Here is a 56,829-nt window from a genome sequence, read left to right on the forward strand (position 1 = left end):
TGAACGTCTGCGCCTGCGCGGCTGGCAGGTTCCAGCCTTCACCCTTGGCGGTGAAGCCACTGACATCGTGGTGATGCGTATTATGTGTCGTCGTGGCTTCGAAATGGACTTCGCTGAACTGTTGCTGAAAGACTACAAAGCCTCCCTGAAATACCTCAGCGATCACCCGAAACTGCAGGGTATTGCCCAGCAGAACAGCTTTAAACATACCTGATAACAGGGCGTTATAATAATCTTTGCCCCGGTTTGAAAACCGGGGCATACGTTCATTAGCGCAATATTAATATTATATTGATTTTGTATTCATGGCGTTGTTAAGTTGTATCTAATATAAATCTTTCTAAAATCAAACAAAATGACGCCAGTAGATCATTTGTTTTGTATTAATCTCCTTACGTTGGTACTTTCGATTTTTTTATTATAAATTCAATGCTCTTACACAATTTTCCTTCACATTTAATCAATTCCCCTGTCAAAATTGTTTAAATTTATTTGCCAATAAATTTGACTTAAGATGGCGGCGTGCTACATTAATAATCAGTAATATATTTATGTTATATTAAGTCAACTATGCAATCACAATATGGGAATTGTTTAATTGCGTACGCAAAACATAAATTTATTCTCACTATGTTGAATGGTGAATATCGCTGCTTTAATGGCGGTGATGTGGTTTTTGCGGATGCAAGCCAGATCTTGATTGATAAGTGTGTAGGTAACGTCGTATTAGTCACGAAGGACACACTTTCACTATTTCTCCCGATGCTCAAGGAGGAGACGCTAAATCTTTATACCTATAAAAAAGCTCCTTCGTTAGTTGTTCATCATTGTTCCAGAGAGATCCCTGTTTTTCAGGAAGTTGTACATCTTTCGCAAAATCAAGATCTCCGCTATGGTGAGATATTACGTAAAAGAGCATTAACATTTGCGTTATTGTCTATTTTTCTTGAAGATAAACAGTTTATACCACTGCTTATGAATATTTTGCGACCGAATATGCGAACGCGGGTTTGCACGGTCATCAATAATAATATTGCTCATGAATGGTCATTAGCACAGATTGCCAGTGAGTTATTGGTGAGTCCGAGTTTGTTAAAGAAAAAATTGCGTGAAGAAGAGACATCGTATTCACAGTTACTGACTGAATGTAGAATGCAGCGGGCGTTGCAACTGATTGTTGTTCATGGTTTTCCAATAAAACGAGTAGCCGTATCCTGCGGTTATAACAGTGCGTCGTATTTTATTTATGTCTTTCGAAACTATTATGGTATGACGCCGACAGAGTATCAGGAGCGAATAGCGCAGGGAATACTGAATGGTGACCCGATAGCAAGTTTTGTTGGGCAGGGAAATTTTTACAGTTCTGAACGCCATGCTGAAGGGATAAGACTCTGATTCTTTACTCAGACATAAAAAAAACCCGGCATAGGGGACCGGGAAGAGGATAGTCTGCCGTCTCCAGACTAATAAACCGTTATAACGCTCCTTGTTGACACGGGAAACTTTGTGCTCTCAGTAAATAAAATATAACTTTAATTGTCGATAATATCAGCCATTTTTTTATAAACATAAGCTATACGCTTTCTTAAAATATATTGCTGACGCATTTACTTATTAGTAATTAGCTGTTATGTACACTGCGCTATGGCTAGCTTTTGGTCCTACCAATTTTGGCAGTTTTGGCTCACGGAGTGAATCATTCATCATTTCATTTGTATACTGAAATTGTAATGTTCGTGGTAATGGAATATAAGGGCTTGTCATGGCACATGTTTGTTCGGTGATCCTCACCTGTCGCTCATTTGATATATACCATGAGCAGCAAAAACTATCTTTGTATAAAGATAGTATTCTACTGATAGAAAAAAATATGGCGGAGAGTTTTGACTTTAATGAATCAAATGTCCGCAGGCTGGATATTGATGAACGAATAATTACTCATTACTTACACAATGTCCGTCCACCGTTCCGGTGTTTAGGATTGCACAATAAAAAAAAGCTGTTAGTTAACATGACCCCACCGATGCCGTTGGTTACAGCAATATTCGATAGTTTTACTAAAGAGGACATTGCTTCAACGACATTAAATAATATGCTCTATTTCTCCTGCCTTTCGATGTTTTCACGAAATAAAGAGCTGATTCCATTCCTTTTTAATAGTATTAGTACCATTGCAGGAAAAGTTGAACGCATTATTAGCTTTGATATTGCCAGACGCTGGTATCTGCGTGATATCGCAGAAAAGATGTATACCAGTGAAAGCCTAATCAAAAAGAAGCTACAGGATGAAAACACCTGCTTTAGTAAAATATTACTGGCCTCGCGAATGTCGATGGCCAGACAATTGCTCGAGTTACGACAATTCCCGCTACCGATGATCGCAGAAAAATGTGGCTATAGCAGTACGTCGTACTTTATTAACACTTTCCGCCAGTATTATGGCGTAACACCACACCAGTTTGCGCAACAGTCAACAGGGACTTTTTCCTGACTTCATCTATCATTCGAAAGTCGGTCAGGATCTGCTTTACGCTTCATGTAAAAATCTTTTCCCATCCATATTTGCCGGGGGCACCGGCAAGTTCTCTTTGGCAGTTCGCAAACGGATATTAGTATTTTCAGGAGGAAAAGGTGCAGCATGTTTGGAGTTATTAAGCTGATTATTCATATAATTACGGGAATGCTGGTTTGTGTCGTACTGTTCAAGTTGATGACCAATGGCTGGAGTGGTTTCTACTTTCAATGCTGTTTGCTAAGTCTGGTATTCCTGATGGTTAGCTGGTTGTTGAGTAGTGAATGGTTGTCAGGAAAGAGTAAGGCAGAACATTCACGTTCAGCCTTACTCTCATTCATACGTTACGCTTTTTTAAAGCGGGCAAAGAGATGTTCCACAACGACGAAAAAGACGGGAACGAAGTAAATCGCCAGCACGGTTGCTGCAAACATCCCCCCCATAACGCCTGTACCGACCGCATTTTGTGCGCCGGAACCTGCGCCATGACTGATAACCAGTGGCAGTACGCCAAGAATAAAGGCCAGAGAGGTCATCAGGATCGGGCGTAAACGCATCCGCGCCGCTTCGATAATCGCCTCTACCGGTGTCTTCCCTTCTTTCTGCATCATCTCAACCGCAAATTCGACGATCAGGATGGCGTTCTTGGCTGAAAGCCCGATGGTGGTCAGCAAACCGACCTGGAAGTAGACGTCATTGCTCAGGCCGCGCAGGTCAGTTGCCAGTAATGCGCCAATAACGCCCAACGGAACAACCAACATCACCGAGAATGGAATTGACCAGCTTTCATACAACGCGGCGAGGGCGAGGAACACCACGACCAGTGAAATGGCATACAGCGCGGGTGCCTGGTTGGACGATAACGCTTCCTGATACGACAGCCCAGTCCAGGAGTAGCCGACGCCCGCCGGAAGTTTAGCCACCAGTTCTGCCATAAACTTCATCGCGTCACCGGTACTTTTTCCAGCAGCGGCCTCCCCTAAAATCTCCATCGACGGAATGCCGTTGTAGCGTTCCAGTCGCGGCGAACCGTAGGTCCATTCTGTTGAAGAATAAGCGGAAAGCGGTGCCATCGTGCCGGAGGCGTTGCGTACATACCACTGGTTGATGTTGTCCGGCAGCATACGGAACGGTGTTCCTGCCTGGACATACACTTTTTTCACACGCCCCTGGTTGAGGAAGTCGTTCACGTAGCTACTGCCGAAGGCGGTAGAGAGGGTCTGGTTGATATCAGACAGCTCCACGCCCATCGCTTCGGCTTTCGCGGCGTTGACGTTCACTTTGAACATTGGCGTATCTTCCAGGCCGTTCGGGCGAACCGCCGTTACCTGGTCAGGCGATTGTGCTGCCAGTGACAGCAACTCGTTTCTCGCCTGAGTCAGCTTTTCGTGCCCCAGGTTGCCGTTGTCCAGTAGTTCCATATCAAAACCTGATGCTGTACCCAGCTCCGCTACCGCAGGTAAGTTGAACGGGAAAATCACCGCTTTATTGATACTGCTCAGAGCCACCATCGCCCGCTGAATGATTGCGGTCACCGAGTTTTCCTCACCGACGCGTTCAGACCACGGTTTCAGGCTGATAAATGCCAGACCGTTGTTTTGCCCCTGGCCGCTAAAGCCGAAGCCGCCAACGGTAAACACCGACTGGACATTATTTTTCTCTTTTGTCAGATAGTAATCGGTTACTTGTTGCAGCACTTTAGTGGTGTTAACCATTGTGGAACCTGACGGTAACTGCGCCGTGGTCATAAATACCCCCTGATCCTCTTCCGGTAAGAAAGAGGTCGGTGTACGCAGGAACAGCACCGCCATCCCAGCACAAATCAGCAGGTATACCACCATATAGCGACCAGTGCAGCGCAACAGTGAGCGGGTACTGTCGGTATAGTGCTGAGTCGATTTCTCAAACAGATGGTTGAAGCGTTCGAACAAGGCGTTCGGTTTGTGACCGCCTTCCGGTGTGGCTTTCAAAATGGTGGCGCAAAGGGCTGGGGTCAGACTCATTGCCACAAACACCGAAAGCAACATAGAGGAGATCAGCGTAATGGAGAACTGGCGATAAATTTCCCCGGTTGCGCCGCTCATAAAGGCCATCGGCATAAATACCGCAGAAAGAACAACGGCAATCCCGACCAGCGCACGCTGGATTTGCCCCATCGATTTATGCGTCGCTTCTTTCGGTGGCAGTTTATCTTCCGCTATCACGCGTTCAACGTTTTCTACCACCACGATGGCATCATCCACCAAAAGCCCTATAGCTAACACCATCCCAAACATGGTGAGGGTGTTGATGGTAAAACCGACCGCCGACAAAATCGCAAATGTGCCGAGAATAACGACCGGCACGGCGATAGTTGGGATAATCGTAGCGCGAATATTTTGTAAAAACAGATACATGACCAGGAAGACGAGGATGATAGCTTCAACCAGCGTTTTGAAAACTTCCTGAATTGAAATTTTGATAAATGGTGTGGTGTCGTAAGGGTAAACCGTTTTCAGGCTGGCGGGGAAATAGGCTGATAATCGGTTTAACTCCGCTTTTACCGCCCGCGAGGTATCAAGGGCATTCGCTCCGGCAGCCAGCTTGATAGCAATCCCGGCAGCAGGTTTGCCGTTATAACGCGCCACAGTGGAATAATCTTCTGCTCCCAACTCGATGCGGGCAACGTCGCGCAGCAATACTTGCGAACCATCTTGCTGCACTTTCAGCAGGATTTTGCCAAATTCTTCCGGCGTTTGTAGACGCGTCTGCACAATGATTGAGGCGTTCAGTTGCTGGTCTGCCGCCTGTGGCATCCCCCCCAGTTGACCACCGGAAATCTGGTTGTTCTGTACCTTGATTTGGGAAATAACATCAGAAGGAACGAGACTGTATTTATTGAGTTTTTGTGGGTCCAGCCAGATACGCATGGCGTACTCTGACCCAAAGAGCTGCACGCTACCGACGCCCGCGGTACGGCTTAGTGGATCCTGGAGGTTAGAAGCCACATAGTCCGCGATATCGTATTGGTTGAGACTACCGTTATCAGAAATAAACGCCGCTACCATCAGGATGTTGCTGCTCGACTTATTAACGCTGATCCCTTGTTGCTGCACCGCTTCTGGTAACGAAGGCATCGCGAGTTGCAGTTTATTCTGCACCTGAACCTGCGCAATATCGGGCGATGTTCCCGTTTCAAAGGTCAGGGTGATGGAAGCATTGCCTGCCGCATCGCTGGTTGATGACATATACATCAGGCCATCCAGCCCATTCATATTTTGTTCGATCACTTGAGTGACCGAGTCTTCTACCGTTTGCGCATCAGCCCCCGGATAGGTAGCGCTGATGGTGATGGTCGGCGGCGCAATCTGCGGATACTGCGCAACCGGTAGGTTCATGATCGCCAGCCCACCCGCGAGCATCATAATAATGGCAAGTACCCAGGCAAAAACCGGGCGATCAATAAAATAGTTAGCCATGAAAGTCCCCTTAAGCCTGCAACGTTACTGTTTCGATTCGGTGCTGGCGTTTTCCTGGCTGGAGGAAATTGCGCGTGCTTTGATACCTGGATGAATGCGTTGCAAACCGGAAACGATCACCCGATCGCCAGCTTGCAAACCAGAGGTAACAACCCACTGATTTCCGATGGCTTTGGTTGCGTCAATTTCGCGTAACTGTACAACATCGTCTTTATCCAGAATGAGCGCCGTTGCTTTGCCCTGGGAGTTATGGGTAACGCCTTCTTGCGGTACTAACAACACATTCTGCCGACTACCTTCATCCACTAAAGCCGTGACGTACATACCAGGCAGCAAGTCACCATTCGGGTTGGGGAAAATTGCACGCAACGTGACGGAGCCGGTGGTTTCATCCACTGTCGGGTCGGAGAATTTCAGCGTGCCGGTCTGGCTGTAACGTTTGCCATTTTCCAGGTTAAGCTGCACTGGCGTACTGCCCTGAACCTGTTTGATTTGCCCACTGGCGACTTCCTCTTTCATGCGCAAAAAATCCTGCACTGATTGGGTGAGGTCGACATAAATCGGGTCCAGACGCTGCACGGTTACCAGAGAGTCTCCCTGATTAGCGGTGACTAATGCGCCGACGGTCACCGACGATTTTCCGCTGACGCCAGTAATGGGCGAGGTGACATTAGCGTATTGCAGATTGATGGTTGCCTGCTCAACAGCCGCTTTGGCGACGGCGACATTGGCTTCCGCTTCATTCAGTTGGGTGCGCGCGGTGTCGTAATCCTGGCGGCTGACATAGTTGGTTTTCAGCAACGATGCCTGGCGATTGAAGGTGATGCGGGCATTGCTGGCGGTGGAGAGGGCTTTCGCCAGCGAACCTTTCGCGGAGTTCAGCTCTGCCTGCAATGGAGCAGGGTCAATCTGATAAAGTGAATCCCCCTGGTTGACCTTATCACCCTCGATAAAGTTGCGTTTAATGATAATGCCACCCACCTGGGGGCGTATCTCGGCAACTTCATAAGGAACGGTTCTGCCGGGCAGTTCGCTCATCACATTGACCGAACCGGGGGAGAGCGTCACTACCCCCACTTCAGGCGTCATAGCGGCGGCATTTTCCGCCGATTTGTCATCGCAGGCGGTGAGCATCGCGCCGCAGAATAACAACGGTATTAACAGTTTTCTTTTTCTGTTCATTTTAGTCCCTGAAAATTCGTGAGAAATAACGGTTCTTTGAATTACGCGCGGGGAGAGGTATGAGGGATTTACAGACCAGCGGCATAATGCAAGCCATGGGGTTGTAAGCCAGCGAGGGAGCATGTAGGCAGAGCGACCAATATAGTGACGCGAATGGCAAAAAAAATGTTGCCGTTCTGCCGACAGTCTCTGCCTGCATCCGGGCAACGAAGGTTTCTACTGGTGGATACACATACCAGGGGAATAAGCTCGTTTTTGCTTCTCCTTTGGTTATCACCGGGAGTAATGGAGTCAGCATTTGCATCCCTCGTCATGCCAGCCATTAATTTCAGGCAATTATCGCTGGGCCACATCGACTCCTTATTTAGAAATAAGAAGAGATCCCCAGAGTCACGATGTCGCTCATACGTCTAAGTTTCAGCTTGTACATGATATTGAATTTCTGGATCTTTAATGTTTGTTGAGAAATATTCAGTGTTGACGTGATATTACTTTCATTTTTATTTTTCAGAATCAGTTGCATGATTTTGAATTGATTATGCGAGAAACATAATTGAGAATTCTTATGGGGCAAGTGTTTTCCATAGGTAATATCAAGCAGAGTGTTAATGCTTTCTTTGCGGCTGATAAAATAAATAGGTGACTGACTTTTAAGTTTACTGATGTGATAAGGTGCCAGAACAATGATTCTTTCGGCATCTAATTTCTCAAGAAACTTAATCGCTTCTTCATCAAGGATATGATTATGATAGGTATCAATGATCACCTTGAATGGTTTGTTGCCTATGCTTTTTATCTCTGACAGGGAGTTGATTTTTATCATTTCGTGATTATCTTTCAACTGCAAAAAGCCCTGTAAAAGAAAAGAATCCTTCGTCATGAGAAAAATCATAACTTGCTCCTTAGCCGTTATCGTTTCGAACATGTTGTCCTTTTCATTATTTACATCCATGTCCGAATATGGTGTTCAATATAGTAAACGCCTATAAGAACTTTGCCCTTCGTGAACTAATACGTCTATTAACACTAATCAAAACTTCAGATTTATCCATTACGTACTCCATATATTGATCCTAGGTAATATTCCTGGTTGTTATCAATTTGTGATTAGTAAACAGAATATTAACAGTTTGCAGGAATCTACCCAAGAATAAGTTATAATTTATCCGTTTGTGATCTCTGAAGAATATTACTAAAGTTAAAGCGTAATCCGATTTAAATATTGAGTCTCCTTGTTTCTATTTAAGCTGGCAATTGGATTGCCAGCTTTCTTTTAGTGCATTGATAGTGCAAAAACAAACCCCAGACTGTACCCATAGTATCGACGTTTATGGAACCTTCAGTTCACTTTCTCACAGCACTTCTAAAACATTAAACCTGACAACGAAAAATATCAGCCATGATAATGTTTGAAATGGCTAATTTGCTGCAAAATAAAGAAAAATATAAAATTTTCAAATGGTTGGTTTAATCGTTGTGTGATAGTTATTTCAACAATAGTACGTAATTTATCAAAGGAGTAATGCGGTGATGTGAATATTGCCAGGATCATAGTCATTATACGTAACTATGATCCAGGCTAAAAAATGGAGCAGAGATAGGTCTGCTAGTTATTATTTTTTACGAACAAACTAGCAAAGCTGAACAGGCTGGCAGCGCTAAATATCAGTTCGATCCCTACCAGGGTTGACACCAATGTCACAGAAACCATTGGCGTTGCGCCAAGGAAGATCCAGGCAATGACGATATCCAGCACGCCAATAACGAGTTGTAACCAACTGCCTTTCATTGAGCGCTGGCGATACCAACTCATCAGGCGAATAACCCCTGCGACACAGAACAATCCTGCAATAAACGCCGCAATGGCGAAAATCCCCAGTTCTGGTGCACGGATGAAGAAATAGCCGATCAATAAATAGGCTATCGCCACGAGGAAACCCGATAATACAGGCCAGAAATTATGACTGCGGTTGCTGAATAATCCAACAATAAGCGCAATACCCGAACAGATTAATAATACGCCAACGACTGTGCTTAGAATGTCGCCAGAAACAAACGGGAAACTGATACATAACAAACCGACGATAAACAGCAGCACGGCAATAAACTGGATCGCTCTGCGGTGCTTTTTAAGCATCTCCAGATCAAATTTTAAAATTGTTGCCTTATCTATATATAACATAGAACCACCCTATAAATTTAAGAAGGAAAACCCCTGCTATCAATCTATGCCAAAAATGCATCAGAGAATGCAGTTGATTTAATAAAAATTTCCTAATTACTGTGCTTGATGACTATGTAACCTATTGTATTATAATAAAAATATCTGATTTTGATATTTTGTCTCAACATGACATACCCAGAAAACCAGGTTATAACCTCAATGTCGAAATTGATTCGTGACGGCTCTTTCACTTTATAGTTGAGGATATTACGATGAAAAAAGTATTAGGCGTTATTCTAGGTGGTCTGCTTCTTCTGCCTGTAGTGAGCAATGCAGCCGATGCGCAAAAAGCAGCCGACAATAAAAAACCGGTCAACTCCTGGACCTGTGAAGATTTCCTGGCTGTAGACGAATCCTTCCAGCCGACTGCAGTCGGTTTTGCTGAGGCTCTGAATAATAAAGACAAACCAGAAGATGCGGTTTTAGATGTTCAGGGTATTGCAACCGTAACGCCTGCTATCGTTCAGGCTTGTACCCAGGATAAAAAAGCCAGCTTTAAAGATAAAGTTAAAGGCGAATGGGACAAAATCAAGAAAGATATGTAATTAAGGGAATGCGTTACATCGTATTTCCTTAAATATTGAACAGGCCGGAATACCTTGCGTTAAAAGCAGGTGATCCTCCTGTTCATATGTAAATTATTTATTGAATGGGTTGTAAAATGAATATTTCATCTCTACGTAAAGCCATTGTTTTTGTTGGCGCTGTAGCAGCTCTGTCACTGGTGAATGCGCAATCTGCACTGGCTGCTAATGAATCTGCTAAGGATATGACTTGTCAGGAATTTATTGACCTGAATCCAAAAGCAATGACACCTGTTGCATGGTGGATGCTGCATGAAGAAACAGTTTATAAAGGCGGTGATACTGTAACCTTAAACGAAACTGACCTGACTCAGATCCCTAAAGTGATTGAATACTGTAAGAAAAATCCGCAGAAAAATTTGTATACCTTCAAAGATAAATTGGCAAATGTCCTGCCGAATTAACAGGAATAAAGCAAAAAGGAGTAGCAAGTTGAGCCATCTTGCTGCTCCTTTTTGCGTTTTTATATGACTAGCGAATTCATTATTCGTTTGATCCTGGCCGCAATTGTTTGTGGTGCTATTGGCATAGAAAGGCAAATACGCGGCAAAGGTGCTGGTTTACGTACCCATGTCTTGATTGGTATGGGCAGTGCGCTGTTTATGATTGTGTCGAAATATGGTTTTGCTGATGTGCTGGCGTTCGACCATGTCGGGCTTGATCCCAGCCGTATTGCCGCTCAGGTCGTCACTGGCGTCGGGTTTATCGGCGCGGGGAACATCCTCGTTCGTAATCAAAATATTGTCGGTTTAACTACCGCTGCGGATATTTGGGTAACAGCAGCGATCGGTATGGTGATTGGCAGCGGCATGTATGAACTGGGGATTTACGGTTCTGTAATGACCTTATTGGTGCTGGAAGTCTTCCATCAATTAACCTTCCGCCTGATGAGCAAAAATTATCATTTGCAGCTTACGTTGGTGAACGGTAATACAGTGTCGATGCTCGACTGGTTTAAGCAGAAAAAAATAAAAACAGATTTAGTTTCGTTGCAGGAAAATGAAGATCATGAGGTGGTTGCTATTGATATCCAGCTTCATGCTACGACGCCGATAGAAGACCTGTTGCGATTACTAAAAGGAATGGCAGGGGTGAAAGGTGTTTCAATTAGCTGATGTTCATAATAGTTAATTCGACAGGAGTACCAGACTGGCACTCCCGTCGTATTTAATGATCGAGGACGATCAGTGGCGAATGATTAGCGGGATCGCTTAATACTGTAATATCCGCGCCGTAGAGCGTAGTTAGCGCCTGCTGCGTCAACACATCTTGCGGTTTGCCATTTGCGACAACTCTGCCTTTTTGCATTAATACGACACGGTCAGCATAACGGGCAGCAAGATTAAGATCGTGCAATACGCAGCAGACGTTAAATTGCCGTTCTCGAACTAACTGACGTAATAAACGAAATAGATGTTGTTGATGGTGAATATCCAACGCCGAAGTTGGTTCATCAAGAAATAACCATTTTGGCGAGGGTATTGCTTCCCAGAGTTGCACCAGCAGGCGAGCCAATTGCACACGCTGTTGTTCGCCGCCGGATAATTGCCGGTAGTCGCGGTTAGCTAACGACTGACAGTCACATAACGCCAGTATTTGTGCCGTTTCATCACCCTGATTACCGGTACGATAAGGATGTCGCCCCATCTGGATCACTTCTTGTACGCTGAATGGAAACGCCATATGGCTATTCTGACGCATCACGGCCCGGTGTTTCGCCAGTTCGGTAATTGACCATTCATTTAATGGCTTATTAAATAACCGGCATTCGCCGCTATCAGGTTGAAGATAGCCGGTTAGCTGGCGAAGCAGCGTGGATTTTCCCGCACCGTTAGGGCCGAGAATGGCAACAATTTCTCCGCCGGGAAAAGTCAGCGAGACATTGTCAGTCAGACGTCGCCCATGAAGGCTATAAACCAGGTTTTTGGCGCTGATCATGCGATCCTCCGGTTACGCAGAATCAACCACATAAAATAAGGCCCACCAAGCAGACTGGTTAATAATCCTACGGGCATTTCTGCTGGCTGTACCAGCGTGCGGGCAAGTGTGTCTGCCATCAGTAACAAACAGGCTCCGGCGAGGGCAGAGCAAGGGATTAGCCAGCGGTGATTCGCCCCGGTCGTCATGCGAATCAGATGCGGGATCACCAGGCCAATAAAACCGATAATGCCGCTTACCGATACCGCAGCACCAACCAGCAGCGAGCTAATCAACAGTAATTGTTGGCGTTTGCGCTTTACGTTCACGCCGAGGTAATGGGCTTCTTCATCACCAAGTTGCAGCAAATTCAGCGTCCCGGCGAGACAGGTTGTTGCCATAATGGCTGGCAGAATGAATGAACTGGCGACCAATAATGTCGGCCATTGCGCCTGACCGAGATTGCCCATCATCCACAACGTGAGTTGTCGTAGCTGCTGCTCATCGCCTATATAGCTCAGTATGCCGATCGCCGCACCGCACAGGGCGTTGATGGCGATCCCGGCGAGTAACAATTGCATCATGCTGCCATCGCGATGGCGCTGTGTGATGAGAAAAATGACGGTGCAGACCACTAAACTTCCGGCGATGGCAAACACCATTTGCTCATAGAGCACCAGCACCACAGGGAAGGAAAAGGGCAGGACAATTGCCACGCCAACCATTAATGCTGAACCGCTACTGACGCCGAGCAATCCTGGGTCAGCCATGGGGTTGCGAAAAAGCCCCTGCATAATTACCCCAGCGGTTGCCAACGCTGCGCCTACCAGCACTGCCAGTAAAACGCGTGGCAGGCGAATATTCAGCCAGATATCGCGGTATTCCTCATCAAGAAGGGCGCTAAAGCTGATTTTTAACGCTCCCTGACTGGCACCGAACAGCACCAGGGCAAGCAATAATAGTGATAGCCCCATAAAGACACTGGCGGAAGAAAATGAATCCTTGAGCACGTAAAACTCCGTTATGACGTTGCGGCGCGGAGAGCCTGCGCCGCATGGGATTACGCCGGTTTCAGGCCCGGTTCAATCAGACTGTAGATCTGCTTATTGAGTGCTGGCGCGTTTGCCAGTTCATGAATGTGTGCGGCAACATCGGCACGGTGGACAAAACCATGACACTCCTGATTTTGTATCCGTTGTGCTTTGCCTGTTGCTGCGCCGTCAAGCAGTCCGCCAGGGCGGAGAATGGCGTAGTCAAGCCGGCTGGTTTGTAGCCAGCTTTCCGCCAGTGTTTTTTCCCGTACCGCCTGACCAAACGCGGCTTTTGCCCGCTCCGATAAGAACGGCCAGCTATCGCCGCATCCCAAAGAAGTCACCAGAATCATGCGTCTGATGTCTGCTTTTTCGGCTTCATCAATCACTGTTCTGTGCGCCAGATAATCCTGTGTGCCACCCATTGATGAGATGACAAGCGCATCCGGACCCGCAGCGCGACAGGCGGCTGCGACTATGCTGGCGTCACAAGCGTCACCAGTAAAAACCTGTACGCCTTGTTGCGCCAGCCTCGTGGCGGCATCGGCATGACGAACGACAGCGACGACCGGACGTTGTTCCGCCAGTGCCAGTTCGAGCGTTCTGGCTCCAACCCCCTTTCCGCCTGCGCCAAAGAGTAGCCAGGGCGTCATCAGGCGTGTTCCTTCAGAGATGCCGCCAGAGTATGGAAGGCGCTGACTTGTTCACTCAGGAGCTGACGATGCTCATCCCGACCGAGGAAAATTTTCAGCATGGCGTTGCCTTCTTTATTGAAAAAGAGAATAGAGGCGGTATCCATGCCCATAAATTTACGTTCGATCAAGGCAATATGCGTGCAGTTTTCTGCTTTGATATGCCCGGACATGCCCTGTTTTCCGCGCAGGTTGAAATAGCCGTGGCGATGGAAACCGGAAGGTAGTTCGCCGCTAAATTCGAGGATCACATCAGCGGTATGCACCAGCGTGGTGACCTTGCCCCATTCGCAGACGGTATCCCAGACAGTATCGAATTTATCGCCTGGCACGATTGTCGGGGAGGGGAGGTTTTTCACCACTTCCAGCAGTGAGGTATTGTATTGTTCGGCAATAGCCTCCAGCGTACCGTCTGGCTCCGTTTTCAAAAATTCCTGTAACGAGACATGGCTCATAAGTCACTCCTGTTATGGTTTTTCAAGCGCAATCGCTGGCGCATTAAGTATCTGAATTAGCTCATTAAGAGACTGCAAAATGTTGCTTGCCCAGAAACGACCTTCATTGGTCAACCGCAGGCAAGTTGAAGCATCGCGGCTTAAGCCTTTTTGGTGCCACTGAGCCAGTAACGGTGCGAGTTTTTCGGCATGTGGCGTAAGTTCGTCCAGCGGTACACGCGCCGTTTCAATACCCGACTGCAAGGTATGACGCCACTGCGCGTTACGTTCGGCGTTACGCATGAGCATCATCAACGGTTTTTTGCCTGCCGCGACGGATTCATGCCAGGTCTGAAGATTGCGTTCGTTCATCCAGGAGTAACCATTAATCGAACCGCCTGCGCCGGAACCAAAGGCCAGACAATCGGCACCTTGCTTAATCAGCAAGTTATAGAGATTGCGTTCGCGTGTGGTGCGGCCCCAGTGGCTGTTACTGATGCAGCGCCAGCCCGCGTCTTCCATAAAATCACATCCTTGCAGGTAAAGATCGCGACGTTCTGCCGGAGAGGGCACGGTAGTGCGCCCGTTTTCCACGGCTTTGCCCAGCGGCGTGTTGGGAAGGACGTTGAGCGCATAGAGATCGACGCCGTCGAGGCCGATATCACGGGCAATAGCCAGATCTTCTCCCCAGGTTTGTGCATCCTGACCAGGCAGGCCAAACAGCAGGTCGCAGACCACCGCAGCACGGTCGCGTTTGACCAGGCTTTCCATAAACGCAATGGCAGTTGGGCCATCTGAGGTGCGTGCCATCTTCTTGCGGATTTTGCTGTTAAATGACTGAATGCCAATCGAGAAGCGGTTTGCTCCCGCATCAAGGCAAGCGTCGATTCGGTCAGCGTCAAAATTCAGCACCCGGCCTTCAATCGTGATTTCGCAATCAGGTGCCAATGGCAGCTTTTCTCGTAATGTGGTGATGATTCTGGCCAAATCGCGTGCCGAAAGCGCGGAAGGCGTACCGCCACCGAAATAGACCGCATGGATGGGCGCGGACTGATGCAATACGTTGTCTGACTCCAGTTCGATTTCTCGAATCAGGGCGTTGGTATAATGAGCACACGCATCTTCATTAAAACGATTCTGATAAAAACCGCAAAACGTGCAGTGTGTCGCACAAAATGGAATGTGCAGATAAACCAGTCGTTTACGTGGTGCTGCTGTTTGGTTGATCATCGCTTGCCAGGTTTGCGCCAGTTGCTCTTTGGCGACCGGAATAGCCCCGCGAAATGGCATCATGGCGCGTCTGTCTTTAAATGGCTGCGCACCGTCTAAAGCAAAATGTGGCTTGAGATCTAACGTAGTATTCGTATTCATATGTCTGATTCAAATCCATTTATTGCGGCCAAAGTTGCTGGTGTAACGACTCAACGACATCAGCAATACGCGGGCCCATTCCCAGAATCAGGTTTTGATCAACGGTGATAATACGCTGGTTCTTCCAGGCGGCAGTGTGGGTAATTCCGGCAATAGAACGCAGACGATTAATATCGCCATCGACCATTTGTGAGGTTACGACAATCACTTCAGGGTTAGCCGCAATCAGCGATTCCGCGCTGTAGCTTTTGTATTGCTGGTGGGTAGCGACGTTTTCTGCTCCGGCAAGCGACAAAATGGCGTCTGCGACGCTGCCTTTACCGGCAACCTGTGGCGCACTGCCGCCAGCAGAGAGAATAAACATCGCTTTAACCGGGGCTTTTTTTGCCGCCACGCTTTGCTGTACTCGCTCCAGGCGTTGATTGATTTGTGTCACCAGCGCGTCACCTTGTTCAGGAACCTGTAACGTTTTTGCCAGTTGATGAATGTTGGCGTACATCTGCTCAAGGGTGGCGGGTACACGCGGCAGAGTGACGACATTGACCTTTTGCGCCCGTAGCTGGTCGAGCACAATTTGCGGTCCTGCATCCTGCCAGGTAATTACGCTATCCGGGCGAAGTGACAAAATGCCTTCGCTGCTTAGCTGTTTCCAGTAGCCAATATGCGGCAGTTTGGCGGTTTCTGGTGGATAAGATGTCGTTTCATCGACACCAACCACGCGGTCGCCAGCGCCCATCGCGTAGATCAGCTCCGTCAGTGATCCTCCTGCGACCACAATGCGTTCGGCAGCCGTTGCACTAAAGGCCCAACTAAGTGCCAACACTGCCGTAAACAGTTTTTTCATGGGGATACGTTTTACAGTGGTCTTCGCGGTGGAGGCCATAACTGAAATACATAACGTTAGTGGGGAAAAAAGAAACAGCCTGTTGGTGATCCTTGGCATCATATGAGAACTCGTATCAAATTGAGAATGATCATGATTATCATTTGAGTTATATATGAAACACAACCATCGATTCAATACACAAGGTGTTACAAGCGTATTTATTTTTGATTTTTATCAAGATGCTTCGTCAGCTAACGTTATTGTTGCCGACTAAATTTCAGGGCGGGAAAAAGCGGAGATCTCAGGGATATTGCGGCTTACAGAGCGAAGAGATGGGGAAATTATTGCCGTTAACGACAAAGCTTCGTGATGACGCCGTGAGGAATTACCACAAGAACAGGATGGTTTCCAGGAGACAAGATAGATTTCATAACCCCCTGTTTATTGTGCTAATAGCGGTTAAAAAAAAGCTTGATCATAAAAAATTGATCGATAATAATTCTCATTATCACGCTTGGTTTTAACAAAATATGACTATATGGATAACAAATTCATAGCTTTTGCGAAGGATAACGCACAGCACTCTTCACTTCAGACGTGGTGTACCACTTTGCCTGACAAAGAGGGCGTGCTTTTGCGCAATGGTCAGAAATACCAGGTAATTTCACGGGATATAAACGCCAATTAACTCACCCGGCTAATACTATCGCGTTGAATCACAAATAAATTTATTTTTCGCCAGCCACCCCGGTTTTTACCCAGGCAGCCAGCATTTTTTATTTTCCTCATGGAGAATCGCTATGTCACGTCCGCAATTTACCTCGTTGCGCTTGAGTTTGTTGGCTTTGGCTGTTTCTGCCAGCTTGCCGACGATTGCTTTTGCTACTGAAACCATGACCGTTACGGCAACAGGGAATGCACGCAGTTCCTTCGAAGCGCCAATGATGGTCAGCGTTATCGACACTTCCGCCCCTGAAAACCAAACGGCTACGTCAGCCACCGATCTACTGCGTCATGTTCCAGGGATTACCCTTGATGGTACTGGGCGTACAAATGGACAGGATGTGAATATGCGTGGCTATGACCATCGCGGCGTGTTGATCCTTGTTGATGGTGTTCGTCAGGGAACCGATACCGGGCACCTGAATGGGACTTTCCTCGATCCGGCGCTGATCAAACGTGTTGAGATTGTCCGTGGACCTTTGGCATTACTGTATGGCAGTGGCGCATTGGGAGGGGTTATCTCCTACGATACGGTCGATGCAAAAGATTTATTGCAGGAAGGACAAAGCAGCGGTTTTCGTGTCTTTGGCACTGGCGGCACGGGAGATCATAGCCTGGGGTTAGGCGCGAGTGCTTTTGGGCGAACGGAAAATCTGGATGGTATTGTGGCCTGGTCCAGCCGCGATCGTGGTGATTTACGCCAGAGCAATGGCGAAACCGCGCCGAATGATGAGGCCATTAATAACATGTTGGCGAAAGGGACCTGGCAAATTGATTCTGCCCAGGCTCTGAGTGGATTAGTGCGTTATTACAATAACGACGCGCGCGAACCAAAAAATCCGCAGACCGTTGAAGCTTCTGACAGCAGTAATCCGATGGTTGATCGTTCAACGATTCAACGTGATGCGCAACTTGCTTATAAATTCGCGCCAGTGGGCAACGACTGGTTAAATGCCGATGCAAAAGTTTACTGGTCGGAAGTCCGTATTAATGCCCAGAACACGGGGAGTTCCGGCGAATATCGTGAACAGACAACAAAAGGTGCCAAACTGGAGAACCGTTCCACGCTGTTTGCCGATAGTTTTGCTTCTCACCTGCTGACATATGGCGGTGAGTATTATCGTCAGGAACAGCATCCGGGCGGTGCGACAACGGGCTTCCCGCAAGCGAAAATCGATTTCAGCTCCGGCTGGCTACAGGATGAGATCACCTTACGCGATCTGCCGATTACCCTGCTCGGCGGAACCCGCTATGACAGCTATCGCGGCAGCAGTGATGGTTACAAAGATGTTGATGCCGACAAATGGTCGTCTCGCGCGGGGATGACTATCAACCCGACCAACTGGCTAATGTTATTTGGTTCGTATGCCCAGGCATTCCGCGCGCCGACGATGGGTGAAATGTACAACGATTCTAAGCACTTCTCGATTGGTCGCTTCTATACCAACTATTGGGTGCCGAACCCGAACTTACGTCCGGAAACCAACGAAACTCAGGAATACGGCTTTGGGCTGCGTTTTGATGACCTGATGTTGTCCAATGATGCCCTGGAATTTAAAGCCAGCTACTTTGATACCAAAGCGAAGGATTACATCTCCACAACCGTCGATTTCGCGGCGGCGACAACCATGTCTTATAACGTCCCGAACGCCAAAATCTGGGGTTGGGATGTAATGACGAAATATACCACTGACCTGTTTAGCCTTGATGTGGCCTATAACCGTACCCGCGGCAAAGACACCGATACCGGAGAATATATCTCCAGCATTAACCCGGATACCGTTACCAGCACCCTGAATATTCCGATCGCCCACAGTGGCTTCTCTGTCGGCTGGGTTGGTACGTTTGCCGATCGCTCAACACATGTCAGCAGCAGTTACAGCAAACAACCAGGCTACGGCGTGAATGATTTCTACGTTAGTTATCAAGGACAGCAGGCGCTCAAAGGCATGACCACCACTCTGGTACTGGGCAACGCCTTCGATAAAGAGTACTGGTCACCGCAGGGTATCCCGCAGGATGGTCGTAACGGAAAAATTTTCGTGAGTTATCAATGGTAATCATCAGCCCCGATATTTCGGGGCATTTATCTGGAAGGAAGAGAGACAATGAACCACTACACACGCTGGCTTGAGTTAAAAGAACAAAATCCCGGAAAGTACGCGCGTGACATCGCAGGTTTAATGAATATCAGCGAAGCAGAACTGGCATTTGCCCGTGTCACGCACGATGCGTGGCGGATGCGCGGCGATATTCGTGAAATTCTCGCGGCGCTGGAAAGCGTTGGCGAAACCAAATGTATCTGTCGTAATGAATATGCTGTTCATGAGCAAGTTGGGGCATTTACCAACCAGCATTTGAACGGCCATGCCGGATTAATACTCAATCCGCGCGCGCTGGATCTGCGTCTGTTTCTCAACCAGTGGGCCAGTGTTTTCCATATAAAAGAAACCACGGCTCGCGGCGAACGTCAGAGTGTTCAGTTCTTTGATCATCAGGGCGATGCGTTACTGAAAGTTTATGCCACCGACAATACCGATATGGCGGCATGGAGCGAGCTTCTGGCGCGTTTTATTGTCGAGGAAAATACGCCGCTTGAGTTAACAACGGTTGATGCACCTGCTGCGCATAGCAACGTCGATGCCAGTGCTGTAGAGCAAGAGTGGCGTGCGATGACGGATGTTCATCAGTTTTTTACGCTGCTCAAGCGGCATAACCTGACGCGCCAACAGGCGTTTAAACTGGTGGCAGACGATCTGGCCTGCAAAGTCGCCAATAGTGCGCTGGCGCAGATTCTGGAATCCGCCCAGCGAGATGGCAATGAGATCATGGTGTTTGTTGGCAACCGTGGCTGCGTACAAATTTTCACGGGTGTGGTAGAAAAAGTGGTGCCAATGAAAGGCTGGCTGAATATTTTCAACCCAACATTTACTCTTCATCTATTAGAAGAGAGCATCGCTGAAACCTGGGTTACCCGTAAACCGACCAGCGATGGCTACGTGACCAGCCTGGAATTGTTTGCCCATGATGGTACGCAGATTGCGCAACTTTATGGTCAACGTACAGAAGGCGAACAAGAGCAAGCGCAATGGCGTAAACAGATTGCGGCACTGACGCAAGAAGGCGTTGCTGCGTAACGTGTCATTGTCCGGAGGTCTGGCTGTCGCCGGGCCTCTTTATAAATATCGGCTGGAGAATTCAGACCAGATAATCAATATGTTGATGCCGTACCAGTTCGTTGATCCGCCTGAGGTTGAGGATCATCATAATATTGTGTTTATGACAGTAGAATGTTTTTAACGAGATTTTTAGTTTTCCCAGAATATCTTCTGTCGTCATTTGATTTGCAATGCAGGTCAGAACCTGATGCTGTTTGCGCGAGAGTGACACATCCGCTTCTGGCGCAGAACAGTAACTGCCATTGAGCAGCGCGACAAAGTCAATAATCGTAATATTTCTCTGAACAAAAGTTACCGGGACTTTCCCCAGACAGCGTTTAATATTAAACGGCGAGAAAACAATGACATGGACAGGTTGCAGACGTTCAATTTTGTTGAGCATTGATGAGTGGAATACATTATTCATTAATGTATCAATAATCACCAAAGCACCCTGATGCAACGTTAAGTCAATCTCTTCTTCGTTCTGTATATGAACGACATTACCCTTACTCAAAATATTTTTCATTGCGGTGAAAAACATGATGTCTTTGGTAATTATAAGAAACATAACCGACTCCTGTTGCGAGCATTAACTTCATAATCAGGTTGCCAAAGGTAATAAACAGGGCAGGACTTATAATTATAGTTGTATATTAATATTCATATTAAAGATGCAGATATTTGGAAAATATCTGCATCTTTAAACTAAATTATTTCACCAGTTCTGGCGTTACCTGGCTAACCGCATTGGTGTAATAAGGTGCGCCCCAGCCGGGTTCTGGCCAGAATGCGCCGTAGCCGTAATCCCACAGGTTGTAGGTGGTGTTGACCACTTCTCTCAAATGCCACACCTGAATCCCCTGTACATTCACGTCAACGAAGTTATACGGGACTTTATTGATAAAACCTGGCTGTTCGCCCTGAATCGTGCCGAGAACGGTGACAAAGTGGTTACGGTAGTTCACTGGGTCAAGGAAGCCATTTTGTCTGGCGAGCAGGCGACCCTGATAGTTGGCTTCAATTTCAGGTTTGGCATAGCTATCCAGCGGTAATACGGCGATTTCTAACAACGTATCTGTTTTGCCGTTAATAACGTTGATAACCTTACCGCCAAAGCGTGCCTGTTGACCAACATACAAATTTGGTTGGTTATGAACAGCAACAAAACTTTTTTGAATATCAGGTTGGTTATTGCCTTTGATATTTTGCGGAATCGAACTACATGCGGCAAGAAAAAATGAAAGGCTGAAGATGAGTGCACCTTTTGTCTTGTTCATGTTACTATCCTTATCAACAAATGTTAAAACCATAATAGATATTTCTTTATGGTTTTCATCTAATTCTCAGGTGATATGCCTGATAGTAATGTAAACCTGTCTGATATTTATATCTTGAACATTAGTCCCAGAGAGAGCATTGCTGTGTGATGTTATTACCCGTCTATTTATAATACTAGTCCTTTATTTAACTATTTTAATTAAATTGTTTTTTCTCTTATGGAACATAGAGTGCTAATTATTATCATTATGGTGATAACTGTTTATTAAAAGGGAAACTATTTATCTGTGAGGGCAGGAAGCGCAATTTACTGAAATTGCACGATCTCGCATCCGCTAAGAAATGATACGCGCTGCGTCAACGATTAGGGGCACAGTCGCCCCCTTTGTTTATTTTAATCGTTTACCTGAATCATCAACCACTTTCTCACCGTCTTCTTTGGTGAACGCCCCTTTCTGAGCATCCGGCAGGATCTCCAGCACTACTTCCGAAGGGCGGCACAGCCGGGTTCCCAACTGTGTTACCACAATTGGACGGTTAATCAGAATCGGGTGTTGCAACATAAAGTCGATTAACTGATCGTCAGTAAATTTATCGTCTGCAAGACTCAGTTCCTCATATGGTTCAACGTTTTTACGCAGCAGCGCGCGTACCGAAATTCCCATATCGGCAATGAGTTTGACCAGCTCGTCACGAGCCGGTGGGGTTTCCAGATAGTGGATAATAGTCGGTTCTGTACCGCTGTTGCGGATCATCTCCAGTGTATTACGCGACGTGCCGCAGGCCGGGTTGTGATAAATGGTAATGTTGCTCATATCAGTATCTCATTACAAAGTGAAAGAGAGACGTAGCGCCAGCGTGACCAGCGTTACAAACAGCACCGGCAGGGTCATAATAATTCCTGTACGGAAGTAATCCCCCCAGCTAATCGTCATATTCTTCTGCGAAAGTACGTGCAACCAGAGCAGTGTTGCCAGGCTACCAATTGGCGTAATTTTCGGCCCCAGATCGCAGCCAATAACGTTGGCGTAAACCATCGCTTCTTTGATCACGCCAGACGCCGTGCTGCCATCAATAGACAACGCACCAACCAGTACCGTAGGCATATTGTTCATAATAGAAGAGAGGAAGGCGGTCAGAAATCCGGTGCCCAGCGTCGCGGCCCACAGACCGTTATCTGCCAATACATTAAGTACGCCAGAAAGGTATTCTGTTAGCCCCGCATTGCGCAGGCCATAAACCACCAGATACATGCCGAGTGAGAAGATGACAATCTGCCAGGGTGCGCCGCGTAGCACTTTACCCGTATTGATAGCATGGCCGCGTTTAGCGATTACAAACAAAATTAGCGCGCCCACTGCCGCAATGGCGCTTACCGGGATACCGAGCGGTTCCAGAACGAAAAATCCCGCCAGCAAAAGCAATAAAACAACCCAGCCCGTTTTGAAGGTGGCAGGATCTTTAATTGCTTCGGCGGGAGGTTTCAGCAATGCCATATCGTAGTTCTGTGGAATATCTTTGCGAAAGTAGAGATGCAACATCACCAGCGTGGCCAGTATTGCGGCGATGTCCACCGGCACCATGACCGAGGCATATTCGCTAAAGCCGAGGCCAAAGAAATCTGCCGAAACGATATTTACCAGGTTGGATACGATAAGCGGCAGGCTGGCGGTATCGGCAATGAATCCAGCCGCCATGACGAATGCAAGCGTTGTGCCTTTACTGAAACCTAAAGCCAGCAACATGGCGATAACGATCGGCGTCAAAATAAGTGCCGCGCCATCATTGGCAAACAGAGCCGCAACGGTCGCACCGAGCAGGACTATCCAGGTAAACAGCAAGCGGCCACGCCCATGACCCCAACGTGAAACATGCAGCGCCGCCCATTCGAAAAAACCGGATTCGTCCAGCAGCAGGCTGATGATAATAACGGCAATAAATGCAGTAGTCGCATTCCAGACAATATTCCACACCACAGGAATATCGCCCGGATGTACCACACCCGTAACTAACGCCAGTCCCGCGCCCAACGCCGCACTCCAGCCGATGCCTAAACCTTTCGGCTGCCAGATAACCAATATGATGGTCAGGACAAAAATAGCGCCTGCCAGTAACATAATGCCTCCCTGAAATAACATATGCGAAAATTCATATATGTGTGGGTAAATTTTTTAGCTGCAAATGGTCTTACTGTCTGCGGAACAATTTTGTCGGGCCAGGTTACGGACAATTGCCTGAACATTTTCCTGTTCACATCTCCAGGTCTGCTCAATAATTTTCGCAGCCCAGGAAGGAATATGCGGAGATAAACGGTAATGAACCCACTTACCTTGTTTGCGATCCAGCAATAAGCCGCTTTCACGCAGCAATGCCAGGTGGCGTGAGATCTTGGGCTGCGACTGATTCAGGGCAGTACAGAGATCACAGACGCATAACTCACCCATCTCGCTGAGCAGTAAAACGATACTCAAACGCGTTTCATCGGCAAGAATTTTGAACAGTTGGATGGGTAACAGAATTGACATATTGCGCTCCTGATTGTTGCAGGTAGTGTCTCTCTTCGAAATGAATAAGTCAAAAACATATATGATTTAACGGATGTATAGGTGCAAAGGAAGGTAATGGGTGTGAATTAAGAGTTGGGTATTTATTTGAAAAGGGGTCTGAATCAGGACGTAAAAAAACCGACTTTGCGTCGGTTTTTTACTTTCCAGCCCAGAGTTGGTGGCCCTGGTCGGAGTGAGATAGTCATCATCTAACGCATCAATGCTAATACCATACTGAAACTATTGCAAGGACATGCTGGTTTTATAAACTATAAGCACTGTATAATTATCCAGTTAGCTCTGAGGCATTTTCACTCTGGTAATGCGCATAAACGCTTTCAAAGTCCTGATCAGTGGTACGGGTGGTGCCGTTAACTGATGCTCTGGCCGGAGTGAGATAGTCGTTATCTAACAATGAGACATGCACCGTGACAGGCAATGGATGAGTAAGCGGATGCATTCTCACTCCATAGCATGGAGAAAACGGGTGATTGATAAAGCAATCATTGTTCTTGGGGCGTTAATTGCGTTGCTGGAACTGATCCGCTTCCTGCTTCAGCTTCTGAACTGATAGCGGAAACGTAGCTAAGGGCAAAGAGCACACCACTCTTTGCCCTTTAACATTTAACGCATAGTAACGAACTCTTCTGCCGCCGTCGGGTGAATAGCGACGGTGTTGTCGAAGTCTTTCTTGGTTGCGCCCATCTTCAGCGCTACCGCGAAGCCCTGCAACATTTCATCCATACCAAAACCAATACCATGAATACCGACAATCTTCTCTTCTGGCCCAACGCATACCAGCTTCATGCGGCACGGCTGGCGGTGAGTGGTGACAGCGGTATACATGGCGGTGAAAGAGGATTTATACACTTTCACCTGATCGTCGCCGTACTGCTCACGCGCCTGCGGTTCTGTTAAACCAACAGTACCAATCGGCGGATGGCTGAAAACGACGGTCGGAATATTGCTGTAATCCAGATGTTCATCCGGCTTGTTATTAAACAGGCGTTCAGAGAGACGACGACCCGCTGCTACTGCAACCGGCGTCAGTTCCACCGCGCCAGTGTTATCGCCCACCGCGTAAATACCTTCAACGTTAGTATTTTGATATTTATCGACGACGATATAACCTTTTTCGTTGGTTTTAACGCCAGCAGCTTCGAGGTTGATGTTGTCATTGGCAGGTTCACGCCCAATCGCCCAAATCAGGCAATCCACCGTTTCACTGCGACCATCTTCCAGCTCCAGCGTCAGGCTGCCATCGGCATTTTTCACCACCGCTTTCGGGATTGCATTGGTGTGCAGTTGTGGGCCTTCGGCGTTCATCACCTCGACCAGTGTTTCAGTGATCATCGGATCAAAGCTGCGCAGTGGTGCGTGTTTACGCACAAACAGATGCGTTTTCGCGCCGAGGCCGTTAATCACGCCAGCCAGTTCAACGGCGATGTAACCTGCGCCAACAACCGCCACGCGCTCTGGTAAAGCGGGAAGGGCGAAGAAACCATCGGAATCAATGCCGTATTCCACGCCCGGAATATCCGGATGGCTCGGACGGCCACCGGTGGCGATCAGAATATGATCAGCAGTGATGGTTTCACCGTTAACTTCCAGCGTTTTGGCATCAACGAAGCGAGCAAAACCTTTGATTACATCAACGTTATTTTTACCGAGTACGTTTTCATAGGAGGTATGGATACGGTCGATATAGGCGGTACGGCTGGCGATCAATGTATCCCAGTTGAACTTATTAATGGTGGTATCAAAGCCATAATCCGGGCCGTACATGTGGATGGCTTCACGGATTTGCGCCGCGTGCCACATCACTTTTTTCGGCACGCAGCCGACGTTCACGCAGGTGCCGCCCAGTTCTTTGGCTTCAATCAGCGCGCATTTCTGGCCGTACATAGCCGCGCGGTTGATGGAGGCGATACCGCCGCTGCCGCCGCCGATGGCGATGTAATCATAGTGTTTAGTCATGACAGAGTGTCCTTATCGTTGATTACCGCGATTGTAGCGCGAGACGTAAAAGGTGCCAGCAATGGCTGCAATTACTCCGGTACGATCCAGTTTACGGTAGCGTGCCCGGTGCCTGCCGGAACCAGTTTGCTGTGTAGCCACGGCAGCACGTTATTCATTTGCTGTTCCAGCTTCCACGGAGGGTTAATGACAATCATGCCAGAAGCGGTCATGCCACGGCGATCGCTGTCTGGCAGCACCGCCAGTTCAATTTGCAGAATTTTGCGAATACCGGTCGCTTCCAGATCGTGGATCATGCGCTTAATTTGCTGACGCAGCACTACCGGATACCACAATGCGTAAGTGCCAGTGGCGAAACGTTTGTAGCCTTCTGCTATCCCACTGACCACCGCCTGATAGTCTGTTTTCATTTCATACGGCGGGTCGATAAGGATCAGGCCACGGCGGGAGACCGGCGGCAGTTTAGCTTTAAGCTGCAGGAAGCCGTCGGCTTTTTCTACGCGCGCACGGCTGTCTTTCTGAAATTCAGAACGCAGTAACGGATAATCGCTGGGGTGCAACTCGGTCAGTTGCAGGCTGTCTTGTTCACGCAGTAACTGACGGGCAATCAACGGCGAACCAGGGTAATAACGTAGCTGCCCACTACGGTTGAAGTGTTTTACCACATTGATGTACGACTCCAATTCTGCGGGCAGGTCATCCTGCTGCCAGATACGGGCGATGCCTTCGAGATATTCGCCTGTACGCTCGGCATGTTCGCTACTTAACTGATAACGCCCCGCACCCGCGTGGGTATCGAGATAGAGAAACGGTTTATCTTTCTCTTTCAGCGACTCGATGATCAGGCTCTGAACGGTATGTTTAAGGACGTCGGCGTGGTTGCCAGCGTGAAAGCTGTGGCGATAACTGAGCATGGGTAAAGGTGTTCCGGTAAGTAAAAATCGGCCCGTATTCGGGGCGCACAAAAGCGTATCAGAACAGTATACCGAAAAGAGGCCGCCGCCGCGAAAGCGTAACGTTTCTCATTGAAATTCACTACACTTAACCCCATGCTATTACCCATTACGCGTCGGATGGCATCGGCCTACCAAAGTAGGTCGGATAAGACGCCTGCGTCGCATCCGGCGAAAGCGCCTGCGAGCGTTTCGTTCCCCCTATTTAACCAGGACTGTACCTATGACGAATCCGTTACTGACTCCCTTTGAACTCCCGCCGTTTTCAAAAATCCTCCCGGAACATGTGGTTCCAGCCGTCACTAAGGCGTTGAACGACTGCCGCGAAAATGTAGAGCGCGTGGTAGCGCAAGGGGCACCGTACACCTGGGAAAATCTCTGCCAGCCGCTTGCAGAAGTCGATGATGTACTGGGACGTATTTTCTCCCCGGTTAGCCACCTGAACTCGGTGAAAAATAGCCCGGAACTGCGTGAAGCTTACGAACAAACGCTGCCGCTGCTGTCGGAATACAGCACCTGGGTAGGGCAACATGAAGGGCTATATAAAGCGTACCGTGACCTGCGCGATGGCGATTACTACGCCACGCTGAACACAGCGCAGAAAAAAGCGGTTGATAACGCACTGCGTGATTTTGAACTTTCTGGCATCGGCCTGCCGAAAGAAAAACAGCAGCGTTACGGTGAGATTGCTACCCGTCTTTCCGAACTGGGCAACCAGTACAGCAACAACGTCCTCGATGCGACGATGGGCTGGACTAAACTCGTCACCGACGAAGCGGAACTGGCGGGTATGCCAGAAAGTGCATTGGCTGCGGCAAAAGCTCAGGCCGAAGCGAAAGAACTGGAAGGTTACCTGCTGACGTTGGATATCCCAAGCTATCTGCCGGTAATGACCTACTGCGACAACCAGGCCCTGCGTGAAGAGATGTATCGCGCTTACAGCACCCGCGCCTCCGATCAAGGCCCGAACGCTGGTAAGTGGGACAACAGTAAAGTGATGGAAGAGATCCTCACCTTGCGTCATGAACTGGCGCAATTGCTGGGTTTTGAAAACTACGCCTTTAAATCACTCGCCACTAAAATGGCAGAAAATCCGCAGCAGGTGCTTGATTTCTTAACCGATCTGGCAAAACGCGCACGTCCACAAGGTGAAAAAGAACTGGCGCAACTGCGCGCCTTCGCCAAAGCCGAATTTGGCGTCGATGAGTTGCAGCCGTGGGATATTGCGTACTACAGCGAAAAACAAAAACAGCATCTTTATAGCATCAGCGACGAACAACTGCGTCCGTACTTTCCGGAAAACAAAGCGGTTAACGGCCTGTTTGAAGTGGTTAAACGTATTTACGGCATCACCGCCAAAGAGCGTAAGGATGTCGATGTCTGGCATCCGGATGTACGTTTCTTCGAACTCTATGACGAGAACAACGAACTGCGCGGCAGCTTCTACCTCGATCTGTATGCCCGTGAAAACAAGCGCGGCGGGGCGTGGATGGATGACTGCGTAGGCCAGATGCGTAAAGCCGACGGTTCGCTGCAAAAACCGGTCGCTTACCTGACCTGTAACTTCAACCGTCCGGTGAATGGTAAACCGGCGCTGTTTACCCACGACGAAGTGATCACCCTGTTCCATGAGTTCGGTCACGGCCTGCATCATATGCTGACCCGCATCGAGACCGCAGGCGTTTCCGGTATCAACGGGGTGCCGTGGGATGCAGTCGAACTGCCGAGTCAGTTTATGGAAAACTGGTGCTGGGAGCCGGAGGCGCTGGCGTTTATCTCTGGTCATTATGAAACCGGCGAACCGCTGCCGAAAGAGCTGCTGGATAAAATGCTGGCGGCGAAAAACTACCAGGCAGCGCTGTTTATTCTGCGTCAACTGGAGTTCGGCCTGTTCGATTTCCGTCTGCACGCGGAGTTCCGTCCTGAACAAGGCGCGAAGATCCTCGAAACGCTGGCAGAAATCAAAAAACTGGTTGCCGTGGTGCCGTCTCCGTCCTGGGGGCGTTTCCCACATGCTTTCAGCCACATTTTTGCCGGAGGTTATGCAGCAGGTTACTACAGCTACCTGTGGGCCGACGTGCTGGCAGCGGATGCCTTCTCACGCTTTGAAGAAGAGGGTATTTTCAACCGTGAAACCGGACAGTCATTCCTCGACAATATTCTGAGCCGTGGCGGTTCAGAAGAGCCGATGGAGCTGTTCAAACGCTTCCGTGGTCGTGAACCGCAACTGGATGCGATGCTGGAGCATTACGGCATTAAGGGCTGATCAGTCAGTGAAAATCTGCTTAATTGATGAATCGGGCACCGGAGACGGTGCCTTATCTGTTCTGGCGACCCGCTGGGGGCTGGAGCACGATGAAGACAACCTGATGGCCTTAGTGTTAACGCCGGAGCATCTGGAACTGCGCAAGCGCGATGAGCCGAAACTTGGCGGTATTTTTGTTGATTTTGTTGGCGGAGCGATGGCACACCGACGCAGATTCGGCGGCGGACGCGGTGAGGCGGTAGCAAAAGCGGTGGGCATTAAGGGTGATTATCTGCCGGATGTAGTCGATGCCACTGCAGGTTTGGGGCGCGATGCCTTTGTGCTGGCTTCGGTGGGCTGCCGCGTGCGGATGCTGGAGCGTAATCCGGTGGTTGCCGCGCTGCTCGATGATGGCCTGACGCGTGGCTATGCCGATGCGGAAATCGGCGGCTGGTTACAGGAACGTTTGCAGTTAATTCACGCCTCCAGCCTGACGGCGCTGACCGATATTACCCCGCGCCCACAGGTGGTCTATCTCGACCCGATGTTCCCGCATAAGCAGAAAAGTGCGTTAGTGAAAAAAGAGATGCGCGTGTTTCAGTCGCTGGTTGGGCCGGATCTCGATGCGGATGGGTTGCTGGAGCCTGCTCGCCAGTTAGCGACAAAACGCGTGGTGGTCAAACGGCCGGACTACGCCCCGCCGCTGGCGAATGTCGCCACGCCTAACGCGGTCGTTACCAAAGGGCATCGCTTTGATATTTATGCCGGGACACCAGCGTAAAAGTAAACCGGGTAGCGTTACTGCTACCCGGTTTGCTGCAGGAAAAATTAATTGCTTTCTGGCGTCTCAATCATCCGTTTCAGCCACGGCACCATCAGCAGCATTACCACCGCAACGCCCAGCGTGACCAGACCAATTTTGCTAAACACATCGATGTAGACCGGTAATGTCTGTAGCGGATCGGTAATGTTGTCCGGCACGGCGGTAAATGTCGCTACATAGCCGCCCAGCAAGAATGCGGCTGCCTGCGTCAGGAACCACATCCCGAGAATAAATCCCATCAAATGCTGCGGCACCAGCGCAGCAATCATCGCCAGACCCAGGGCGCTAATAAACAGTTCACCCAGGCTCTGGAACAAGTAAACCAGGACGATAAACCACGGCGATGTCAGTCCCTGGGCATCAGCAAACCACATCCCCGCAGCGGCGGCAGTCAGAAAACCCAATGAACACATAAACATACCAAGGGTGAATTTCATCGGCATCGAGAGATCTTTGCCTTTGCTGCCCAGACGGGTATAGATAGTCGCCAGTACCGGGCTGGCAATGACCACCCAGAACGGATTGAGCGCCTGGAAGCTGACCGGGTTGATGGAAAAGCCGAGGATTTCATGATGCACGTTGTTGATGGCAAAGAAGTTCAGTGATGTTGGCATCTGGGCGTAGAGGATGTAAAACACCACCGCTTCGAGCATCAGCACAAAGGCGACAAACATCTTGTTGCGCCCGGTTTTATCCAGCTTGAATGCCTGACGGAAGAAAATAATGGTGACGACGATGGAGAGGACAATCAGCACCAGGTTGGCAACTTCCACGTTGTGCATCAGCCATGCGCAGACGAAGATCATCACCACGCTGCCAATCAACACGTACAACAGTTTGCTGAAGCTCATTGGTCGAAAGTCTGGCGCAGAACCAATATCTTTTACCATTCCACGACAGGCGATGTAGACCAGTAACGCGACAATTAACCCCGCACCGCACAGATTATAGGTGACGGAATAACCAAATCTGTCAGCGATAACTGGTGCCAGCGATAATGCTATCAACGAGCCGATGTTGATTGACATGTAAAACAGGGTGAAAGCGCCATCGAGCCGCGGATCTTTTGGCGGATAGCACTTAGAAAGCAAGCTGGCAGGGTTGGCTTTAAACAAGCCGTTGCCGACGGCGATAGTCCCCAGCGCGATGAAGATCAGGTCAGGTTTGAGTAACGACATCCCGGTCATAAAGTAGCCAATCGCCAGCACAATTGCCCCGAGAACAATGGTGCGTTTGGTTCCCAATAGATGGTCGCCAACATAACCGCCGATCGAGATAAGGCCATAGACCAGCGCCGCAAAGGCACCAAAGGTGACAAAGGCTTGCTCTTGTGAAAATCCGAGCTGTTTAACGAAGAAAACCGCCAGCACGCCTTGCACGCCGTAGTAGCCGAATCGTTCCCATAATTCGACAAAAAAGATCATAAAAAATGGGCGAGGTTGCTGCAGCATCCCAGTGGGTGTTGTTGTATTCATATTTATTAACCTTCCAATACCGTCCTGAAAAGTATGAACGCGTAAGTGATTGCGCGCGAAAGATTTTACACGCGTCTAAAATTCTTAATATTGATGTAATGAATGCATTAATGCACTATCACAGCAAAAATAACCAGCCAATCATGCTGATGTTTTTATGTGTAATGGCGTTACATGCTTTTTTATGGGGTGTAAATTTGAATTGCTCGCTACGCAGTGAGCTTTCTGACTGCAGATTAACATCGGCTCAAAACAAAAAGCAGAACGCCCGCATGAGCGGGCGTTCAGGAGCAAGTAGAGGGGAATGATTATTCTTCTTCGTCACGCAGTGGAACAATCAGCATATCAACGTGAACGGTGTTGATTAGCTGGCGTGCGGAAGACATCAGTTTGCTCCAGAAGTCCTGGTGATGACCACAAACCACCAGATCCATATCGTATTTCTTGATCGCATCAACCAGAACCTGACCCAGATCGCCGCTGCCGCTCAGAGTTTCAGTAATTGGGTAGCCTGCGTTAGTGGAAAGCTCAGTCAGCGCGTGATGAGTCTCTTCGGAAATGCGTTTCTGCATATCACCCAGATTCACATCAATAAGTCCGGTGTATAGGTCAGAGTAGTTTACATCTACGTGGATCAGAGAAACCTTCGCATTGTAGGGGCGGGCCATAGAGACCGCTTTCTCTACCAGAACTTTGCTTTCCGGGGAGAGATCGACCGCGATGAGAATGTGTTTATAAGCCATAGTGTTACTCCTTCCATAAAGTTGTCGATGACTGGCCAGCTAGCGTTTCTTGTGCCGTTACGTCACCCGCGTCCTGCGAACTACGTGCGCGGGGCTAACCCAGCCGTAAAGATTCAGTGTTAAGACCATCCTTACCTTATAGCGACCTGGATGATCCGTCAATCCGCCTTGCTTACCAATCAGATAATCAAATTTTCGACATGAATATATTGATAGTGGTTAACCTTATGGAAAAAAAACAACCTGATCTCCTACACTATCTATAGAGCCGCTCGGATGTTCGTTACGACAAAAGCGGTTTCTCCAGGACCTGGTGTTAACTGATTGGCAGCGTATCGGGAGCGGTAGCCCCGGGGTGGAACTCCGTGGGCAGGTCGCCGGGGAGGAGGTATGATAAGCACCGTCGCATTATTTTGGGCTTTATGTGTCGTTTGCATTGTTAACATGGCGCGCTATTTCTCATCACTACGCGCGTTGTTAGTGGTACTGCGTAATTGCGATCCATTGCTCTATCAATATGTTGATGGAGGGGGCTTTTTTACCTCACATGGCCAACCCAACAAACAGGTTCGTCTCGTTTGGTATATCTATGCTCAGAGGTATCGTGATCATCACGATGATGAGTTTATTCGTCGCTGCGAGCGTGTGCGTCGGCAGTTTATCCTGACCAGCGCATTGTGTGGTCTGGTGGTGATAAGCCTGATTGCATTGATGATTTGGCATTAAGTACCACGGCAATAAGGCATAAAAAAAGCGGGCCAGAAAACTGACCCGCTCGTTTTTATGCGTGCGATTACAGGAACTGCAAAGAGATCCAGTACAACCCGCCGGAGAGCAGCACTGCAGCCGGGAGGGTAAACACCCAGGCCATCAGAATGCTGGTTACCGTTTTACGCTGCAAGCCACCGCCATCAACGACCATCGTCCCCGCTACGGAAGAGGAGAGTACGTGAGTGGTGGAAACAGGCATCCCGGTATAACTCGCCAGACCGATAGACACCGCCGCCGTCATCTGGGCAGACATCCCCTGAGCGTAGGTCATGCCTTTCTTACCGATTTTCTCACCGATAGTCGTCGCCACACGACGCCAGCCAATCATCGTCCCGATACCTAACGCCAGCGCGACCGCCATGATGATCCATACCGGAGCATACTCGATGGTGCTAAGCATATCGGACTTCAATTTCTTCAACAGACGCTGATCATCCGCAGTGACGCCAGGCATTTTCACCACTTTGTCGATAGTGTCAGAAACGCACAGCATAATGCGGCGCATCTGGCTACGCTGGTCAAGCGACAGCTTGTCGTAGCTTTCCACATCGGCGGTCAACATGCCCTTCAGGCGGTTGAGCGCGTTAATGGTATTCGACGGATGGCAATGGAACTCCGCAGGCTGTGTTGCGCCTGCTTCCGGAGTCGGCACTAACTGATCAGCACCGGTCGCCTGTTTGAGCAGCGCAGGGTGTTGCTCAAAGTAAGCTTCCACGTTGTTGATAGCATCGCGGGTACGAGTGATTTCGTAACCTGTGGCATTCATATTAACCACGAAGCCTGCTGGTGCGACGCCAATCAGTACCAACATAACCAGACCAATGCCTTTCTGACCATCGTTCGCACCGTGAGAAAACGCCACGCCGACAGCGGAAAGGATCAGTGCGATACGTGTCCAGAACGGCGGCTTTTTCTTACCGTCTTTCTTTTCACGCTCCGCTGGGGTCAGGTGGATACGGGCGCGTTTCTTGGTGCCGCTCCAGTAGCGACGCAGCAAGAAAATCAGACCACCAGCAAACACCAGGCCGACAATAGGGGAAACGATCAGAGATGCGAAAATACTTAATACTTTCGGGATATTGAGTGCATCCACCACTGACGTACCGGTCATCAACGCATTGGTTAAACCAATACCGATAATCGCGCCAATCAGCGTATGGGAGCTGGATGCAGGCAAACCAAAGTACCACGTACCAAGGTTCCAGATAATCGCCGCCAGCAACATAGAGAACACCATAGCAAGGCCATGAGACGATCCCATATTAAGCAGCAGATCTGTCGGCAGCATATGCACAATGGCATAGGCAACACTAAGACCACCCAGCAAAACACCCAGGAAGTTGAACACTGCCGCCATAACCACTGCGAGCTGAGAACGCATCGCGCGGGTATAGATGACAGTTGCCACGGCGTTGGCGGTGTCATGGAAACCATTGATGGCTTCGTAGAACAGCACAAAAGCCAGTGCAAGCAATAATAACAGCCCGGTATGCAAATCCAGGCCAGCAAACAAATGTAGCATAGGACGTTACGCCATTTTGAGGACATGAACGCGGCGCATTATCAGTGACTTTCGCGGCGCGGGCAAAGTGAAATATAGATTTTTTTGATTTGCCTCCTGTATGAATTTCACTCAAAAAATAATTATCTTATATAATTCAGATAAATACTTCCCCTAAGTAATATTGATGCTGGTGCGGCCACTGAGGAATCTTTACAATTCACGCCCATTTTTTCTAAGAGGAGCGCAACGTGGAAAGGTTTGATGCCATTATTATAGGCGCTGGTGCGGCTGGTATGTTCTGTTCTGCGCTGGCAGGTCAGGCAGGGCGCAGAGTTTTGCTGATCGATAATGGTAAAAAACCGGGGCGCAAAATCCTCATGTCTGGTGGTGGGCGCTGCAACTTTACCAACCTTTATGTCGAGCCTGGTGCCTATCTGAGCCAGAATCCGCATTTTTGTAAGTCTGCCCTCGCCCGATTTACGCAGTGGGATTTTATTGATCTGGTCAATAAACACGGCATCGCCTGGCACGAGAAAACGTTAGGGCAACTCTTTTGCGATGACTCCGCACAGCAGATTGTTGACATGCTGGTGGCAGAGTGTGAGAAGGGTAATGTGACCTTCAGATTGCGTAGCGAAGTGCTGAGTGTGGCAAAGGATGAAACGGGTTTTACGCTTGAACTGAATGGTATGACCGTCGGCTGCGATAAACTGGTCATTGCGACCGGAGGCCTCTCGATGCCGGGTCTGGGCGCGTCGCCGTTCGGTTATAAGATTGCCGAACAATTTGGCCTCAACGTGTTGCCGACGCGCGCTGGTCTGGTGCCATTCACACTGCATAAACCGTTGCTGGAAGAGTTACAGGTGCTGGCAGGCGTTGCAGTACCTTCAGTGATCACCGCTGAAAACGGCACGGTGTTCCGTGAAAATTTACTCTTCACGCATCGTGGCTTATCTGGTCCGGCGGTGTTGCAGATATCCAGCTACTGGCAACCGGGTGAATTTGTCAGCATCAATCTGCTACCGGATGTCGACCTGGAAGCCTTCCTTAACGAGCAGCGCAGTGCACATCCGAATCAGAGCCTGAAGAACACGTTGGCGGTTCATCTGCCGAAACGGTTGGTTGAACGGTTGCAACAACTTGGGCAAATCCCGGACGTCCCGCTAAAACAGCTCAACGTGCGTGACCAACAGGCGCTGATTACCACATTGACCGAGTGGCGCGTACAACCCAACGGCACCGAAGGCTATCGCACCGCCGAAGTGACTCTCGGCGGCGTGGACACCAATGAACTCTCATCACGGACGATGGAAGCGCGCAAAGTGTCTGGGCTGTACTTTATTGGTGAAGTGATGGACGTCACAGGCTGGCTGGGAGGCTATAACTTCCAGTGGGCGTGGTCCAGCGCGTGGGCTTGTGCGCAGGATTTGGCGGCAGAATAAGACGTAAAGTACCCCCTCGTTTTCGCAGTGAAATCAGGGGGAATCAACCTGAATAAAGCCCAGATAAGACGCTCAGCGTCTTATCTGAAGTCTTTTCTATTATTTTTTTGCAGACCCTGCTTCTAATATAGAAACGATTGAAAATAGCGTAAAACACACTGCACCTAAGCCAACCAGAACCCGCGAGGGAATAAAGTAAGCCATATCGGTTTGCGCAATCTCTGCAAGGAATGCCGCGAGGAACAGGCAAAACAGACAGGTAAATACGGGTATCATGGGTATTCTGTTGGTTAACGAACAGGCGCGTCTCCAGACCAGCGCCAGCAACCACACTTTGGAGAAAATACTGTAGCAGATCATCCCCAGACAAATGAGAATAATACCCGGAGCCAGACGGGCATTTTCATCTGAACTGATTAATACGTAGATGCCCTGAATAACGGTAAGTGAGCCGAGTAAAATAACCCAATAACACCAGAGCCAATGTTCTTTCGCTGAGAACGTATTCCGCGTTTGATGGATGATGGTAGCAACCAGACCAATAAGACAAGCGCAAATTGCTGTTAGCCCCAGGAGCACATGGCCTGCAACATAATGTGGTGTGATATTTGCGTTGCGTAACAGCACTATTGACCAAATAAAACCGAAGAGAGTGAGCAGAACGGGGATAGCAATTAAGTAATTACCGATAGTTGAAGAATACGCCTGCAATGGTGTTCCATCACTCTTACTACCCGCTGCGTTTTTCGGGATCAGCAGAAAATGCCCGGAAGAGGCCGCCACGGTTGATACGCAGGCGGCAATCATGCCAACACCGAAAATCACATGCCCGGCGACAAATTCATCTGCCATCACATTATCGCTGGCCAGAAATGACCATCCCCAAATCATAGTTGCAATGGAGCCAGCATAACCAATAACAGGGAATAATGTGTTGTAGAGTTTATTCACGCCATGATTTAACTGAGAGATAATAATAAATGCGGTAGTGAACAATGCCAGACATATTGCAGAGAGAGAAATCAGAACATGCCCTGCAACGAAGTATTCACTTTGTCCAGAACCTGCTAATACAAACTCACCTAATGCGATGCATATTACCCCCATTAGCAAAGGGATTAATTTAAATAACCATCCAATATAGATATTCATCTCTATCTCCATATGTTTTTCTGCTAATATCAGAAAACGTATAAGTAGTATTTTCAGCTAATTAAATATAACAATGAGATACCACTAATTGTAAAAAGTAACTTTACTATAGCTGGATTTATTGTTGTAAGTATCGGCTTTTAGAGATGGATTAAAGCTGGTAATTAAATATTTATCCTACGATGAATTCTGAATTAATATATTTTTCTTATTTTCATCGTTGCGTAAGGTGCAGTCTTTTCTCATTCATCACCTTTTCGTAAAAAACGTATTCACATTCGGGAAATATTCGTACTCAAGGGGATAATAACTCTGTGTGATAGTTACATTATTTCCTGTTGTGAAAATTTATGTCGCACAACCTGAGAACCTGTAAAAAGGATTTTTGGTTAAGAACGTAATCGAAATGTAGAACATCGTGGTGTATCACAAGCTGATAGTAATCAAATAGACAACATGAATATAACTGTTAGTATTTAATTGATTTCAATTATGAGTATGCGTGTTTCATTTACGGCCAGGAATGCTGATGATGACAACATTACTACCCGTTTTCACTAAGCCTTCCCCGTTGGTGCTCATCTTGCAGCGCCCTGGCCGCATATGCCGTTTCCTTCTTATCCCGGATGGAAGAATCCGCTGAACGTCGTTCAGTGGCAGTTGTAACACGTTTCGTTTGCTTACAGGGATTATGGCGGATCGATTATGGATAAGAGTAAACGCCATCTGGCGTGGTGGGTTGTCGGGGTTCTGGCGGTTGCTACCGTCGTGGCATGGTGGTTGTTGCGCCCGACAGGTGTGCCGGAAGGTTTTGCCGTCAGTAATGGGCGCATTGAAGCGACGGAAGTGGATATCGCCAGCAAAATCGCCGGGCGTATCGACACTATTCTGGTGAAAGAAGGCCAGTTTGTCCGCGAAGGTGAAGTGCTGGCGAAAATGGATACCCGCGTGTTGCAGGAGCAGCGGCTGGAAGCCATCGCACAAATCAAAGAAGCACAAAGCGCCGTTGCTGCCGCCCGGGCCTTGCTGGAGCAGAGGCAAAGTGAAACTCGCGCCGCGCAGTCGCTGGTCAATCAACGCCAGGCTGAACTGGACTCCGTTGCCAAACGTCATACCCGTTCCCGCTCGCTCGCCCATAGTGGGGCTATTTCTGCGCAACAACTGGATGATGACCGCGCCGCTGCCGAAAGCGCCCGTGCTGCGCTGGAATCGGCAAAAGCCCAGGTTTCTGCCTCTAAAGCCGCTATAGAAGCGGCACGCACCAATATCATTCAGGCGCAAACGCGTGTCGAAGCCGCACAAGCCACTGAACGGCGTATCGCGGCAGATATCGACGATAGTGAACTGAAAGCCCCGCGCGACGGACGTGTGCAGTATCGGGTTGCTGAGCCTGGTGAAGTGTTGGCGGCAGGCGGTCGGGTGCTGAATATGGTCGACCTGAGCGATGTCTATATGACCTTCTTCCTGCCAACCGAACAGGCTGGCACGCTGAAACTGGGCGGGGAAGCGCGTCTGATCCTTGATGCCGCGCCAGATCTGCGTATTCCGGCGACCATCAGCTTTGTCGCCAGCGTTGCCCAGTTCACGCCAAAAACCGTCGAAACCAGCGATGAACGGCTGAAACTGATGTTCCGCGTCAAAGCGCGTATCCCACCGGAATTACTCCAGCAGCATCTGGAATATGTCAAAACTGGCTTGCCGGGCGTGGCGTGGGTGCGGGTGAATGAAGAACTTCCGTGGCCTGAAGACCTGGCGGTGAGGTTGCCGCAATGACGCATCTGGAACTGGTTCCCGTCCCGCCTGTCGCGCAACTGGCGGGCGTGAGCCAGCATTATGGAAAAACCGTTGCGCTGAACAATATCACTCTCGATATTCCGGCCCGCTGTATGGTCGGGCTGATTGGCCCTGACGGTGTCGGGAAGTCGAGTTTGTTGTCGTTGATTTCTGGTGCCCGCGTCATTGAGCAGGGCAGCGTGATGGTATTGGGCGGCGATATGCGCGACCCGAAGCATCGCCGCGACGTCTGCCCGCGCATCGCCTGGATGCCACAAGGACTGGGCAAAAACCTCTACCACACCTTGTCGGTGTATGAAAACGTCGATTTTTTCGCCCGCTTGTTCGGTCACGACAAAGCGGAGCGGGAAGTGCGAATTAATGAACTACTGACCAGTACCGGGTTAGCACCTTTTCGCGATCGTCCGGCGGGTAAACTCTCCGGCGGCATGAAGCAAAAACTTGGGTTGTGTTGTGCGTTAATCCACGATCCGGAATTGTTGATTCTTGATGAGCCTACGACGGGGGTTGACCCGCTCTCCCGCGCCCAGTTCTGGGATCTGATCGACAGCATCCGCCAGCGGCAGAGTAATATGAGCGTGCTGGTTGCCACCGCCTATATGGAAGAGGCCGAACGCTTCGACTGGCTGGTAGCGATGAATGCCGGAGAAGTGCTGGCAACCGGAAGTGCCGAAGAGCTGCGGCAGCAAACGCAAAGCGCCACGCTGGAGGAAGCATTTATAAATCTGTTGCCGCAAGCGCAACGCCAGGCGCATCAGGCGGTAGTCATCCCACCGTATCAACCTGAAAACGCAGAGATTGCCATCGAAGCGCGCGATCTGACCATGCGTTTTGGTTCCTTTGTCGCTGTTGATCACGTTAATTTTCGCATTCCACGCGGGGAGATTTTTGGGTTTCTCGGTTCGAACGGCTGCGGTAAATCCACCACCATGAAAATGCTCACCGGGCTGCTGCCTGCCAGCGAAGGTGAAGCGTGGTTGTTTGGGCAACCAGTCGATCCAAAAGATATCGATACCCGCCGGCGGGTGGGTTATATGTCGCAGGCGTTTTCGCTTTATAACGAACTCACCGTGCGGCAAAACCTTGAGTTACATGCCCGCTTGTTTCACATTCCGGAAGTGGACATTCCTGCGCGAGTTGCTGAGATGAGCGAGCGTTTTAAGCTCAACGATGTTGAAGATGCACTGCCGGAATCCCTGCCGCTCGGTATTCGTCAGCGACTTTCGCTGGCTGTGGCGGTGATTCATCGCCCGGAGATGTTAATCCTCGATGAGCCTACTTCTGGCGTCGATCCAGTGGCGAGGGATATGTTCTGGCAGTTGATGGTGGATCTCTCGCGCCAGGACAAAGTGACCATTTTCATCTCCACCCACTTTATGAACGAAGCGGAACGCTGTGACCGCATCTCGCTGATGCACGCCGGAAAAGTACTCGCCAGCGGCACGCCGCAGGAGCTGGTTGAGAAACGCAGGGCTGCCAGCCTGGAAGAGGCATTTATCGCCTATTTGCAGGAAGCGGCAGGGCAGAGCAACGAAGTTGAAGCACCGCCCGTGGGACATGACACCACTCACGCGCCGCGTCAGGGATTTAGCCTGCGTCGTCTGTTTAGCTACAGCCGCCGCGAAGCACTGGAACTGCGACGCGATCCGGTACGTTCAACGCTGGCGCTGATGGGGACGGTGATCCTGATGCTGATAATGGGTTACGGCATCAGTATGGATGTGGAAAACCTGCGCTTTGCGGTGCTTGACCGCGACCAGACTGTCAGCAGCCAGGCGTGGACACTCAATCTCTCCGGTTCCCGTTACTTTATCGAACAGCCGCCGCTCACCAGTTACGACGAGCTTGAGCGCCGGATGCGTGCAGGAGATGTGACGGTAGCGATTGAGATCCCACCCAATTTTGGCCGCGATATTGCACGCGGTACGCCGGTGGAAATCGGCGTCTGGATCGACGGCGCGATGCCCAGCCGCGCTGAAACGGTAAAAGGTTACGTGCAGGCGATGCATCAGAACTGGCTACAGAACGAGGCAAGCCAACAATCGACACCAGCCAGTCAAAGCGGTCTGATGAACATTGAGACGCGCTATCGCTATAACCCGGACGTAAAAAGTCTGCCAGCGATTGTTCCGGCGGTGATCCCGCTTCTGTTGATGATGATTCCGTCAATGCTAAGCGCCCTTAGCGTGGTACGGGAAAAAGAGTTGGGGTCGATTATCAATCTCTACGTTACGCCTACTACCCGCAGCGAATTTTTGCTCGGTAAACAGCTACCGTACATCGCGCTGGGAATGCTGAACTTTTTCCTGCTCTGCGGCCTGTCGGTGTTTGTGTTTGGCGTGCCGCATAAAGGCAGTTTCCTGACGCTCACCCTGGCGGCACTGCTGTATATCATCATCGCCACCGGAATGGGGCTGCTGATCTCCACCTTTATGAAAAGCCAGATAGCCGCCATTTTCGGTACTGCCATAATCACGTTGATTCCGGCGACGCAGTTTTCCGGGATGATCGATCCGGTAGCTTCACTGGAAGGGCCGGGACGTTGGATTGGCGAGGTTTATCCGACCAGCCATTTTCTGACTATCGCCCGTGGGACATTCTCGAAGGCGCTGGATCTGACTGATTTGTGGCAACTTTTCATCCCGTTGCTGATAGCCATACCGCTGGTGATGGGCTTAAGCATCCTGCTACTGAAAAAACAGGAGGGATGATGCGCCATTTACGCAATATTTTTAATCTGGGTATCAAAGAGTTGCGCAGTCTGCTCGGTGATAAAGCGATGCTGACGCTGATTGTCTTCTCGTTTACGGTGTCGGTGTACTCGTCGGCAACCGTTACGCCAGGATCGTTGAACCTCGCGCCGATCGCTATTGCCGATATGGATCAATCGCAATTGTCGAACCGGATCGTTAACAGCTTCTATCGCCCGTGGTTTTTGCCACCGGAGATGATCACCGCCGATGAGATGGATGCCGGACTGGACGCCGGACGCTATACCTTCGCGATAAATATTCCGCCAAATTTTCAGCGTGATGTCCTCGCCGGACGCCAGCCAGATATTCAGGTGAACGTCGATGCCACGCGCATGAGCCAGGCATTCACTGGCAACGGTTATATCCAGAATATTATCAACGGTGAAGTGAATAGCTTTGTCGCGCGCTACCGTGATAACAGCGAACCGTTGGTATCGCTGGAAACCCGCATGCGCTTTAACCCGAACCTCGACCCCGCGTGGTTTGGCGGGGTGATGGCGATCATCAACAACATTACCATGCTGGCGATTGTGCTCACCGGATCGGCACTGATCCGTGAGCGTGAACACGGCACGGTGGAACACTTGTTGGTGATGCCGATAACGCCGTTTGAGATCATGATGGCGAAGGTCTGGTCGATGGGGCTGGTGGTGTTGGTGGTGTCGGGATTATCGCTGGTGCTGATGGTGAAAGGTGTGCTGGGCGTACCGATTGAAGGCTCGATCCCGCTGTTTATGCTGGGTGTAGCGCTCAGTTTGTTTGCCACCACGTCAATCGGCATTTTTATGGGGACGATAGCACGTTCGATGCCACAGCTTGGGCTGCTGGTGATTCTGGTGTTGCTACCGTTACAAATGCTTTCCGGTGGCTCTACCCCGCGCGAAAGTATGCCGCAGATGGTGCAGGATATTATGCTGACCATGCCGACGACACACTTTGTTAGCCTCGCGCAAGCCATTCTCTACCGTGGTGCCGGATTCGAAATCGTCTGGCCGCAGTTCCTGACGCTGATGGCAATTGGCGGCGCGTTTTTCACCATCGCGCTACTGCGATTCAGGAAGACGATTGGGACAATGGCGTAAGGAAGGGAAACCTGGCTTCATATTGTGATGTCATAAAGCGAAGTCATAAATTTTAGCTGCGTTCATTACGCAGAACATCTGCCTTTACAGGATCTATCTATGCAACTGAACTTAATTTTATAAATTAAGTTCAGTTAATATCTTTTCTTTCCTCGTTTCAGAAATAAATCAATCTTCCTTCGGCAAGCACTGCAAATGCCCGTGCCGCACGCCGCGCTGGGCGATAACATCATCGGCAAAATGCTGTATATCGCCCATGTCACCTTTCAGCACGGCGATTTCCAGACAGTCGTCGTGATTGATATGTACATGCAGTGTGGCGACCGAGAGGTCGTGGTGGTGATGCTGGGTGGAGACAATACGGCTGGCTAAGTCGCGTTTTTCGTGTTCATACACATACGACAGCACCGCGAAACCTTGTGTGCCGTGCTGCTGGGTAGCCTCCTGTGCCAGAGCGCTACGCAGAATATCGCGGATAGCTTCGGAACGGTTGTTATAGCCGCGACGCTGGCTCAGGCTGTCCAGCGTCTCCAGTAAATCGTCATCAAGCGTGATGGTGACTCGTTGCATTTGCGTTAAACCTTTTCTGTGGCGCGACGGCGCACGGGGAATGCGGGTAATACCGCGTTTTGTAGCACACGTCCGGCGTCAGAGGAAAAGGTTAATTTCTCTCCCACCACCTGGGTTTCGACGATTTGCCCGTTGTCCATCACCATTACCCGCTGGCAAAAACGTTCTACCAGGCGTAAGTCGTGGGTGATGAACAGGCAGGCGGTGCCAAATTGTTGTTGCAGCTTTTTCAGTAGACGAATGACGCCCGCCTGTAACACGAGATCAAGGTTAGAAACGGCTTCATCCAGAATCAGCAGTTTCGGTTCGACCGCCAGCGCGCGCGCCAGGCAGACGCGCTGGAGTTGACCGCCGCTTAACTGCGGTGGGCGCTTGTCGAGCACGCTGTCGTCGAGATCTACCGCATTCAGCATTTCGCTGGCGCGCGCCAGTTGCTCCGATTTTTTCAGCGATAACAGGTGACGCATCGGCTCACGCAGGATCTCGCGCACGGTTTTGCGTGGGTTAACGGCGCTGATGGAGTCCTGAAACACCATCTGAATATCACGGCGGAACGCTTTACGCTGGGCGCGATTGAGCTTCGCCAGCGGTTCACCGCGCCAGCTAATCGTGCCCTGCGACGGCGACTCTAAACCCACCAGCAGCCGTGCGAGAGTACTTTTCCCACAGCCGCTGCGCCCCAGCAAGGCGACAGTTTCACCGCTTTTCAGGGTCAGAGAAACGTTATTCAGTACCGCCTGATGCTGGTGCTTACCGCTAAATCCACCGTGCGCATAGTGATGTGAAAGGCCGGAAACGTTAAGTAAAGTCATGATGCCAGCTCCATACCGTAAAGCGCGAGATGAGCGGAAACCAGGCTGCGCGTCACCGGATGTTGCGGCGCGTTAAACAGCGTTTCGACATCGCCCTGTTCGACAATCTTACCGTGTGACATCACTGCTACATCGTCCGCCAGACGCGCCACTACGCCCATATCATGAGTGACCAGCAACATTCCCGGAGCCTGCTTTTGCATAATGCTTTCCAGCAGCTCAAGGATGCGCGCCTGCGCCACCACATCAAGGTCGGTAGTCGGTTCATCAGCGATGATAAACGGTGATTCACACAGCACTGCCATCGCAATCATCATGCGCTGCAACATGCCGCCGCTCATCTCGAACGGGTACAGCTTCAGCACGCGCGCAGCGTTTTCCAGCCCCACTGCTTCTATGGCTGCGATAAGCGTGGCGTCATCGGCGGGTTTCCCTAACGCCTGGCAGGTTTCCCGCGCGTGGGTGTGCATGGTGTGCAGCGGATTAAAGGCGCTGCGTGGGTTTTGCATGATGGTAGCAATTTTGACACCGCGCAGGGTGCAGGGAGAAACCGGTTTGCCATCGGCTAAAATTTCCCCAGCCGTCTGGCGAACGCCTGCGGGTAGAATGCCCAGCGTCGCGGCGCAGGTTAATGATTTCCCGCAGCCGCTACCGCCAACTAACGCCAGCACGCGCCCGCGTTGCAGGGTTAACGATACACCGTGCACCAGCGGCTTTGCGGCCTGTAGCGCGATATCGCGCAGTTCAATCTGTTGCGGCATTAGTGTGCGTGCTCCGTCACCAGATGAGGATCCAGATGATCGCGCAGTGCGTCACCCACCAGGTTAAAGGCCATCACGCTGATAAACAGCGCCAGCCCCGGCCAGAACATTTGCAGCGGCTGAGTCCAGATATACTGGCGCGCGTCGTTAATCATCACGCCCCATTCGGCGGTCGGCGCGGTCACGCCGAGGCCGAGGAAGGACATTCCCGCCACGTGCAGCATCATATGGCCGATATCCAGCGTTGCCAGTACCAGCAGCGAAGGGATCACCGCGCCTGCCAGATGGTCGACAAACACCCGCACATGGCCCGCGCCAGAAAGCCGTGACGCCAGCACAAACTCGCGTTGGCGCAGTGAAATCACCAGGCTGCGCACCATACGTGCGTACCACGCCCAGTGCGACAGGGCGATGGCGATAATCACGTTGGTTAGCCCGGTGCCGAGTACGCCGACCATAAAGAACGACAGAATCGAGGTCGGGAAGGTCATAAACATATCCGCAACGCGCATGGTGGCCTGATCGACGCGCCCGCCAATCAGCCCGGCACTACCGCCAATAATCAACCCTAACGTCAGTACCAGCAGCAGGCAGGCCATTACTGAGCCGAGCGACACGCGAGTCGCCGCCATCAGCCGCGAGAAAATATCGCGGCCTAAATGATCAGTGCCCAACCAGTGCTGCGCATCTGGCGAAAGCAGGCGAGAAGGCAGATCAATCGCCTGTGGATCATACGGTAGCCACCACTGGCTGGTGAGCGCAATCAGCGCCAGCAGGGCGATAATGATCAGCGCCAGACGTACCGACCAGCGGGAAGAGAGGAAAAAGTTCACGCGTGCGCTCCTTCATGACGACGAATACGCGGGTCCAGCGCAGCATTGATCAAATCAACAATCAAATTACAGACCACAAAAACCACCACCATCATCAGCGTAAAACACTGAATGACCGGATAGTCACGGTTAAAAATTGCCGACACGGCGTAACGGCCGACGCCCGGCCAGGCAAAGATATTTTCGATAATCATTGTCCCGCCGATCAGTTCGCCAATGTGCATCCCCACGGCGGTGATCATCGGCAGCGAGGCATTGCGCAGGATGTGACGGCGTTCGGTCTGTTTGTCGTTCAGACCGCGTAGCCGCGCCCAGGTCACGTGACGCTGACCGGCGACGTCGAGCATACTGGCGCGCAGCAGACGTGCGTTTATCGCCAGCGACATAAAGGCGATGGATACCGCAGGTAAAATGAGGTGCTGCCAGCCGCCGTAGCCCATCGCGGGCAGCCATTGCAGATACACCGAAAACCCCATCACCAGCAAAAATGCCAGCCAGAAGTTAGGCATCGACACGCCGAGAAACGCGATAAAACGCACGGCGAAATCGGGCAGGCGATCGCGATGGCGCGCCGCCCAGATACCGAGTGGCACGGAAGTGAGCAGAATTAACACCAGCGCCGCGCCTGCCAGTTCCAGCGTGGCGGGCAGGAAATTCAGCATATCGTCCAGCACCGGGCGTTGGCTGGCGAATGAGACACCAAAATCAAGATGTAGCGCCTTCCACAGCCAGGTGCCGTATTGCACGTACAGCGGCTGATCCAGACCGAGCATTGTGCGGGTAGAAGCCAGCATTTCCGGCGTCGGCGGCAGGTTGGACAGACGCAGATAATCGAGCGCTGGATCGCCGGTGCCGAGGCGTAGCATCAGAAAAATGATCACCGAGGCGGCAAGCACCATCGGGATCAGCAGCAGAAAGCGGCGCAATACATAACGCAACATTAAGGTTTCACCGGTTTAATCTGTTCGAACGGAATTTCAGTGGCAATCGGCGCGTAGGGGATGTTGCCCAGTTCCGGTTTTGCCACCACCATCATCGAGATATAGCTGATTGGCAGATAAACCGCCTCGTCGTGCAGACGGGTCAGAATGTCGCGATATAGTGCCTGACGTTGTGTTTCGTCATGGGTCGCCAGCACTTCGCCAATCTCTTTATCAATCAGCGGCTTGTCGGCTAATCCTTGCTGTGCCTGGAAGTCAGCGTGCGACGGTACGCGCATCGAACTCAGGAAAGCGTGTGGATCGTATGGCGCGCCCCAGGTGCGGTGGAAAATCATGCCAAATCGACCGTCACGCTGGCGGGCGTAGATACTGCTCTCTTCTTCTCCAATTAATGTGATATCAGCGCCAATCTGGTGCATATCGGCCTGAATGATTTCTGCCATTGATTTGCTTAACGCATCGGTGCCGATGAACGACAGTTCAATGCGCAGCGGCTGACCGTTTTTCTCGCGGATATCTTTGCCCGCAGGCAGCGTCCAGCCTGCTTTTTCCAGCAAATCTTTCGCTTTCTGTGGATCGTACTGGCGCGGCTTCAGGCCGAGATTAGCGTAAGGCACAGAAGGGGCAAACAGAGTGTCGGCAACCTGCTGGGTGCCATACAATGCGTTATCAATCAGCGATTTTTTGTTTACGGCGTAATTGAGCGCTTCCCGCACTGCCAGCTCGTTGGTAGGGGCTTTGGCGGTATTAAGCGCCAGCATCACAGTTTCGATCGGTTGTGACAGTTGAGTGTGGTAAGCCGGGGTCTGGCTAAAGCGGGCGAAGGTATCGAGTGGCAGCAGCCCTTCATTACCGTACAGCAGGTCGATATCACCGGTTTCGAAAGCTACCGCGCGAGTAGTCGGGTCGGGGATCACGTTGAAGGTGATCTTTTTAATTGCCGGTTTTTCACCCCAGTAGTTTTCGTTACGGACGAAGATATCGTATTGATTCAGTTTCGATTCCTGCAAAACCCACGGCCCGGTGCCAATCGGGGCTTTAATCCCGTTCATGGTTTCGTGGTTTTTAAATTGTGACGGAGCGATAAAGCGGAAAGGGCGCGGCAGAGCCAGTTCTTGCAGGAAAGGATAGTAGGCGCTTTTCAGGGTGATTTGTAGCTCGGTTTTGCTGAGTGCTTTGACACCAACAATCTGATTTGCCAGCTCCAGCCAGGCGTGACGTTGACGGTTATCGAGCACTGCGCGGAAGTTTTCTGCTGCGGCCTCTGCATCGAACGGTTCACCATTAGAGAATTTCACGTCATCACGCAGGGTGAAGGTCCAGGTTTTGCCATCTTCCGAATGGGTCCAGCTTTTTGCCAGCCACGGGGTCACCGAACCGTCTGCCTGATATTTCACCAATGGTTCATAAACCATGCTCTGGGCGAACATCTGGTTAGGCGTGTAAAGGTGCGGGTTTAGTGGCCCGACGTTCACCGGCCAGGCGGTGGTGATTTCATCTGGCGCGGCGGCATGGACGATAAAAGACGCACAAGCCAGCAGCGCAAACAGAGTGCGGCGGAGTGTGGAGAACATGGTAACCCCAATGGATTAAAATAGATGGCGGAAATAAGTATGACGATTTTAAGTATTCGTCATACTGATAACCTGTTCTGGATCAAGATATAGGCAGTCGGACGGGCGGATCAGTTAAGTGAATCGATCCATTGCACACTGTCGGCGGCGAGCGTAAAGGGAGTAGGGGTGCAGATTGCCAGGCTTAAATTGTCGAGCTGGCAATGGCTGACTGACAGCGATGACTGGTAGGTGCTGTCTACGCTGACGATTTGCCAGGCGCTGCCGCCACGCTGTTTAACGATGGCTTCTTTGCGTGTCCAGATACGCCAGAACACTTCCAGTTGTTGGTCAGGATGCACAGCGTCCATTTCGGCATGTTCTCCGAGGCTGAACACCGCGTTCGCCAGCCAACGCCAGTTGGCGCGCGGGCGAATCACTTCGATATCACAGCCGACTTCACCTTCATCGCTCAACAGCAGGGCGATATCGTCACCGCTATGACTTAAGTTGAACCAGAGCGGCGTTTCCGGGGGGAAGGCGGGTTTCCCTTGTTCACCGTAGATGATGTCCGGTAGTGGAGAAAGCGTGTGCGAAAGCAATGCACGCCCCGCCAGCCAGCGTTCTCGCCGTGGGCCTTGCGGTGCTTGATCGCGCAAAGCCGGTGGCAGTGGAGCTGCGCTTAAGGTCGAAACTTTCCCCAGAACTATCCGATACATATCAGGGCCAACGTTTAATTATGATGGAAAGTGCGTATCGTATCACTTGTCGCCTCATCCCGGTAACCGACTTTTCGGTCTGCCTGGTCCCAGTAAAATCGCCAGTTTGCTGCCGCCTTCCGTGGTTTCCATCCAGATTTTACACACGCTGGTTAGTGGTACTGAAAGTAGCATGCCAATCGGGCCGAGCAGCCATCCCCAGACTAACAATGAAAGAAACACCACCATGGTGGACATTCCAAGGCGATGGCCCATCATCCGTGGTTCTAAAATATTGCCGATGATCATATGGACGATTAAAAACAGTGCGCCGACCAGGATGCATTCGTAAACGCCATTAAACAGCAGCACTTGAATCATCGGCGGCACGGCGGAGATCACCGCGCCGATATTGGGCACGTAGTTGAGCAAAAACGCCAGAACTGCCCACATCAGTGCAAACTGTACGTCCAGCAGCGCCAGCCCTAACCAGACGATCACGCCCGTCCATAAACTTAACAGCGTCTTCAAGGCCAGATAATGCGAAACGCCTTTAAGTGCGCGGTGTAATCCCGCGATGTGAATCTGTGGGTTATTCAGCGCAAAGCGCATTTTGTAAGGCACGTGGCGCACTTCAAACAGCATGAAAACCACGGTCATCACCAGCAAAAGCACGCTCGCCATTGCCCCGGAAAGTCCGGTCATTAGCGCAGTGGTGAATGTTACGAGTTTTTCTGAGTCCATCCGCTGAAGCATCCGTTCCGGCGACATATGCAGATTAAGAAATGGCAACATTTCTTGTAATTTAAAGAGTTTACGCGTCAGTTCCTTGTTAAATTTCGGCAACATGGAGATAAATTCGTTAAACGATGCCGCCAGCACGCCGACCAGCGCGGTAAGTGCGATCAGCATTACTACCACCACAATCGTAATGGCAACGGGACGCTGGACTCCGCGACGAATAAACCAGGTGACCAGCGGGTTGAGGACAATGGCGAAAAACAGCGCCAGCAACAGTTGCACTATGATATCTGCTGCTGCGTGAATACCCGCGAGGATCACCACCAGTGAGGCCAGCTTCAGCAGGATGTGCATACCCGTTTTATCGGGTTGAGGGGTTTCCATTGGGGCTTCCTTGTGACTTTTTGTATTAAGTGTAGCGGGAGTCACGCCAGCAATATTCTGATTCTTACTGCTGATTTCCACGTCAGCACGTGGTAAAAATGAAACACTGTTGTAAAAACGTGGTGATCCTCATGCCCGAACCCGTTGCCGAACCGGCATTTAACGGATTGCGCCTGAATTTGCGCATTGTCTCCATTGTCATGTTTAACTTCGCCAGCTACCTTACCATCGGGTTGCCGCTCGCTGTATTGCCGGGCTATGTCCATGATGTGATGGGTTTTAGCGCCTTCTGGGCGGGGCTGGTTATCAGCCTGCAATATTTCGCCACCTTGCTGAGTCGTCCTCATGCCGGCCGTTACGCCGATTTGCTGGGGCCAAAAAAGATAGTCATCTTTGGTCTGTGCGGCTGCTTTTTGAGTGGTCTGGGGTATCTGACGGCAGGATTAACCGCCAGTCTGCCCGTCATCAGCCTGTTATTACTGTGTCTGGGGCGTGTAATTCTCGGCATTGGACAAAGTTTTGCCGGAACCGGCTCGACACTGTGGGGCGTTGGCGTGGTTGGTTCGCTGCATATCGGGCGAGTCATTTCCTGGAACGGCATTGTCACTTACGGGGCGATGGCTATGGGCGCGCCGTTGGGCGTGCTGTTTTATCACTGGGGCGGTTTGCAGGCGCTGGCGTTAATCATTATGGGCGTGGCACTGGTGGCAATTCTGTTGGCGATCCCGCGTCCTTCAGTGAAAGCCAACAAAGGCAAGCCGCTGCCGTTTCGCGCGGTGCTTGGGCGCGTCTGGCTATACGGCATGGCACTGGCGTTAGCTTCCGCCGGATTTGGTGTCATCGCCACTTTTATCACACTGTTTTATGACGCTAAAGGTTGGGACGGCGCAGCTTTCGCGCTGACGCTGTTTAGCTGTGCATTTGTCGGTACGCGGCTGTTATTCCCTAACGGTATTAATCGTATTGGCGGCTTAAACGTGGCGATGATCTGCTTTAGCGTTGAGATTATCGGCCTGCTATTGGTTGGCGTGGCGACCATGCCGTGGATGGCGAAAATCGGCGTCCTACTGGCGGGGGCGGGATTTTCGCTGGTGTTCCCGGCGTTGGGCGTGGTGGCGGTAAAAGCGGTGCCTCAGCAGAATCAGGGGGCGGCGCTGGCAACCTATACTGTGTTTATGGATTTATCGCTGGGCGTGACCGGGCCGCTGGCTGGGCTGGTGATGAGTTGGGCAGGTGTGCCAGTGATTTATCTGGCGGCGGCGGGATTGGTAGCAATCGCGTTATTGCTGACGTGGCGATTAAAAAAACGGCCTCCGGAGCAAGTACCGGAGGCCGTTTCATCATCTTAAAATTACTGAATCACCAGTGTATTAATGATGTTTTCTGCGGTGGTCTGCGCTTTTTGCTGATCGTCAGCAGGCAGCGTGATTTGCATCGTCAGCATTTGATTTCCCACGTTACCCAGAATGACGGAAGAGTACGCCGTCTGGCCTTTAGCGGAGATGATGCTGTCTAACTGCTGCATTTTGTGACCTTTCAGCTCAATGGCTTTGTTAGTCACCACTTGCAGTTGTGGATCGCGGCTACGTTGCTGATCTTCCAGACGCTTCGCCAGCACAGCCAGGTCTTCTTTCGGATCATCGCCCATAATAATAATCACTGCTTTCTGCCCAGTGGCGTCGGACCAGACGTGCATGTTATTGGCCTGTGTTCCCAGCTTACCGCTCTGGTCGGTCATATCTGCTGGCAGCGAGAAGCTTAACTTGCCATCAAGCAGGTTGACGGTATTCGCGGTAGCGTTACTTTCCGCGACTGTGCTTTCCGCTGTAGCGTTAGTGTCTTTATCATCACAGGCCGCAAGCCCCATAACCAGCAGGCCAATTCCGACATATTTAACCAGATTGCGCATTGACATCTTCCTTTTGATAAACGGCCATAACGGCTCATTCATCCATCTTATCACAAGTCTGATAACGAACCTTTAACTGGCCTGCAAAGCGTTGATTTCGGATTTATCTGCCAGTCTTTTCAATAGCATATTGAGTAATACGCCATACATTGGCAGGAAGAAAACGATGCTAATTAACACTTTGAAACAGTAATCAACCAGCGCGATTTCCATCCAGTGTTCGGCCATAAAGGCATCCGGACTGCGCCAGAAAGCAATAAAGAAGAAGGCCAATGTGTCGCTGACGTTACCGAAAAGTGTGGAAGCCGTCGGTGCCAGCCACCAACGACGACTCTGACGCAGACGGTTAAAGACGTGTACGTCGAGGATCTGTCCCAGCGCGTAGGCCATAAAGCTGGCGGTAGCGATACGGGCGACAAACAGGTTGAAGTGGGCGAGAGCGCCGAATCCCTGCCATGAACCCATATAAAACAGCGACGAGATGACGTAGGAGATCAGCAACGCGGGGATCATCACCGCAAAGATGATACGACGAGCCAGCGGCGCGCCAAAAATACGCACGGTCAGGTCGGTAGCAAGAAAAATAAACGGAAAGCTAAACGCGCCCCAGGTGGTATGAAAACCGAAAATAGAGACCGGAAGCTGTACCAGATAGTTACTGGAGGTGATCACCAGTAGATGAAATAACGATAACCAGAACAACGCCTTATAGCGTTGAGTTTGCGAGAAAGCGTTCATATTGTACCTTTTTGATTAACCATTGGGGTGAGGGAACCCAATACGTACGGCACGTTATTTTATAGTGAGATAATAACGTGCTTACCCTTTTTTCGAGCCGCCGCATGATACTGCTTTGTGTTAACAATGCAATGGTTAATTTTCACGCAATCGTTAACCTGGTTTGCTTACGGACTCGCAGGGCGTAAACTAGCGCCGTTTTTTTATGTGACGAGAAGAAAATGACCGATCTCTTTTCCAGCCCTGACCACACACTTGACGCACTAGGCCTGCGCTGCCCGGAACCGGTGATGATGGTGCGTAAAACCGTGCGTAATATGCAGCCTGGCGAAACGTTGCTGATTATTGCCGATGATCCGGCCACGACCCGCGATATTCCTGGGTTTTGTACCTTTATGGAACACGAACTGGTGGCCAAAGAGACGGACGGACTGCCTTATCGTTATTTGATTCGCAAAGGTGGCTGATGGGGGCAGATTGGCTTCGATGCCGCCTTTTCCTCTCACCTTAACCCTCACCCCAGAGGGGCGAGGGGGTCGATCGCGCTCAATTTTGCGGCTTGCAACCGGTTTGTATAACGAATAAAGCGTTTAAGCTGCATCTGGCGATATGGTGCACAATGCCTGATGCGACGCTGTCGCGTCTTATCATGCCTACGAGTTCGATGCTCTGTGTAGGCCGGATAAGGCGTTTACGCCGCATCCGGCAAGCAAGTGTAATGGAATGCACAAATGGATTATTTAATTCCAGTTTGTCTGGGATTGCTGGGATTGCTCGCGATATTCGCCCCCAATTGGCAGCTCCCTGTTTTTATCGTCGTGGGGGATGGCTGGGGGTACTTGCATGGGGTTGGCTCTGGCTAATGATATTTTTACCTTTACTCAACGGCGTCGGGCTTGCTTATGCCCTGTGGTTGATGTTCAAAAGGCCATCATTAGCATCTCGCCTGGTTGCTGCATTCAGTGTTATCTCCGTCATTCTGATGTTAGCGCTATATTACGCTTTCCTGACTATGCCGCCGTTCCCGCCCCAGCGTTAAGCCTGATAGCCAGAGGCTATCAGGCAACACCTTTACTTCCTGCGTAACAACCGCAACGCATTCGCCGTTACCAGCACCGTCGCCCCCGTGTCTGCCAGCACCGCAAGCCACAGGCCGGTCATACCCAAGAGTGTAGTGACGAGGAAGATCCCTTTCAGCCCTAGCGCAATAGTGATGTTCTGGCGGATATTGGCGTGAGTTGCGCGTGCCAGTTCAATCATCTGCACCAGACCACGCAGGTGGTTATGCGTTAACGCTGCATCGGCGGTTTCCAGCGCCACGTCTGTGCCGCTACCCATTGCAATCCCAATGGCTGCGGCTTTCATGGCTGGTGCGTCGTTAATACCGTCGCCCACCATCGCCAGTGGCGCATGTTGATTCAACTCGGTCACGGCTTTGACTTTATCTTCCGGCAGTAATCCAGCTTTAAACTCCAGCCCCAGTTCACCGGCAATGGCTGCCGCTGCACGCGGATTATCGCCGGTGAGGATCACCCCTTTAACGCCCAGCGCGTTTAGTTCACTGATGGCAGTTGCGGCGTCGGCGCGTAGCGTATCCTGCAACGCAATCACACCAAGCACGTCATCGTTACGCACCACCAGCACTACCGTTTGTCCGGCGCTTTCCAGTTCGTTAATCAAACCGGCGAATGCTTCGGCAGGATGTTTCCCTGCGGCGCATATCAGCACCCGATCGCCGTTGACCAGCGCTTCAATGCCAGAGCCGACCAGCGCTCGCTGTGACTCTGCGCCAGGAATGCTGAGTGCGGCAACTTGCGCTTCACGAACTATGGCCTGCGCCAGTGGATGTGTTGCCCCTTGCTCCACCGCTGCCGCCAGCGCCAGGAGTTCAGATTCGCTAACACCGGTTGCCGGATGCATCGCGGTAACGCGCGGTTTACCGACGGTTAGCGTACCGGTTTTATCAAACGCCACCTGGGTAACACGACCTAACTGCTCCAGCGCCGCGCCGCCTTTAATTAACGCCCCACGACGCGCCGCTGCTGCCAGCCCGGAGGTAATCGCCGCAGGCGTGGAGATAACTAACGCACACGGGCAGCCAATCAGTAACAACGTCAGCCCTTTATAAATCCACTCCTGCCAGCTTGCAGCAAACAGCAGCGGTGGCACCAGCGTCACCAGCAGGGCGACGGCCATAATCGCAGGCGTGTAAATACGGCTGAAACGGTCGATAAATCGCTCAATCGGTGCGCGGCGCTCTTCGGCCTCTTCGATCAGTTTCAGAATGCGGTCAATGGCGCTGGCACCCGGTTCTGATAGCACTTCCAGTGTAACCAGTCGGTCGACGCTGGTGGCACCTGCAGGGACTTTATCGCCTGTTGTGCGTTCCACAGGGATGGATTCGCCGGTAAGGGCGCTTTCATCAAAACTGGCAAATGGTGAGAGTAGTTTACCGTCGGCAGGTAAACGCCCGCCCGCAGCAACTTCAATCACGTCGCCAGGGCGCAGGCTGTTAATCGCCACTTCTTCACGTTCGCCGTTACGCAGGCGCGTGGCGGTTTCTGGTTTCAACGCCATTAATGCGCTGACGCCTTGACGTGCGCGGCTGGCGGCCCAACCTTCCAGCCGTTCACCAATCAAAAACAGCAGCAATACCATCGCGGCTTCTGCCGTTGCGCCAATAAACAGCGCGCCGATGGCGGCTACGCTCATTAACGTTTCAATAGCAAAATAGCTGCCGGATTTAATTAAGCGCAACGCCTGGCGAGCAATCGGGTACAGCCCAACCAACGTGGTGGCGATAAACGCCAGTTGACCGAACGGATGATTAAATTGCTCCAGTCCCCAACTGATCGCCATCATCACAATGAGCGTAATCAGCGGTAGATTCTCTTTCAGGCGTGATTCTTTTGGCTCTTCGGCGGCCTGTTCATCGCGCAGGGAATAGCCCGCTTTTTGCACCGCCGATTCAACTTGCGCACGGATGTCATTGTCGGCATCAACCACCAGTTTTTCGGTAGCGAATAACACCTGTACCTGATTCACGCCAGAAAGCTGGCGCACGGCATTTTCTACTTTGCGCGCACAGGCGGCACAGTCCATGCCGCTGACTTTCCAGCTATAGCGAGTGCCGGAGACTTTTTCAGAGAGTGTTGGCGTGCTGGAACATGCACCGTCGCAGCAACAGTCGTTGGCGTTCTGTGCCGTGGTTAGCGGTTTGAACGCGGCAAATTGAGGGGCTTTTTTGCCGTGATTGTCAGGAGTCGACATGGCATCCTCCGGTTAAGTTTTTTCTCATTAACCGAAGGATACACTCTGGAGTCGACTCCAGAGTCAAGTTTTATCAGAGATACAGTGAGCGGACGATGAGGAAGTGACCGGCAAAATAGCAAGCCGCTGCAATGGCGTTATCCGCACGGAAGCGGCGGCGATAGTGACTACCCAGCCAGACAAAGTTACTGATGAACAGCAGTGCAGCGCCCATAAAAGCAGAGAGTGCGGGAGCGGTCGGGCGGAAGAACCACAGCTCACCTGCCAGCCACACCATTACCAGCGTCATACCGACAAAAGTACAGACAGGCCAACGGAACTCTTCCAGACGCGTCCAGATAATGGCCAGTAATAGCGCGCCCAGCACCAGCAGTACCAGCGGCAACGGCCAGAAGAAGGAGAGCGTCATCTGGCTGGCGAAATAGATGGTGTACAGCAGGTGTGAGAGGAAAAACGCGCCGATGGCGTACATCAGACGCTGGCGTGGTAACAGGGTTAACGCATCACCCAGCAGTGACGCACACAGCCCCGCCAGCACCAGATAACTAATCGCGTCGAACATTGGTGCCTGCCAGGCCAGCAATAGCAGGAGAAGAAGGGTTAACGGTTTAAATAGCCAGCGTTGCCAGGTTGGCCCACGGTACGATGCATCCACAGATAGCCATGCGGAAAGACAGACAGCGATAAACGACCAAAGCATCTTAGTTCCTTGAATTCGTTATTTTTTCGTAAGCGGAATGCCTACAGTCTTGCTTCCAGTTTAGTGGCGAGGGTGGACGGATGACAACACCATAACTGGCAGGGTATGCTTATTTCCGCATTTTCCGATGAGGGATAAAGATGAGCAAGGCACCTCTTTTCTTTATTGTTATCATTGGCTTAATCATTGTCGCCGCATCGTTTCGCTTTATGCAGCAGCGACGGGAAAAAGCTGATAATGATATGGCACCGCTCCAGCAACAACTG

54 protein-coding genes and 2 pseudogenes (1 of these 56 only partly in view) are annotated in these 56,829 nt (G+C 50.5%); 21 read left to right on the top strand and 35 right to left on the bottom strand.

Going from position 1 to position 56,829, the window contains the following annotated elements; translation table 11 throughout:
* The 3 genes and pseudogenes from A9587_RS17875 to gadW form a co-directional block, all read left to right on the top strand.
* Positions 1-214: pseudogene (locus A9587_RS17875) on the top strand (glutamate decarboxylase); the annotation flags it as partial.
* 356 nt (positions 215-570) lie between these two features.
* Positions 571-1,395, top strand: coding sequence for a DNA-binding transcriptional regulator GadX (gadX, locus tag A9587_RS17880; RefSeq protein WP_001191824.1), 825 nt, complete (start codon positions 571-573; stop codon positions 1,393-1,395).
* 367 nt (positions 1,396-1,762) lie between these two features.
* Positions 1,763-2,491, top strand: a complete 729-nt coding sequence (gene gadW, locus A9587_RS17885; RefSeq protein WP_000951549.1) for an acid resistance transcriptional activator GadW — start codon at positions 1,763-1,765, stop codon at positions 2,489-2,491.
* Positions 2,492-2,527: 36 nt separating this feature from the next.
* On the opposite strand, the gene A9587_RS24500 is transcribed toward gadW, so the two are convergent.
* The 5 genes from A9587_RS24500 to hdeD form a co-directional block, all read right to left on the bottom strand.
* Entirely contained in the window at positions 2,528-2,743 is a 216-nt protein-coding gene (locus A9587_RS24500) for a hypothetical protein (RefSeq protein ID WP_032141470.1), read from the bottom strand.
* A 113-nt stretch (positions 2,744-2,856) separates the two neighbouring features.
* A complete protein-coding gene (mdtF, locus tag A9587_RS17895) occupies positions 2,857-5,970 on the bottom strand; it encodes a multidrug efflux pump RND permease MdtF (RefSeq protein ID WP_000024856.1) in 3,114 nt (1,037 codons plus the stop codon).
* Between the two features lie 24 nt (positions 5,971-5,994).
* Entirely contained in the window at positions 5,995-7,104 is a 1,110-nt protein-coding gene (mdtE, locus tag A9587_RS17900; RefSeq protein ID WP_306173773.1) for a multidrug transporter subunit MdtE, read from the bottom strand.
* A 412-nt stretch (positions 7,105-7,516) separates the two neighbouring features.
* Positions 7,517-8,044 (bottom strand): acid resistance transcriptional activator GadE, encoded by a 528-nt coding sequence (gadE, locus tag A9587_RS17910; RefSeq protein WP_000576682.1) that lies wholly within the window; start codon positions 8,042-8,044, stop codon positions 7,517-7,519.
* Between the two features lie 714 nt (positions 8,045-8,758).
* A complete protein-coding gene (gene hdeD, locus A9587_RS17915; protein ID WP_000965682.1) occupies positions 8,759-9,334 on the bottom strand; it encodes an acid-resistance protein HdeD in 576 nt (191 codons plus the stop codon).
* Positions 9,335-9,588: 254 nt separating this feature from the next.
* Here hdeD and hdeA point away from each other — a divergent pair, with 254 nt between their 5' ends.
* The 3 genes from hdeA to A9587_RS17930 all read left to right on the top strand — a co-directional run bounded on the left by hdeA (position 9,589) and on the right by A9587_RS17930 (position 11,075).
* Positions 9,589-9,921 (top strand): acid-activated periplasmic chaperone HdeA, encoded by a 333-nt coding sequence (gene hdeA, locus A9587_RS17920; protein ID WP_000756548.1) that lies wholly within the window; start codon positions 9,589-9,591, stop codon positions 9,919-9,921.
* Positions 9,922-10,037: 116 nt separating this feature from the next.
* Positions 10,038-10,364, top strand: a complete 327-nt coding sequence (gene hdeB, locus A9587_RS17925) for an acid-activated periplasmic chaperone HdeB (protein WP_001517295.1) — start codon at positions 10,038-10,040, stop codon at positions 10,362-10,364.
* 63 nt (positions 10,365-10,427) lie between these two features.
* The gene (locus tag A9587_RS17930) at positions 10,428-11,075 is read left to right on the top strand and encodes an MgtC/SapB family protein (RefSeq protein WP_010381017.1); all 648 of its coding nucleotides are present in this window, start codon (positions 10,428-10,430) and stop codon (positions 11,073-11,075) included.
* A gap of 52 nt (positions 11,076-11,127) precedes the next feature.
* Here the strand turns inward: A9587_RS17930 and A9587_RS17935 are convergent, their stop codons facing one another.
* The 6 genes from A9587_RS17935 to shuT are packed head-to-tail and all read right to left on the bottom strand — an operon-like array spanning position 11,128 to position 16,348.
* A complete protein-coding gene (locus A9587_RS17935) occupies positions 11,128-11,898 on the bottom strand; it encodes a heme ABC transporter ATP-binding protein (RefSeq protein ID WP_001517293.1) in 771 nt (256 codons plus the stop codon).
* Positions 11,895-12,887, bottom strand: coding sequence for a heme ABC transporter permease ShuU/ChuU (gene shuU / locus A9587_RS17940; protein WP_000910396.1), 993 nt, complete (start codon positions 12,885-12,887; stop codon positions 11,895-11,897). The genes A9587_RS17935 and shuU overlap by 4 nt, the downstream gene beginning before the upstream one ends.
* 50 nt (positions 12,888-12,937) lie before the next feature.
* Positions 12,938-13,561, bottom strand: a complete 624-nt coding sequence (gene chuY / locus A9587_RS17945) for an anaerobilin reductase (RefSeq protein ID WP_105263317.1) — start codon at positions 13,559-13,561, stop codon at positions 12,938-12,940.
* The gene (gene hutX / locus A9587_RS17950) at positions 13,561-14,055 is read right to left on the bottom strand and encodes a heme utilization cystosolic carrier protein HutX (protein WP_001517292.1); all 495 of its coding nucleotides are present in this window, start codon (positions 14,053-14,055) and stop codon (positions 13,561-13,563) included. Before hutX ends, chuY begins: the two co-directional genes overlap by 1 nt.
* A gap of 12 nt (positions 14,056-14,067) precedes the next feature.
* Positions 14,068-15,405 carry a heme anaerobic degradation radical SAM methyltransferase ChuW/HutW gene (hutW, locus tag A9587_RS17955; protein ID WP_001517291.1) on the bottom strand — a complete coding sequence of 446 codons (1,338 nt, stop codon included), beginning with the start codon at positions 15,403-15,405 and terminating at the stop codon, positions 14,068-14,070.
* A 19-nt stretch (positions 15,406-15,424) separates the two neighbouring features.
* Positions 15,425-16,348 (bottom strand): heme ABC transporter substrate-binding protein ShuT, encoded by a 924-nt coding sequence (shuT, locus tag A9587_RS17960; RefSeq protein ID WP_010381027.1) that lies wholly within the window; start codon positions 16,346-16,348, stop codon positions 15,425-15,427.
* A 776-nt stretch (positions 16,349-17,124) separates the two neighbouring features.
* On the opposite strand from shuT, the gene chuA reads away from it, so the two are divergent.
* Together chuA and chuS are read left to right on the top strand one after the other, a co-directional pair.
* Positions 17,125-19,014 (top strand): TonB-dependent heme/hemoglobin receptor ChuA/ShuA, encoded by a 1,890-nt coding sequence (gene chuA, locus A9587_RS17970; protein WP_336595932.1) that lies wholly within the window; start codon positions 17,125-17,127, stop codon positions 19,012-19,014.
* 48 nt (positions 19,015-19,062) lie between these two features.
* Positions 19,063-20,091: a hematinate-forming heme oxygenase ChuS gene (chuS, locus tag A9587_RS17975; RefSeq protein ID WP_001017197.1), complete on the top strand. Its 1,029-nt coding sequence runs from the start codon at positions 19,063-19,065 to the stop codon at positions 20,089-20,091.
* Between the two features lie 61 nt (positions 20,092-20,152).
* Here the strand turns inward: chuS and A9587_RS17980 are convergent, their stop codons facing one another.
* From A9587_RS17980 to A9587_RS24670, 6 genes are all read right to left on the bottom strand, one after another.
* Positions 20,153-20,683 (bottom strand): helix-turn-helix domain-containing protein, encoded by a 531-nt coding sequence (locus tag A9587_RS17980; RefSeq protein ID WP_061090552.1) that lies wholly within the window; start codon positions 20,681-20,683, stop codon positions 20,153-20,155.
* Positions 20,684-20,825: 142 nt separating this feature from the next.
* Entirely contained in the window at positions 20,826-21,392 is a 567-nt protein-coding gene (slp, locus tag A9587_RS17990; protein ID WP_001044202.1) for an outer membrane lipoprotein Slp, read from the bottom strand.
* 390 nt (positions 21,393-21,782) lie between these two features.
* Positions 21,783-22,208 carry a glutaredoxin-dependent arsenate reductase gene (gene arsC, locus A9587_RS17995; RefSeq protein ID WP_000065763.1) on the bottom strand — a complete coding sequence of 142 codons (426 nt, stop codon included), beginning with the start codon at positions 22,206-22,208 and terminating at the stop codon, positions 21,783-21,785.
* 12 nt (positions 22,209-22,220) lie between these two features.
* A complete protein-coding gene (gene arsB / locus A9587_RS18000) occupies positions 22,221-23,510 on the bottom strand; it encodes an arsenite/antimonite:H(+) antiporter ArsB (RefSeq protein WP_016249316.1) in 1,290 nt (429 codons plus the stop codon).
* Positions 23,511-23,564: 54 nt separating this feature from the next.
* Complete coding sequence (gene arsR / locus A9587_RS18005) at positions 23,565-23,918, bottom strand: As(III)-sensing metalloregulatory transcriptional repressor ArsR (RefSeq protein ID WP_000025636.1); 354 nt, start codon at positions 23,916-23,918, stop codon at positions 23,565-23,567.
* Between the two features lie 307 nt (positions 23,919-24,225).
* Positions 24,226-24,399, bottom strand: coding sequence for a hypothetical protein (locus A9587_RS24670; RefSeq protein ID WP_157942545.1), 174 nt, complete (start codon positions 24,397-24,399; stop codon positions 24,226-24,228).
* A gap of 27 nt (positions 24,400-24,426) precedes the next feature.
* Between A9587_RS24670 and dinQ the strand changes: the two genes are divergently transcribed.
* Complete coding sequence (gene dinQ / locus A9587_RS18015) at positions 24,427-24,510, top strand: damage-inducible type I toxin DinQ (RefSeq protein ID WP_001295215.1); 84 nt, start codon at positions 24,427-24,429, stop codon at positions 24,508-24,510.
* A 53-nt stretch (positions 24,511-24,563) separates the two neighbouring features.
* Here the strand turns inward: dinQ and gorA are convergent, their stop codons facing one another.
* Both gorA and rlmJ read right to left on the bottom strand, forming a co-directional pair.
* Entirely contained in the window at positions 24,564-25,916 is a 1,353-nt protein-coding gene (gene gorA / locus A9587_RS18020) for a glutathione-disulfide reductase (protein ID WP_001517286.1), read from the bottom strand.
* A gap of 71 nt (positions 25,917-25,987) precedes the next feature.
* Positions 25,988-26,830, bottom strand: coding sequence for a 23S rRNA (adenine(2030)-N(6))-methyltransferase (gene rlmJ, locus A9587_RS18025; protein WP_001517285.1), 843 nt, complete (start codon positions 26,828-26,830; stop codon positions 25,988-25,990).
* Between the two features lie 262 nt (positions 26,831-27,092).
* On the opposite strand from rlmJ, the gene prlC reads away from it, so the two are divergent.
* Positions 27,093-29,135 carry an oligopeptidase A gene (gene prlC / locus A9587_RS18030; protein ID WP_000184159.1) on the top strand — a complete coding sequence of 681 codons (2,043 nt, stop codon included), beginning with the start codon at positions 27,093-27,095 and terminating at the stop codon, positions 29,133-29,135.
* A 7-nt stretch (positions 29,136-29,142) separates the two neighbouring features.
* On the top strand, positions 29,143-29,895 hold the full coding sequence (gene rsmJ / locus A9587_RS18035) for a 16S rRNA (guanine(1516)-N(2))-methyltransferase RsmJ (RefSeq protein ID WP_000686602.1): 753 nt from the start codon (positions 29,143-29,145) through the stop codon (positions 29,893-29,895).
* A gap of 47 nt (positions 29,896-29,942) precedes the next feature.
* Here the strand turns inward: rsmJ and dtpB are convergent, their stop codons facing one another.
* Positions 29,943-31,412, bottom strand: a complete 1,470-nt coding sequence (dtpB, locus tag A9587_RS18040; RefSeq protein WP_001098671.1) for a dipeptide/tripeptide permease DtpB — start codon at positions 31,410-31,412, stop codon at positions 29,943-29,945.
* Positions 31,413-31,720: 308 nt separating this feature from the next.
* Entirely contained in the window at positions 31,721-32,155 is a 435-nt protein-coding gene (uspA, locus tag A9587_RS18050) for a universal stress protein UspA (RefSeq protein ID WP_000323571.1), read from the bottom strand.
* Between the two features lie 390 nt (positions 32,156-32,545).
* Between uspA and uspB the strand changes: the two genes are divergently transcribed.
* Positions 32,546-32,881, top strand: coding sequence for a universal stress protein UspB (uspB, locus tag A9587_RS18055; RefSeq protein WP_000626185.1), 336 nt, complete (start codon positions 32,546-32,548; stop codon positions 32,879-32,881).
* 67 nt (positions 32,882-32,948) lie between these two features.
* Here the strand turns inward: uspB and pitA are convergent, their stop codons facing one another.
* The gene (pitA, locus tag A9587_RS18060; RefSeq protein WP_000902773.1) at positions 32,949-34,448 is read right to left on the bottom strand and encodes an inorganic phosphate transporter PitA; all 1,500 of its coding nucleotides are present in this window, start codon (positions 34,446-34,448) and stop codon (positions 32,949-32,951) included.
* A 230-nt stretch (positions 34,449-34,678) separates the two neighbouring features.
* Here pitA and A9587_RS18065 point away from each other — a divergent pair, with 230 nt between their 5' ends.
* Positions 34,679-35,872, top strand: coding sequence for an NAD(P)/FAD-dependent oxidoreductase (locus tag A9587_RS18065; protein WP_000439152.1), 1,194 nt, complete (start codon positions 34,679-34,681; stop codon positions 35,870-35,872).
* A 99-nt stretch (positions 35,873-35,971) separates the two neighbouring features.
* On the opposite strand, the gene A9587_RS18070 is transcribed toward A9587_RS18065, so the two are convergent.
* The gene (locus tag A9587_RS18070) at positions 35,972-37,024 is read right to left on the bottom strand and encodes a DUF2776 family protein (RefSeq protein WP_105263314.1); all 1,053 of its coding nucleotides are present in this window, start codon (positions 37,022-37,024) and stop codon (positions 35,972-35,974) included.
* Between the two features lie 529 nt (positions 37,025-37,553).
* Here A9587_RS18070 and A9587_RS25120 point away from each other — a divergent pair.
* From A9587_RS25120 to A9587_RS18085, 4 genes are all read left to right on the top strand, one after another.
* Positions 37,554-37,667, top strand: coding sequence for a hypothetical protein (locus A9587_RS25120; RefSeq protein ID WP_214678606.1), 114 nt, complete (start codon positions 37,554-37,556; stop codon positions 37,665-37,667).
* A 62-nt stretch (positions 37,668-37,729) separates the two neighbouring features.
* Entirely contained in the window at positions 37,730-38,797 is a 1,068-nt protein-coding gene (locus tag A9587_RS18075; protein WP_000361522.1) for an HlyD family secretion protein, read from the top strand.
* Positions 38,794-41,529: a ribosome-associated ATPase/putative transporter RbbA gene (rbbA, locus tag A9587_RS18080; protein ID WP_016249314.1), complete on the top strand. Its 2,736-nt coding sequence runs from the start codon at positions 38,794-38,796 to the stop codon at positions 41,527-41,529. Before A9587_RS18075 ends, rbbA begins: the two co-directional genes overlap by 4 nt.
* A complete protein-coding gene (locus A9587_RS18085; RefSeq protein WP_001314210.1) occupies positions 41,529-42,653 on the top strand; it encodes an ABC transporter permease in 1,125 nt (374 codons plus the stop codon). The genes rbbA and A9587_RS18085 overlap by 1 nt, the downstream gene beginning before the upstream one ends.
* 168 nt (positions 42,654-42,821) lie before the next feature.
* Here A9587_RS18085 and nikR read toward each other — a convergent pair whose 3' ends face one another.
* The 8 genes from nikR to A9587_RS18125 form a co-directional block, all read right to left on the bottom strand.
* Positions 42,822-43,223 carry a nickel-responsive transcriptional regulator NikR gene (gene nikR, locus A9587_RS18090; RefSeq protein WP_001190061.1) on the bottom strand — a complete coding sequence of 134 codons (402 nt, stop codon included), beginning with the start codon at positions 43,221-43,223 and terminating at the stop codon, positions 42,822-42,824.
* A 5-nt stretch (positions 43,224-43,228) separates the two neighbouring features.
* On the bottom strand, positions 43,229-44,035 hold the full coding sequence (gene nikE, locus A9587_RS18095; protein ID WP_000173709.1) for a nickel import ATP-binding protein NikE: 807 nt from the start codon (positions 44,033-44,035) through the stop codon (positions 43,229-43,231).
* Positions 44,032-44,796 (bottom strand): nickel import ATP-binding protein NikD, encoded by a 765-nt coding sequence (gene nikD / locus A9587_RS18100; protein WP_105263313.1) that lies wholly within the window; start codon positions 44,794-44,796, stop codon positions 44,032-44,034. The genes nikE and nikD overlap by 4 nt, the downstream gene beginning before the upstream one ends.
* The gene (gene nikC / locus A9587_RS18105) at positions 44,796-45,629 is read right to left on the bottom strand and encodes a nickel ABC transporter permease subunit NikC (RefSeq protein ID WP_001008957.1); all 834 of its coding nucleotides are present in this window, start codon (positions 45,627-45,629) and stop codon (positions 44,796-44,798) included. Before nikC ends, nikD begins: the two co-directional genes overlap by 1 nt.
* Positions 45,626-46,570 (bottom strand): nickel ABC transporter permease subunit NikB, encoded by a 945-nt coding sequence (gene nikB, locus A9587_RS18110; protein WP_000947086.1) that lies wholly within the window; start codon positions 46,568-46,570, stop codon positions 45,626-45,628. Before nikB ends, nikC begins: the two co-directional genes overlap by 4 nt.
* Positions 46,570-48,144, bottom strand: coding sequence for a nickel ABC transporter substrate-binding protein (nikA, locus tag A9587_RS18115; RefSeq protein ID WP_105263312.1), 1,575 nt, complete (start codon positions 48,142-48,144; stop codon positions 46,570-46,572). The genes nikB and nikA overlap by 1 nt, the downstream gene beginning before the upstream one ends.
* A gap of 110 nt (positions 48,145-48,254) precedes the next feature.
* Positions 48,255-48,842, bottom strand: coding sequence for a 4'-phosphopantetheinyl transferase AcpT (gene acpT, locus A9587_RS18120; protein WP_105263311.1), 588 nt, complete (start codon positions 48,840-48,842; stop codon positions 48,255-48,257).
* 54 nt (positions 48,843-48,896) lie between these two features.
* Positions 48,897-49,946 (bottom strand): AI-2E family transporter, encoded by a 1,050-nt coding sequence (locus tag A9587_RS18125; protein WP_010381063.1) that lies wholly within the window; start codon positions 49,944-49,946, stop codon positions 48,897-48,899.
* A gap of 98 nt (positions 49,947-50,044) precedes the next feature.
* On the opposite strand from A9587_RS18125, the gene A9587_RS18130 reads away from it, so the two are divergent.
* Positions 50,045-51,295, top strand: a complete 1,251-nt coding sequence (locus A9587_RS18130) for an MFS transporter (protein WP_001517276.1) — start codon at positions 50,045-50,047, stop codon at positions 51,293-51,295.
* A 2-nt stretch (positions 51,296-51,297) separates the two neighbouring features.
* Here A9587_RS18130 and dcrB read toward each other — a convergent pair whose 3' ends face one another.
* Together dcrB and A9587_RS18140 are read right to left on the bottom strand one after the other, a co-directional pair.
* The gene (gene dcrB / locus A9587_RS18135) at positions 51,298-51,855 is read right to left on the bottom strand and encodes a phage sensitivity protein DcrB (protein ID WP_001245289.1); all 558 of its coding nucleotides are present in this window, start codon (positions 51,853-51,855) and stop codon (positions 51,298-51,300) included.
* Positions 51,856-51,927: 72 nt separating this feature from the next.
* The gene (locus A9587_RS18140) at positions 51,928-52,593 is read right to left on the bottom strand and encodes a 7-cyano-7-deazaguanine/7-aminomethyl-7-deazaguanine transporter (protein ID WP_000991081.1); all 666 of its coding nucleotides are present in this window, start codon (positions 52,591-52,593) and stop codon (positions 51,928-51,930) included.
* Between the two features lie 221 nt (positions 52,594-52,814).
* Between A9587_RS18140 and tusA the strand changes: the two genes are divergently transcribed.
* The gene (gene tusA, locus A9587_RS18145; RefSeq protein WP_000130621.1) at positions 52,815-53,060 is read left to right on the top strand and encodes a sulfurtransferase TusA; all 246 of its coding nucleotides are present in this window, start codon (positions 52,815-52,817) and stop codon (positions 53,058-53,060) included.
* A 264-nt stretch (positions 53,061-53,324) separates the two neighbouring features.
* Positions 53,325-53,632: pseudogene (locus A9587_RS18150) on the top strand (hypothetical protein).
* A gap of 32 nt (positions 53,633-53,664) precedes the next feature.
* Here the strand turns inward: A9587_RS18150 and zntA are convergent.
* Both zntA and A9587_RS18160 read right to left on the bottom strand, forming a co-directional pair.
* Positions 53,665-55,863, bottom strand: coding sequence for a Zn(II)/Cd(II)/Pb(II) translocating P-type ATPase ZntA (gene zntA, locus A9587_RS18155; protein ID WP_000106513.1), 2,199 nt, complete (start codon positions 55,861-55,863; stop codon positions 53,665-53,667).
* Between the two features lie 73 nt (positions 55,864-55,936).
* Positions 55,937-56,563, bottom strand: a complete 627-nt coding sequence (locus tag A9587_RS18160) for a lysoplasmalogenase (protein WP_000964706.1) — start codon at positions 56,561-56,563, stop codon at positions 55,937-55,939.
* A gap of 140 nt (positions 56,564-56,703) precedes the next feature.
* Here A9587_RS18160 and A9587_RS18165 point away from each other — a divergent pair, with 140 nt between their 5' ends.
* A protein-coding gene (locus A9587_RS18165; RefSeq protein ID WP_000030471.1) for a DUF2500 domain-containing protein crosses the window boundary here: on the top strand, positions 56,704-56,829 show its 5' portion. It continues 234 nt past the right edge of the window; 126 of the gene's 360 nt are visible here — the first part of the coding sequence; its start codon is at positions 56,704-56,706; its stop codon lies beyond the right edge, outside the window.

This window comes from Escherichia sp. MOD1-EC6162 (assembly GCF_002965125.1).
Classification (GTDB): Bacteria; Pseudomonadota; Gammaproteobacteria; order Enterobacterales; family Enterobacteriaceae; genus Escherichia; species Escherichia marmotae.

What these genes read in the sequence shown, in the direction of transcription:
- A9587_RS18125 (WP_010381063.1), bottom strand. Translation starts at nt 49,946, where the DNA reads ATGGAAACCCCTCAACCCGATAAAACGGGTATGCACATCCTGCTGAAG.
- gorA (WP_001517286.1), bottom strand. Translation starts at nt 25,916, where the DNA reads ATGACTAAACACTATGATTACATCGCCATCGGCGGCGGCAGCGGCGGT.
- A9587_RS18075 (WP_000361522.1), top strand. Translation starts at nt 37,730, where the DNA reads ATGGATAAGAGTAAACGCCATCTGGCGTGGTGGGTTGTCGGGGTTCTG.
- slp (WP_001044202.1), bottom strand. Translation starts at nt 21,392, where the DNA reads ATGAACAAGACAAAAGGTGCACTCATCTTCAGCCTTTCATTTTTTCTT.
- uspB (WP_000626185.1), top strand. Translation starts at nt 32,546, where the DNA reads ATGATAAGCACCGTCGCATTATTTTGGGCTTTATGTGTCGTTTGCATT.
- arsC (WP_000065763.1), bottom strand. Translation starts at nt 22,208, where the DNA reads ATGAGCAACATTACCATTTATCACAACCCGGCCTGCGGCACGTCGCGT.
- hutX (WP_001517292.1), bottom strand. Translation starts at nt 14,055, where the DNA reads ATGAGCCATGTCTCGTTACAGGAATTTTTGAAAACGGAGCCAGACGGT.
- gadX (WP_001191824.1), top strand. Translation starts at nt 571, where the DNA reads ATGCAATCACAATATGGGAATTGTTTAATTGCGTACGCAAAACATAAA.
- dcrB (WP_001245289.1), bottom strand. Translation starts at nt 51,855, where the DNA reads ATGCGCAATCTGGTTAAATATGTCGGAATTGGCCTGCTGGTTATGGGG.
- hdeA (WP_000756548.1), top strand. Translation starts at nt 9,589, where the DNA reads ATGAAAAAAGTATTAGGCGTTATTCTAGGTGGTCTGCTTCTTCTGCCT.
- zntA (WP_000106513.1), bottom strand. Translation starts at nt 55,863, where the DNA reads ATGTCGACTCCTGACAATCACGGCAAAAAAGCCCCTCAATTTGCCGCG.
- chuA (WP_336595932.1), top strand. Translation starts at nt 17,125, where the DNA reads ATGACCGTTACGGCAACAGGGAATGCACGCAGTTCCTTCGAAGCGCCA.
- nikD (WP_105263313.1), bottom strand. Translation starts at nt 44,796, where the DNA reads ATGCCGCAACAGATTGAACTGCGCGATATCGCGCTACAGGCCGCAAAG.
- A9587_RS18085 (WP_001314210.1), top strand. Translation starts at nt 41,529, where the DNA reads ATGCGCCATTTACGCAATATTTTTAATCTGGGTATCAAAGAGTTGCGC.
- rlmJ (WP_001517285.1), bottom strand. Translation starts at nt 26,830, where the DNA reads ATGCTCAGTTATCGCCACAGCTTTCACGCTGGCAACCACGCCGACGTC.
- hutW (WP_001517291.1), bottom strand. Translation starts at nt 15,405, where the DNA reads ATGAATACGAATACTACGTTAGATCTCAAGCCACATTTTGCTTTAGAC.
- A9587_RS17935 (WP_001517293.1), bottom strand. Translation starts at nt 11,898, where the DNA reads ATGATCAGCGCCAAAAACCTGGTTTATAGCCTTCATGGGCGACGTCTG.
- uspA (WP_000323571.1), bottom strand. Translation starts at nt 32,155, where the DNA reads ATGGCTTATAAACACATTCTCATCGCGGTCGATCTCTCCCCGGAAAGC.
- hdeB (WP_001517295.1), top strand. Translation starts at nt 10,038, where the DNA reads ATGAATATTTCATCTCTACGTAAAGCCATTGTTTTTGTTGGCGCTGTA.
- nikA (WP_105263312.1), bottom strand. Translation starts at nt 48,144, where the DNA reads ATGTTCTCCACACTCCGCCGCACTCTGTTTGCGCTGCTGGCTTGTGCG.
- A9587_RS18160 (WP_000964706.1), bottom strand. Translation starts at nt 56,563, where the DNA reads ATGCTTTGGTCGTTTATCGCTGTCTGTCTTTCCGCATGGCTATCTGTG.
- gadE (WP_000576682.1), bottom strand. Translation starts at nt 8,044, where the DNA reads ATGATTTTTCTCATGACGAAGGATTCTTTTCTTTTACAGGGCTTTTTG.
- A9587_RS25120 (WP_214678606.1), top strand. Translation starts at nt 37,554, where the DNA reads ATGATGACAACATTACTACCCGTTTTCACTAAGCCTTCCCCGTTGGTG.
- A9587_RS24670 (WP_157942545.1), bottom strand. Translation starts at nt 24,399, where the DNA reads ATGCATCCGCTTACTCATCCATTGCCTGTCACGGTGCATGTCTCATTG.
- chuS (WP_001017197.1), top strand. Translation starts at nt 19,063, where the DNA reads ATGAACCACTACACACGCTGGCTTGAGTTAAAAGAACAAAATCCCGGA.
- hdeD (WP_000965682.1), bottom strand. Translation starts at nt 9,334, where the DNA reads ATGTTATATATAGATAAGGCAACAATTTTAAAATTTGATCTGGAGATG.
- arsR (WP_000025636.1), bottom strand. Translation starts at nt 23,918, where the DNA reads ATGTCAATTCTGTTACCCATCCAACTGTTCAAAATTCTTGCCGATGAA.
- acpT (WP_105263311.1), bottom strand. Translation starts at nt 48,842, where the DNA reads ATGTATCGGATAGTTCTGGGGAAAGTTTCGACCTTAAGCGCAGCTCCA.
- nikE (WP_000173709.1), bottom strand. Translation starts at nt 44,035, where the DNA reads ATGACTTTACTTAACGTTTCCGGCCTTTCACATCACTATGCGCACGGT.
- pitA (WP_000902773.1), bottom strand. Translation starts at nt 34,448, where the DNA reads ATGCTACATTTGTTTGCTGGCCTGGATTTGCATACCGGGCTGTTATTA.
- dtpB (WP_001098671.1), bottom strand. Translation starts at nt 31,412, where the DNA reads ATGAATACAACAACACCCACTGGGATGCTGCAGCAACCTCGCCCATTT.
- mdtF (WP_000024856.1), bottom strand. Translation starts at nt 5,970, where the DNA reads ATGGCTAACTATTTTATTGATCGCCCGGTTTTTGCCTGGGTACTTGCC.
- prlC (WP_000184159.1), top strand. Translation starts at nt 27,093, where the DNA reads ATGACGAATCCGTTACTGACTCCCTTTGAACTCCCGCCGTTTTCAAAA.
- A9587_RS18070 (WP_105263314.1), bottom strand. Translation starts at nt 37,024, where the DNA reads ATGAATATCTATATTGGATGGTTATTTAAATTAATCCCTTTGCTAATG.
- chuY (WP_105263317.1), bottom strand. Translation starts at nt 13,561, where the DNA reads ATGACGCCCTGGCTACTCTTTGGCGCAGGCGGAAAGGGGGTTGGAGCC.
- A9587_RS18140 (WP_000991081.1), bottom strand. Translation starts at nt 52,593, where the DNA reads ATGAACGCTTTCTCGCAAACTCAACGCTATAAGGCGTTGTTCTGGTTA.
- nikB (WP_000947086.1), bottom strand. Translation starts at nt 46,570, where the DNA reads ATGTTGCGTTATGTATTGCGCCGCTTTCTGCTGCTGATCCCGATGGTG.
- A9587_RS18130 (WP_001517276.1), top strand. Translation starts at nt 50,045, where the DNA reads ATGAAACACTGTTGTAAAAACGTGGTGATCCTCATGCCCGAACCCGTT.
- tusA (WP_000130621.1), top strand. Translation starts at nt 52,815, where the DNA reads ATGACCGATCTCTTTTCCAGCCCTGACCACACACTTGACGCACTAGGC.
- arsB (WP_016249316.1), bottom strand. Translation starts at nt 23,510, where the DNA reads ATGTTACTGGCAGGCGCTATTTTTGTCCTGACCATCATATTGGTTATC.
- rbbA (WP_016249314.1), top strand. Translation starts at nt 38,794, where the DNA reads ATGACGCATCTGGAACTGGTTCCCGTCCCGCCTGTCGCGCAACTGGCG.
- A9587_RS17930 (WP_010381017.1), top strand. Translation starts at nt 10,428, where the DNA reads ATGACTAGCGAATTCATTATTCGTTTGATCCTGGCCGCAATTGTTTGT.
- mdtE (WP_306173773.1), bottom strand. Translation starts at nt 7,104, where the DNA reads ATGCTCACCGCCTGCGATGACAAATCGGCGGAAAATGCCGCCGCTATG.
- nikR (WP_001190061.1), bottom strand. Translation starts at nt 43,223, where the DNA reads ATGCAACGAGTCACCATCACGCTTGATGACGATTTACTGGAGACGCTG.
- shuT (WP_010381027.1), bottom strand. Translation starts at nt 16,348, where the DNA reads ATGCCAAGGATCACCAACAGGCTGTTTCTTTTTTCCCCACTAACGTTA.
- A9587_RS17980 (WP_061090552.1), bottom strand. Translation starts at nt 20,683, where the DNA reads ATGTTTCTTATAATTACCAAAGACATCATGTTTTTCACCGCAATGAAA.
- gadW (WP_000951549.1), top strand. Translation starts at nt 1,763, where the DNA reads ATGGCACATGTTTGTTCGGTGATCCTCACCTGTCGCTCATTTGATATA.